The following is a 57,671-nucleotide window of genomic DNA, read 5'->3' on the forward strand; positions in this document are numbered from 1 at the left end:
GAGCTGTTACTACGCCTCGAGTGGTTAATTCATTAACCGATTCATTTGTGCCTTCCACCACAAACGGGCTACTGCTTCCTGTGCCTTGGATCTGAGAAATCGGGGTAATCGAGGCAGCTTCACATAACACATCACTCGCCGTTGACGCTGCTTCATTGACCGTTTTAGCTTGTAACCACATCGGCATGGACAACGTAATCCCTAGCGATACTGCCGATAACATCCTTAATCTCATTGACCACTCCAACTCATTATCTTTCTGCTTTGTAATACAAAATAACTCAATCAACAACTCGGTTGATTTCCTAATCAAAATAGGAGCCGAAGCTCCCATTTTATGTGTCATCCAGTCAAGCTTAAATCGCCGCTTGCGCAACTGAAACATGATTTATTAGTATTTTGCCGCTATATCTGGTTTAGGCATGGTGTTCTCAATAAATTCACGTAAGTCTTGGTTTGACTGTTTTAGATCTTCAGAACGTAAGTACATCATATGACCACTTCGATAACCTTTAAAACTTAAACGGTCTTTCATCTTGCTACTTGGATCAAGTTGCCACATGGTGTATTTGGCATCAAAGTAGTTGGTCGCACCGTCATAGTAACCAGCTTGTACCATGACATTTAAATACGGGTTTTGTGCCATTGCTTGACGTAAGTTTTCACCGGTTTTGTTGTTAGTGCGATCCCACGGATGCACATCACCTAACATGTAATACTTAATATCGGTTTTATAGTTTAACTCTTCACGAATGTACGCATTAATTGCTGGTGTAAAAGAGTGTAACCATGACGTTAACTCAGCATTGTAATCTGGACTATCGCCAATATCTTGCTTATCAATCCCTAAGTAACGAGAATCTAAACGCCCCACAGTTTGACCACGCTCACGTAATAATTCTTTCCAGAAAAAGCGAGTTGAGACATCTAGATTAGACTTCAATACAGCATCGACACTTAAGCCTGAAAAGTAAGCTACTTTCTCAGCAATTTTTTGCTTATGATCAGGCGCAATAAAACCACCCATTGCCAACGCAGGTATGTATTCATTAATGGTAAATGCCTCAACCTCAGGTAAAAACTCGGTTAAATCTGTATTTTGTAAATCGGCAGATAACGCCTTGTGATACCAAGCGGCTGCGGCAAAATAAGGAAGGCGGTTAGCGGCTTTTACAGGGCCTTTGCGTTCAATACCAATATCGGTTGGTGAAACCAGCACGACGCCATTTAAATACATCCATTGACGGTCTTGTAACTCCAATGCCAAACCAGATACACGTGTAGTACCGTAACTTTCACCGATTAAGTATTTAGGTGAACGCCAGCGCTCATTGCGACTCACAAAGGTATTTAGCCATTCTGCTAAATACTTAATATCAGCATTAACCCCAAAAAACATTTCCTGTTGTTCATCTTTTGATGGCATCTCGCCATCTTTATTAGGTAACACCCGTGAATAACCCGTATTAACAGGGTTTACATACACGATATCGGCAACATCTAAAATAGAATATGGGTTGGTTTTAACCCCATAAGGCTGCAAAGGATAGCCTTCGTCATCAACGTTAATGGCACGAGGACCTGTGTAACCTATGTCCATCCACACAGACGCTGAACCTGGACCACCATTAAATGAGATCAATAAAGGACGTTTGGCGTTATTTCTAACGTTATCTCGCTGATAATAGGTATAACTTAAGGTTGCGACCGCATCACCATTTTCGTTCCACACAGGTTGGGTACCAACCGTTGCAGTATAAGAAAAGCTATTACCATTCACTTTCGTTTTATGTTCAGTGACTACCGTTTCATCAATGGCAATTTGACGACTATGCATACTGACATTTGTCTGCTTATGAGCTGACGCTTCATTACTTTGGTCAGCAATAACGTCGCTTACTGTCATCATTGATGCAACGCTGACCATCACAGCCGCGAGGGGAATTAGCTTCATACCTGTTCTCTTTTTGTTATCTATATTAGGATATTGATGTGATCTTATTAAATTACCAAATCATAAGAAGTGCAATCACAGTAATATAACCTCAGCCCGCGACTGCACTCAAATCCAAATAAGCAACTGAATTTAAAGTATAAAAAAGATCAACAATAATCGTAAGCAAACGTACATTCACATTTAAGGTCGCTTAATGACACAGGTAACATCTCAATCTTGGTTACAACCTGATTGGCCCAAGCAAGCACAGCAGTGGGTAAATCGATCATTAGGGGAGCTGGATTACCAAATTATTGGTTCGTTAGCGCTGATAAAAGGCTGGAGTCTCGGGTACGTTTATAAACAAAAGACAAACAAAGGTGATGTATTTTTTAAAGCCACTGCTTCACTACCTTTGTTTTCTAATGAATCGCAGTTATGTGCAACATTGTATGACCTTTTTCCAAATGCTATAGCAACCACGCTGGCTTATGAACCTAGGCAACAATGGTTACTAACCGCTGATTTTGGCACTGCTTTTGTTGATACTGTGCCATTGTCAGATTGGGCGCTCCCCTTTAATGCCTTTGCAAAATTGCAGCAGCGCTCTATCCAGCATCTCGATAAATTAATCGATTCTGGCTGCATACAACGTGATATTCGTAACTTACCCGATCAATTAACAGCCATGTTTGCTGATGACAACATAACCGCTCGCCTACCTAAGGACATGCCACAATCTGCTGCGCAAATCAGCGAGGTCATGACTAAATTGACACAACAGATTAATGCATTGCTGCAACTTGGCCTCCCTAACACCTTAGTGCATAGTGATTTACACATCGAAAATATTGCACCCAATAATGCATTAGCAACTGAACAAGCAAGCGAGCCGTTTATCTATTTTGATTGGAGTGATGCATGTATTAGCCACCCATTTATCGATGGCACCTATGTCTTTCGCATGGAAAAAACACCTGCAAAGCAGCAAATTGTTCAAGCCTATTTATCCCAATGGCAAAGTTATGCTGATATGGAGGCGCTTCATGAAGCTTGGCACTTAGCCGAAGGGATCTGTTATGCCCATCAAGCAGTCTCTTATGGCGCGATGAACCACATTCTCGATCACGATATGGATTTATTACATGCCTTTGAAAATGCCTTTAGGCGTTTCATGGTTAATTTATTGAATAAATAAATGAAAACACATCTTTACTTAGCACTGTTTTAAGGTGTGTATAATCAGACTGCGCCAGCGTTTGTTGAGTCAATGTTCCCTATGTAGCATAACCGATAAAAAAGCGCTTTTTTTGTGAAAAAACCATATCAAATCGACGCCACCTGCTCTAGAATCCAATTAATTTCTTCTATTCAAGTGCTGATTTTATGAAACAAGTTGAATTTCGTAATATTGATAAACTGTTTATCAAAATGTCTATTAACGACAAGTTCTGGGCAATTTTCGGGTTATTCTTAGTAATATTGAGCTTTGTCTCAATTAATACCTACCTAGACCGTATCGATCAGATAGAACAACAATCAATGGCAATGTTAACTGAAAAGGTCAACACCACAGTTAATACGCTTATCGCCACTGATCAAATCGAACAAGCTGCAACCACTGGCTTATCGGTATCGACTTATCATCAGCAAAGCGAACGTAATGGCAACAACATTACCGCAGTAATGCAATCAAATGGACAATACTTCTCGCTTAACCAGTCTGTTTATCAACTAGAGGCAGATGCCAAACAAGCGGCACTTTATAGCTTATTGCTCACGTATTTATGGGTACTGCCTTTTGCATTAGTGATTTATTGGAATGCGACCTTTATTGGCGGCGCACTTTTCGTGCTGTGGGATACCACTAAAAAAATTGGCAATGGTGATTTAACGTCTCGCTTGGGCTTCCACCCAGGTCGTGATGAGTTCGGCACCATAGGTTGCGCATTAGATAAAGCGATGGACACATTAACCGAACTGGTTGTGACGGTTAAGCAAAGTGCAGATACCTTGCACCATACCTCGTCTTCATTTGCCGATGAAACACAGCAAAGCGCCGAGCAAATAGATCAACAATATGTCTCTTTAGACTCTGTTGCGACTGCGATGGAAGAAATGACGGCATCGTCGTTAGAGGTATCAAACATTGCTAAAAACGCCACGCAGCAAGTTGAGCAAGATTCTGAATACACTAAGCAAAGCTACAATCGTGTAAAAAGAGCAATCGAAGAGATTGAGCAATTATCAACATACATTGAAAAAACCTCAGACTCCGTAGGCAGCTTGAAAGAAAACGCGACCAAAATTAATGAAGTGATTACTACCATTAATGCTATTTCAGAACAAACGAACCTATTGGCATTAAATGCCGCTATTGAAGCAGCTCGAGCGGGTGAAATGGGACGAGGCTTTGCCGTCGTTGCAGACGAAGTCCGTACCTTAGCCAGTCGTACACAATCAGCAACGGTTGAAATCCAAAGCATGATTGAGCAATTGCAATCTGAAACCCTTAACATTGATAGCATTACCCAAGATACAGTTAAGCAAGCGCAAAGTAGCAGTGATTTAATTGCCAACATTGGGACAGACGTGAACTCAATTGCCGAGTCTTCTCGTTCGATTATGGACATGAGTTTCCATATTTCAACCTCTTCAGAAGAACAAAGCGCGGTGGCAAACGATATTGCTAAAGAGCTGACGGAAATTCGTGTTAAGTCTAATACCATCAGAGATCTTGCTAATCAGTCATCAAGTGGTGTTGCTGATTTATCTGAAGCATCAGCCAACTTAGGCCGAATTTTAAGTAACTATCAAACAGCCTAAATAGCTTTGATAACGACGCATGCTTTAAAGCTCAAACATCGACAGGCCAAAGCCTCATAACAAAAATGCCGATAGCATCAACTATCGGCATTTTTTATGAAACTGCTTCCATTCGCAGTAATGTTATTGGCACTCTACGAAAGATTACAATTGGTGTAATGTATAGCCAAACTGACTTTGGCTATCTTGGGTAAGTACAAAGCTGTAATTCGTGTCACCATCAAAACTGATTAAATCAGACTGGTATAGCAAGGTCTGTGTGCCGTTATCAGATTCATATACGACATTTATTTCATAATCATCTTGCGGCATAACCAAGCTATCTTGCTCTTCAAAATCGAGGTTTTCAATGGTGTATTGTGCTGACTCAATGGTTTCAGTGCTGCTGACAAAGTACACAATCACATCATCGTAATCTTGAGATAGGTTAGCGACATCAACATTATATTCATAAGCTCTTGGGCGAAGGTCATGCTCTATCACCATGCCTTTGACAGTATCATCTCGATACAACAATAAAGTGCGGATGTCGTCTTGGTTAAACGTCACAAGCACATTGTCTAAAATGACTTCGCTAGTCTCCGCATTGGTTACCGTCACACCATAATCATTAAACCCTGTTTGCGAATACTCACTGGTAGTAAATGGCGTAATGTCTTTCAAATAGTGGGACTCTAACTTACTTACGACATCAATATCTAACGTGGTATCTTCTAAACCATTGAACACTCTAAAGTCGGCCGTTGAATCAATATTGGTGTAAGTCACAGGGGTTGATGTTGAATCAACACTGTCCAAAGTGATTTTTAAATCGCCAGAGCCAAAACTATTTCTTAGAACAAACTTATAAACCGTTTCACTGGTTAAGCTCATGCTATCAGTGGTATAAACCACATTATCTGTGCCCTGCTCTGTCAGGTAAATGATGTACTCATCGGTATTTAGCATCAGCTCTGAGGTATAACCACCGTAGTTGATACTGCCTATCATAGTGGCATCTTGATAACTGTCACTATCAAGCGAGATATAGGCGTCATAAGCGTTATCTTCACTGGTTACATTGGCAACCAATACCTGCATTTTACTGTCGTCACTATCCTCGTCATCATTGATATCATCCATATCACTGCGATCATATTCGATATCTAATAACTCAGGTGAAACATAATCACCGTAAAGCACATATAAGTGATTTGCCTCATTACTCAAACTAATCGTCTGGCTATAAATACTGACAGTATCCTCATATTCATCCAGACCATAGATTTCCATATCAACACTACCCGTATCATATCCGTAACGTGGCATTGCATCACCAAATTCAACGTCGGTGTATTGGTAGTCATCTAAAACTAATGATGTTGCTGTGCTATCCGCTGAGGCATTATAAAATTGTACGTACGCAACAGAATCCGAATCATCATCACTGCTGCCATCAATCGAATCACATGCTGCTAATGAAACACTTCCCAAGCAAACCATCATCAAACTACATACATTTTCGTTAAACATACTCACTCCATTAACTGTTTAATTACATTCTCAGGAGATAGGACAGAGCACGGATGTAATTGACCGTAAAGAAGTGTAAAGAAGATAAAGCCTGCGTAAATGGCTATTTATTCGGGGAACTCAACTATTTTAAAGATATAAAAAAGCACCGCCTAAGCAGTGCTCTAATGGGTTAAGTCAACAATTGGCTTAACTACCAGCGATTTTCATATCACTTAATAAAATACCGCCAGTGCGAATAGAGGAGCGTAAATCTTGATCTTTCGCGACAGCTTGAATTCCCATAAACATATCTTTTAAATTACCTGCAATGGTAATTTCTTCAACAGGGAATTGAATCTCGCCGTTTTCAACATAAAACCCAGCAGCACCACGTGAATAATCACCTGTGACCATATTCACGCCTTGTCCCATCACTTCCGTCACAATTAACCCTATGCCCATTTGCTTAATGAGCTCATCAAAGGTTTGGCCTGTATGACTTAATGTCCAGTTATAAATGCCACCAGCATGACCCGTATTAGTTAGGCCAAGTTTACGTGCAGAATAGCTAGTTAAGAGATACGTTTCTAATTGGCCACGATCAATGATCTGACGCTGTTGTGTCGCCACCCCTTCACTATCATAGTTAGCACTAGCAAGTGCACCAATCAAATGCGGGTTTTCTTCAATACTAAACCATTCAGGGAATAGTTGGGTATGGATTGAGTCTTGTAAAAAGCTTGATTTACGATACAAGCTACTCCCACTAATAGCCCCCACTAAATGCCCTATGAGTCCTGTCGCAATTTCTGGAGAAAACAATACAGGCAAGTTTGCCGTAGGGATCTTACGTGCATTTAAGCGATTTAATGTCTTATTTGCAGCCAATAAACCAACCGACTCAGGTGTCATTAACTCATTATATTTACGGGCAATGGTGTAATCGTAATCACGTTGCATATTGCCATCGGCTTCTTCACCAATAACGACACAACTTAAACTATAGCGAGAGCTACAATAGCCGTTTAAAAAGCCATGACTATTCCCGTAAACCTTTGCTGCAGTATGAGCGTTAGCAGTTGCGCCGTCAGAATGTTTCACTTGTTCATCAACTGACAAACTGGCTTCTTCGGCACGTATAGCAAGCTGTGCTAACTCATCAGGTGAAATGTCTTGCGGATGGTATAAGTCTAAATCACGAATGGTTTCTGCCATAAGCGCTTTATCAGCAAGACCGCTAAATGGATCAGATGAAGTGTACTTTGCGATATCATCAGCGGCCTTAACGGCGACAGCAATCGCTTCAGGACTTAAATCTGACGTGGATGAACTGCCTTTACAGCCATCACGATAAACCGTAATACCTAGTGCGCCATCTTTATTAAATTCAACCGTTTCAACTTCCTTTTCACGGGTTGAAACCGATAAGCCTTGCTGCTTGCTTATCGCCACTTCTGCAGCACTGGTGCCTAATTTTTTAGCATGCTCTAATGCAACAGCAACGGCATCTTTTAGCGCCGCTAATTCAGTATCAATTTTATTGGTAGACACACACTTACTCTTCAGTTTCCATTGTTGGCACTAGCATATCAAATTCAAAACTGTATTGATAACCATCAAAACAAGGATTTAAGCGCACAAATTGCCTTAAATAAACTAACCTTTAGTTATCATGTTGAATTATCACTTAATGAACACAAATAGATTTACGCAAAATTGACGACTTAGCCGTTATTCAGTGGCCGCAATGCCCCTTGAAGTGTTATTATTCACGGATATTTATTAGAGGTTATTTACTATGAAAATTGTTGGCGATTCCGACCACTTCCATCAGCCATATGACAATGACGATGATTACGTCAGCAGAACAGAGTTCAAAAAAGAAAGTGAGGAAGCTCAAGCGCTTGGCATGCGACTTATTGCCCTAAGTAAATCACAGCTAGACAAAGTTGGTTTAGACGAATTTTTATATGATGCTGTACTAAAAACAAAAAGCATCAAACCTAAAACAGAAGCTTACCGTCGTCACCTTCAGTACATCGGCAAACTTATGCGCGGATTCGATCACGAACCGATTATTACAGCGCTTGATAACGTATTGAATAAAAACAACAATGAAACTGCTCAAGTACAAATTATTGAGAAGTTACGTGCTCGTTTACTTGAAAACCCAAATGAGGAAGTAGAAGCATTATTGGCTGACAACCCTGCATTTGAACGTCAAAAGTTACGTCAACTGATTCGCCAAGCAAATAAAGAACTCACTAAGAGTCCTGATGCAGAATCAAAATCTCACAAAGAACTATTCAAATACTTACGCGCTGGTTTAGCAGACTAAATATACTCATTACAGGGATGTTGCTGATGCTACTAAAAAAAATAAAATACGCACTACCTTTATCAATCGCTTCACTTGGTTTTCTCATCGGTTGTAATGGCCCTTCAGATGACAATGGTGATAACGGAGGAGAGGACGGCAGTTATAGCATTAGTGTTAGCTACCAAACGGTAGTAAACGGACAATGTGATGCAGCCACCGACTCACTCACTTTTGATATCAACGAAAGTTTTTGTGCAGTAGCCCATTTAACACTTTCTAATAGTGATGTTAGTGGTGCGATTATCAACTTTTCACCTGACTTTGGTGAAGCAAGTGCAGATAGTAAGCTCACTGACAGCGATGGTTTAGCAAGCGTTTTTATTAGTTCAAGTGGCGATGTCGGTGCTGGCAGCCTTTTAGTCAGCCATACACCAACTGATGCAGATAGCGTTACGGCAACCCGTAATTATCAATTCGAAGACACCAATACTGTCCCGACACCTGACACCATTTCTGTGGTTTCTAGCATTACTCAAGCAGGTCAAACGGTAACCAGTTTCAAAATTGATGATGCTGTTATCTTAACGGCCAATGTGCTCGACGGCACTAACCAACCCATCGTCAATCAGCTAGTAACATTCCAAGCAGGTAATGCGAGTTTATCTCCAAACACAGCACTCACATCAGCCGAAGGTGTGGCGACAATAAGCTATACTGCATCGACTGAAGAGCTAGGTGCCTACACCTTAGTAGCCAGTACTGAATTTAATGGTGAAACTGTATCAGGCACCAGTGCATATGAAGTACTTGCCGGTGATGAAGTGATACCTGATGGTACGCTCAAGTTTGGTTATATTGATGACAGTAATACTTTCCACGAAAATCAGTTAGGCTCAACATTAATTGCAGATACTGACGGCGATTACGTTATTGGTGCGGGCGCAAGCTTTGGCGTGATAGCTGATATTATTGTAGAAGCCGATGACGGCAGCTTTGCTCCTTTACAAACCCCAACCAGCATTTCATTCACCTCTGATTGTGTCGCCAGTACTGATGCCAGTATAGACTCTCCTGTGACCACCTCTGCAGGGCGTGCAAGTTCAACATACCAAGATACAAGCTGCAGCGGCAATAGTGTTCGTAGTGAGCAAATTGTGGCTTCAGCGGTTGTTGGTAGCGAAACTTTTAGTGCAACATTTGATTTTTCCTTAGAACGCCAAACGCTTGGTAGCCTAAGCTTTATATCTGCCGAACCTACACAAATTCGTATTAAAGGGGCAGGCGGAACTGGCTCAACAGAAACGTCATTAGTGACATTTTTAATAAGTAGTGCCAGCGGTCAGCCTGCTGCCCAGCAATCTGTTGACTTCAGCTTAGATACCATTGTGGGTGGGCTAAGCTTTTCAAATGGTGAGATTAGCAGTGAAGCAACCAGCAATAGTGAGGGGTTAGTTACCGTGACTGTTCAATCTGGCACTATCCCTACCCCTGTGCGTGTGCTTGCCTCTGCAACCGACAGCGATACGGGTGATGTCATCACAACGCAGTCTGAGCAACTAACCGTGAATACCGGTTTACCTCAGCAATTAGGCTTTAGCATTTCTCCTTCGTTATTTAACCCAGAGGCGGGAAACAATAACGGTGAAGAAGTCACCATAACAGTATTTGCATCAGACAGCTTTGGTAACCCAGCACCTGATGACACTACGGTCAACTTCACAACTGAAGGTGGCCAAATCCAGCCTTCATGCTCAACGGTTAATGGGACTTGTTCTGTGATATGGACATCAGCCGATCCACGACCAGCTGATCATCGTGTAACAGTGCTCGCTTACGCGTTAGGACATGAAACTTTCTTTGATACTAACGGCAATAACATCTTTGATGATGCTGATGGAACAGCCATAGCTAATGCTTGTTTAGATAGCGCAGGTGCTCTTATCGCTTGTACTGGTAATGGCATGGACAGGGAAACCTATCATCAAAGTGGCTTTAGCGATTTAGGTGATGCCTTTAGAGATGATGATGAAGTCGGTGTTTATGTTTCTGGCAAACCGTTTTTCAATGCTGAAGGCAATACAAGTTACTCTGGCCCAGATGGTAAATTCAATGGACCCCAATGCGAAGGCAGTCTTTGTGGTGAAGGCCAAGCGAACAAAACTTACATTCGTGCAGCCACTGTACTGACCATGTCAGGTTCAGCCGCTAATATTATCGCTACCGACGTGGATAGAAATCCAGTGACTAATTTAGTCTTGGCACCTGAAGCAATGCAGACAGTATTAGTGGAGCTATATGACAGTGCCAGACAGGTCATGCCAGCAGGATCGACATTAACGGTGACAGCCATAAATGGGACGATCAACTTCGAGGGTTATACCGTTCCTAACGCGACGTGTTATAGCTTCGCAGCTAATGATGCAAGCCATGCCTGTGATGAAGTTGCCACTAAGTTTACCTACACAGCTGCTGATGAAGTGGGTCAAGACTCTATTACATTAACAGTGACAACCCCAGGTGGCTTGATTACGAAAACAGACCTGAGTGTCACTGTGCAGTGATATCTGATAATAGGGTAATGATTTAACAGGGCTAATGCCTTGTGCCATAAGCTAGTGTCATCAAGCTTAACCCGTAAATCACCCACTATCTAGAAGCTCGCCTCGGCGAGCTTCTTATTATTGAAATATCATAAAACTAGGATATACTCTTTCGCAATTGGGAAAACAGGGTTCGTTTTCTTACGGTTTAATACTCAAAATTAAATCTAAAAAACCGCTTAAAAGGATATTTAAATGCGTACTACCGCTATTTTAGCCACACTTGCTGGCTGCGCTTTACTCACTGCATGTGCATCAACTCAACCTATCGTTGCTCAAGAGAAAACGGTTGAATTTGAAGGACAAACTTTGGTCTTCTCAGGTATCTATGATACTGAAAAAAATAAACTTGAACTGTCCGTTAATGGCGATCCGCTAATGAAAGGGCGCTTTCCACCATACACACCAACTCAAAACCTAAAGAGTAAGTATCGAGACTTAAAAATCGAAGGTAAATGCTATTTTGGTTCGGTATTAGGCGATCAAGGTGGTGCATTTGGTGCCGTTGCTGGAATCATTCAATCTTCAAAATCAAGCACAGGCGACAAGTGCGAAATGCTTGTAAACAACAAGCCTGTTGAAAACCTGTATTTCTAAAACATCACCATAAGCTGTAATAACGAACCCAATCTTTACAATGCATTGTAGGCTAGTTCAGCTGCACCATACTGGTGCGCTGAACTAGACTTATAAGCCCTTAACACACTGAATAAAGGCAGTTAAAGCACTCAAGCGACTTGGCTTGGCAATTGCTTATTTCTTGCTTTCATTATACGAGTCCATCATGTTACCACTGCATACGTCCCTTAGAGGACTACGTTGTTTTTGTATTGCAGCCGAATGCCTTAGCTTTAAAGAAACGGCAAATCAACTATTCCTCACGCCTTCAGCAGTGAGCCATCAAATCAAGCAATTAGAGCAAAACCTGCAACAACCTCTTTTTATACGCCAAACGCGGGCAATCAAGCTCACTGATGCGGGTAAGCAGTTTTATCAGCAAGTTGCACCTGTCATGGTAAAACTTTCAGAAACCGTAAACCAATTTGCACAAACAAATACTACTTTAGAGGTAAGTATTTCGATGCCAGAGTTTTTTGCCAGTGAGTTATTTGTCCCTCAACTTATCGGCTGGTCTCAAGAATACCCGCAGATAAATTTAAAATTAGATACAGTAAAAACTAGGGCGGCACAAACTGGGCAAACCGACCTATCAATTGTTCTGTCAGGCTCTAAACAACAAGACCAGCATAGCCATGAATTATTTCCGCTAAAGTACATCCCAGCCTGCAACCCTCACCAATTTCAGCAGTTGCATTCTCAAGGACTATCGGTGATATCTAAAGTCCCATTAATTGTTCACCAAGCAAGACCTCATTCATGGGAACAATGGGCAGAATCAGTTAACTTACCGCATTTTTCGCCAAAACAAGTGATTCAACTGGACAGTATGTTTAGCGTTGCTCGCGCAGCAGAGCAAGGTATTGGCATCGCACTTATCCCAATGCCTATCAGTAAAGCCTGGTTTGAAAATGGCAGTTTAGTGGCACTCTTTAATGAAGCCTTAAATAGTCATGATAAATACTACTTACTGCAACACGGGCAAAGTGAAGCAAGAGTGGAGGTTCAGCAATTAATAGATTGGACAGTTGCCCGCTTTGGCCAACAATAATCAGACTCGCGCGGCTAATAAGTGAAAAAATCTCATCTATCACAATGAATTTTCTCGTTTGTCAGCCAAGCAGATATTCCCTAAATTAGCCACGTAGCAACCCGCTACTACCTACAAAGGAATACACGATGAAAACATTACCTACTCTTATCGCAGCAAGCTTATTACTTGCAAGCTCACCCATGGTTATGGCTGATGCCGCTGAAAATAGTCGTTATAAAATGGTGCTTATTGAAGACACACCTGGCGTAGATGCTATTCAATCAGGCGACTTAATTGAAGGCATTGAGTTAACGAAATCAGCAAAGCACTCAGCCATTGATACCTATACTCGTAACCTTAACTTATGCGTGGGATATACTAAGTTATCTCAATTTGATATTGCTGAAAAAGCGTGTAGTGATGCCGTTAGAATGGCAGTCAATGAAGAAACATTACCGTCGATGAGAATGCGCGCATATGCCTTCAATAACCGAGGCGTAATGAAAGTGCTGGCAAATGATAATATTGGTGCATTAGAAGACTTTAGACAAGCCGCAAAAGCGACTAAAGACCCGATTTATAAGCAAAATCTGACTCGTTTAGAAGCTGCACTTAATAGCCTAGAAACGGGGACCTTATAATTTGGAAGATGACCAACAGCGACAGCAAAGCTTACTCTGTCGACAACCAGTGAATGTGGAACCAATAGGCATTAAGTGGACACTTTAATGCCTATTTTTTTACTTAACCATTCTCCGTTTTCAGCCGTTGCTTCACACCAATAAAAGCCAATAACAGAAATAGCACAAACAGGGTCCACATATGTATCCATAAAGGTAATACACTCGTCCAACCTGCGCCCATTTGACTTAACTCTAACATAGCCATAATAGCTGGTACGGCAGGAATCACTTGGGATAATTGCACCAAAAGATCAGGAATTAATGCGATAGGCCACACAAAGCCAGACACAAATAAAATGGGCATCGACACTAACAGCAAGACTTGTGTCGGTAACTCTCGCCTTACAAATAGACTACTTAACGCAATGCCACATGCCGCAGTGGATAAAATAAACGGCACCATCAATAAGGCCACTTCAGTTAAAGTCGCTTGCACACTGACATCGTACCAATAAAAGCAATAACCTAGATAAAAGCTCGCAAACAAAGCATAAATGGCGCTAAAAACAGTCAGACGTGCACCAATTAATGCCATAGGTGAAACGTGATTCCAATAGCCCTTTTTGCGCCATTGTCCTGCCCCTAAAATCCCCGTACCAATCAATAACGTTTGGTGCAAAATTAGTAAAAACAATCCAGGCACCACATACGGGGTGTAACCTAAACTGGGATTAAATGCAGGGACGCTATTAATATTGACTGAATGTAAACTTTGCTCAGCTTGCTGCGGGTTTTCTCCTCGTGCTAACAACCTCACTAACTGAATTTGCCGACCCGCATCCATGCCTGCACTAATTAATCCTTCAGCAACAGCTGAATAAATTAAAAAATAGCTCGCATCGCCACCGTAACTTAAGGTGGCTCCTTTACCGAGTAATAAATTACGCCTAAACCCTTCTGGAATGACTAATAAACCATGGGCTTTCGACTCTGATATCCATTGCTGTGCAATATCAATACTGCCCACCTGAGCAACGATAGTAATTTTGGGAGAAGCATCTGCATGTCTAAGCAACTGGCGACTTAATGAAGAGTTGTCGTGATCAACCACAACCACTTGTTGCTGAGTCGGAACTTGGTTCAGATAAGGGAGAGGATAAAGCACCGAGTAAAACAGCACGCCACCAAACATGGTCACGACTATGGCTTTATCCGCTAAAATGGCTTTTAGCTCTACAAATAGCAGTTGCAACCAGCTCATGACTTGACCCCTACAGCTTCACCTTGTGACCTTGTAGTCAGCGCAATTTGCTTATTCCAAATAACACGATGTAACCCCCAAGCTAACGCTAAAACGATAAGAAAGTAGCCATAAGAAATACTTTGCTGCAATACCTGAAGCGCTCCAGCGCCATAGCTGATAATACTGACATGGGAGTCGATATAATGACTAGAAGGCATAATTAAACGCCACCACTGCGCTAACTCTGGCATATCATTGACAGGAAAAGTGATCCCCATAAATGCAAAAGCTGGGGCGAATAAAGCGGTGCAAAAACTGACGCTTCTCGCTGGTTCACGCATCAATAAAAATACCAAAATAACCAAGGTCCACAATGCTAAAAACATCATTGCTTGCGCTGCTATCAGTAACAATAGATTACCCGCAATCGGTAAACGCAACACGCCGTATAACCACGCTAAGATAAAGCCACCATGCACTAACATTACAGGGGTATAAAACAACACTTTAGCGCCAACATGCCACCAAAACTTTGCTGGTAATAAATACTGTTCGCCTTGACGAATGAGACTATCGTTTAATGAGTTTACAAATACCATCATTGCCAAAAGCTGCAATAAGGCGATTAACACGGGAGGAACCAAAAATCCCACGTAATTGTTGTTACGGTTAAACAAGGCCGTGGTTTGACTGGTGACAGGACTTAAGTTGACCGCAACCGTTGCACGATTAGCACCATTGAGAAGCTGCTTCATACCAGCCACTTCCATGAGCCCAGCGCCTACACTCAGCTGTAACTGACTCGATAATAGTTTCCCGACTAATAAAAACTGACTGTTATAACGAATATCGACGGTGGGACTACTACCCGTTAACAACTTACGCTTAAACTCATGCGGAAACACAACCACAGCGTAAACTTCTGCTTGAGTCATCGCAGCCTTTGCATCAGCAAACTGAGTATAGGTAATAGGCTTAATTACGGCATTAGCGGCTAAATTACGGGTTAAGGTTCGAGTAAGTTGGCTATTATCTTGATCAACTACAGCCACAGGTAGTTGCCGAGGTAACCCAGCACTGAATAACCACCACAAGCACAAAATACTGATTAGCGGAATATATGTCACCAAAGCCAGTTGCCAGGGTGAACACCATAAGCGTTTCAATTCTTGTTTTAGTAAAACCCGCATCTTCGCACCTTAGTCATAAGAAGCACCTTAATCAGTTTGTAACTAATGATGCTAATTGACACTTAACAGCACAGACATGCCGACTCTTAAATCTGCAATCGGGCGATTGGGGCGTAACTCAACTTCAAAGGTACGCATATCAAAGTCATGGCCACTTTCAGTGGAACGCCAAGTCGCAAAACTGCCCATCACGCTAATATGCGCAATGGTAAAGTCCTCAGTAACCTTTAATGCAGGAATGGTTAAGGCAACCGTTTGCCCTTGCTTGAAATCTGCCAATTGGTCTTCACGTATTTGCATGACGGCCCATGCATCAGTGATATCAATTAAACTGACAACAGGAAAACCACTCGGTGCTAGCTCACCAGCCTGTAATAAGACTTCGCTTACTTCGGCATTTTTAGGCGATCGCATTTGACTGTCAGCTAAAATTGCACTGACTTCCTTCACTGCACCTTCTGCCATGCGAGCATTACCAGCGGCAGCGGCTTTGGTTTCTACTCTTGCCCCTTCATCTGCCATCTGATACATGGCTAAAGCTGCTTGTTCGGTATATTGCGCTGCTTTCCACTGAGTAAATGCTTCATCACGCTTTTGTCTGGCAACAACACCTTCATCAAATAGATTTTCAACTCGCTGATAGGTGGTTGCCATTAAATCGGTTGCCGCTTTGGCTTTTAACCATTGCTCTTTCGCCGCTGTCACTTGTTGCTGACGAGCCCCGTTATCCGCTTCTTGTTGCATGGCTTTGGCAGCATCACGCCCCCCTTCAGCTTGCATTAACTTTGCATCTAACTCAGGACTATTAATCGCATACAGTAAATCACCAACTGCAACTTTATCGCCTCGGCGTACCATCACTTGCTCAACTCTACCCGGTACTTTAGATGAGATATTGTATTCACGAGCCTCTATTTGCCCTTGTAACAGGTTTTCTTTTGGCTCAAATGCTAGTTTCAGGCCATAACCCAGTATCCCCAACAGGATAAGAATGGCGATAACAGCAATAATTCGATTAGCCCGCATTTTGATTCTCCTGAAGTTGGGTGCGTCCGATAAATTCATCTAATTGGCCACTAATTGTCATTAGCCTTGCATAAGCTTGCACGAAACGATATTGCGCCCCAAGCTGCTGAGTTTTAACTGCACTTAATTTTAATTCAGCATCCACTCGATCAATGGATGTTGATAGCCCCTGATTAAAGGCCAGTTCACGTAGGCGAAGGTTCTCTGTTGCTAACGCTAATGAGGCATTCAATGCTTTTACTTCTTCATCGGCCTGTTGTAGTTGTCGATAACTTTGATCAAGCAGCAAACTCAGGTCTTGTTGGGTTTGCGCCTTGGTATACTTAGCTTGCAGTAAAGCACTTTGTGCAGCCTCAACTTTGCCACTGCGACCATCACGGCTAAAGATAGGCACGTTTACCCCCACTCCAACCATCCAGTCAGGTTCAATTTGTGAAAACAAGCTATCGTCTTCATATAAGGTGTAATTACCATATAAAAACACTGTTGGATGGTAGCGACCTTTCTCTAGTTGAATGAGACCATTGGCTTGCGCTTCTTTCGCTTCCAGTAATTTGAGCGCAGGGTGCTGCGTTAAGGTCAACTGACTTAACCGAGGTAAAGACGGCGACTGAGGCAAACTGAATAACCCTGAAGTAGGATCAGATTCAGGTAAATGCAGCATTCTTGATAGAGCAATTTGAGCCATTTCATGCTGACGCTTTGCACTGCCAAGGTTTACTTTGGCATTTTCTAGTGCCACTTGTGCATTTAAGCGTTCAACTTTTGCAATTTGTCCTTCACGTTCTAGTTTTTGTGCGTGAGACTCATGTTCCGTTAATGAGTCCACTAATTGCTGATTCGTTGCCACTAAGGTTTCTGTTACCGCCACAGCAAAGTAACGATCAACAAGCTGATTAAACATGTCTCTAGAGGTAAGCGAATATTGATGTTTTTTCTCTTCGACATGAGCAGCATGAATACCTTGAGCCGCAGTAATTTTACCGCCAGTATAGATTGGCCACATAGCTTGTAAGCTAGCACGGAAAATATCCTGCTCAGTAAAAGGAGTCACAAATAAAGAGCCAGGAATAGCCGCTAACGCTTCACCCAGTGCTGGAGGAAGCGCACCAGGGTCAATTGCAGCAATTGGATTCAGATCTCGTAAATCTAATTCAATGGGCTTTTCAAGACGGGTATAGCTACCAGCAAGATTTAATGAAGGCAAATTCATGTCTTCACCGGCTCGCTCTTCAGCTTCAGCACGGCTGACTTCTTGGGATTGGGCTTTTAATTTATCACTGACAGTTAATAACTGTTTCCATGCATTTGCAAACGAAAGCGATTCAGCGCTAACCACATGGGATAATGAAGCAGTGATAACAAATACCCCAATGGGTACTAGTGACAAGACTTGTCTTACTTTGATATTGAAAACAGCTAAATGCCTCATGAACCTCATCCTTTAGTTAGAGCAATAACTCTAAATTGGCGAATTATAACTAGTTTTACGGTTTACTTCTAGCGTAAGAGATTGATTTTAAATATTCTAAATGAGTGTAGTACAAAATAAAAAGGTGCCATTACAGCACCTTTATTTTTCCGTTTATGCCGTTCCGCCAACGGTTAAGCTATCTAATTTCAATGTAGGCTGACCAACACCAACTGGCACACTTTGTCCATCCTTACCGCAAACGCCCACACCTTTATCTAACGAAAGATCATTACCGACCATCGAGATTTGGCTCATGGCTTCAGGTCCATTACCAATTAATGTGGCGCCTTTGATTGCTTCGGTCACTTCACCATTTTCAATCAAATACGCTTCAGAGGCTGAGAATACAAATTTACCCGAGGTAATATCCACTTGGCCGCCACCAAAGTTAGGAGCGTAAATGCCTTTTTTAACCGACTTAATCATCTCTTCTGGCGTCGAAGTACCCGCTTCCATATAGGTGTTTGTCATACGTGGCATAGGTAAATGTGCATAAGACTCACGGCGACCGTTACCCGTCGTAGCTTGTCCCATTAAGCGCGCGTTTAACTTATCTTGCATGTAGCCTTTTAAGATACCGTTTTCAATCAAAGTCGTTTTTTGCGTTGGCACGCCTTCATCATCGATGCTCAATGAACCACGACGGTTTTCAATTGTACCGTCATCCACCACCGTCACTAACTCTGATGCCACTTGCTGACCCACTTTGCCGCTAAATGCACTACTGCCTTTACGATTAAAGTCACCTTCTAAGCCATGCCCTACCGCTTCATGTAACAATACACCAGGCCAGCCATTACCGAGGACAACAGGCATCTCACCTGCTGGAGCATCAATGGCGTTCACATTAACCTGCGCTTGACGTACAGCTTCTCGAGCAAACTCAAAACAAACAGGTAAACCAGCATCATCTGTCGCTAAAAACACACTGTAATCATGACGACCGCCACCACCAGCACTGCCACGCTCACGTTTACCATTATCTTCAAGAATGACGCTACAGTTGAAACGAACTAAAGGTCTAATATCAGCAGCAAGCGTACCGTCACTGGCTGCAACTAAAATTTCTTCATGCACCCCTGATAAACTAACCACGACTTGGATAATACGTGTATCTAGACTGCGAATGTATGCATCGGTTTGTTTAAGCAGGTTGATTTTTGGCGCTTCTTCCATTGCAGCAATGGGGTCGTCACTTTTGTATAGTGCGTGAGTATTGTGACGCTTAAAGGCATGCACCTGATGTTGCTGACCAGCGGTTGCGATACCTCGTGCAGCTTCAGCTGCTGATTGCAGCGCTGCTGGAGTAATTTCATCAGCATAAGCAAAGCCTGTCTTTTCACCCGTTATGGCTCGAACCCCTACGCCACGTTCAATATGAAAACTGCCTTCTTTAATGATGCCATCTTCTAACGCCCAAGTTTCATGGCGGCTACCTTGAAAATATAAATCTGAAAAATCAATATTATGTTGGTGAATAATATTGAGGTAATCCTGTAGCCCATCAAGGGTTAACCCATCATGTAATAAACTTTGTTCAACTTGAGCTAGAAATGGCATTAATTCTCTCTTTAAGCCCTATGGCTTGTAAAAATGTAATTCATCAATCGCAACAGCGATGTCTCATTTATCTTTCTGACTTTAATACTTTGATTAAAGTGCTGTCGTTAGCACGGGTAAATTAAAACGGTTGTGCTCCACGACTGGAATTTGCTGTCTAATATCGTTGAGTTGTTGTCGGTCTATCTGACCTTGCACCCAACCTGTTCCCGTTTTTCGTTCGGCGACAATGTGCCCCCAAGGATCAACAATCATACTCTGCCCCCAAGTTTCTCGGCTGCCTTGATTATGTTTGCCCCATTGATCAGCTGCCAGAATGTAACATTGACTTTCAATCGCTCTAGCTTGCACTAACACTTGCCAATGAGCTTCGCCTGTCACTTTAGTAAACGCTGATGGCAGAGCAATAATATCAGCACCTGCAGCTCGTAAAGCACGGAATAAATCGGCAAATCTTACGTCATAACAAATGGCTAAGCCCACTTTACCAAACGGGGTATCGATAACACTAATACGATCGCCAGGACAAAAAGTATCACTTTCACGATATGAGCGTGTACTGTCGGCAACTTCGACATCGAATAAGTGTAACTTATCATAACTGCCTAAGGTATCACCTGTATCATCAAATAAATAACTTCGGCTATATACCCGTCCATCATTCGCTAAAATAGGAATGGTTCCAGCCACCATATACACTCGATGACGTTTAGCCAATGCAGCTAAAGCCTGTTTCAGCTCACTGGTTTTATCATCTCCAGCGACTGATAACTGTTGCTGTTCATGACCACCAAATAACAAACTACATTCTGGTAATACAACGAGCTGAGGATGATTTTCTTGCCTTGGAAGTTGACTAAGCTGCTCGTCGATAAAAGCTAAGTTGGCTTGAACATCCCTGCTGCTCTGACATTGCAGTAAGTTGACTTGCATTAGCGCCTCCTTGGCTTTGACGTTGCTGGTAATCAACAAATGATATCGGACTGCTACCCTCCCCTTTAGGAGCGTTAACGGAATCAGTCTCGGTTTGAGTATTGCTGTTAATAATGATGTTATCGCTGTTTTTGCTGCTATCCGCCTCGATACTGATTGCAGGTACATTGGAACTGTCTGATACAGTCATCTCAGTTACAGTTTGACTGCCAGAGTCATTGACATCTAATCGCTCGCTCGCCTGTTGCAATTGGTCTTGTTGAGCACCTTGCAGATTACTTTGTGGCTCAGTTTCCACTTTTTCGCGAGGTAAAATTGATTCAGGGATTTCGATTTCTTTACTCTTACGCTCTAACTCTTCTAGCAAAGGATCATTCATTGTACCGCCTAATCTGAAACGAATTTCAGAAATGACTTCAATGACTGGCTCCAATACTTTTGTGAGTGCAAAGGCGCCTAAGCCCAATGTCCAAGCGCTGGTACTTAATAGCACTACAGTTGGAACGCTCGAGGCTAATTGCGGAATAAAGCGAATATCGTAATTCAAACTTTGAGTGGTTAAGTCAGTATAGCCTCGTACTTTCATGTTGCCTGCTATCGCATCCATTTCTGTATCTGTGGTTTTTACGACGCCATTATCAATATCCAATGAGCCACCAAAAGAGTCGAAATATAACCCCTTGCCAAACACATCAGAGAAGTCTAACGAGAGTTTTCTCACTAACGAGTCCAAACTAAACAAGGAGAAAATACGAGCGCCTTTATCGCTCACTTCAGATAAATACCCTTTACCCAAATCAAAGCGTAATTTACCGTTTAAGGTTTCTAATGAGAATTCATACGGCGCACCTTGCCATGAAAACTCTCCCACCATATCCACAGGCGCATCTTTAAGACCAGGACTGATGCCTAACGCTTCAGATAACGCATCAAACTTGCTGGCTTTTACATTGACATCAAACGTGGTCATGCTTTTTCCTGCGGCGAACGTCCAATCTCCAGAGGCTTGCAGGCTGACTATTGGCCTTGTTAAGGTCAACGTTTGGAAGCGGTAGCCATTCTCATACGGTATTCCTTGTAGCACAAGGTGGCCTAAACGCGTTTTATATAAACCAAAATCATCTACATCAACTGCAAGTGGCGGTAAATTATCGAGTAAATTGCCTGGGGTAAATTCGGCATCTTCTGGCGCTTTCACATTAGGTGCTAAATGCAATTTACTGGCAACAATTTTAAGGCCTTGCTCGCGCCAACTTGGATAAAAATCAATATTACCCACCATCTGCTCTGATTCAATATCGAAACGCCATACATGCTGAAGCGGCTTGGCTGTAAACGATAATTGCTCAAAGTTTTGACTTAAAATATTCAATGAACCAATTTGGGCGTCGATTAAGGTTAACGGCGGGAAAAAGCTCACCTTGTCATCAAGGTCAGTGAGGTTAACTACTGGCTCTGATTCAACGTTTACTGAAGAAGATTGATTAGCCAGTTCAGCAATTGTCTCAATGTTTGTTGTTTCAGCAGTATTATCAGGGGCAGTTTGCGCAGTTTCATCATTGACGACTATTGATTCTTTATCTGCGATAACATCGATACTGGATGTCACTTTATCAGTAAATTTACTGATAAGAGGTAGCCATGTGGTCAACTCAGCTTCTGGTAAGTCAATTTGAATGTGACCTTGGTTTTTAACGAGCTTATCACCCAGTTTAAAATGGCGCCCGAGTAACAGATCATAATGTGCGAGGTAGTCGCCACTTTGCTCATTAAACCCGCCCCAAAACTCAGCTTCTTTGCCTAACTTGATCCCTAAGGAAGACTGCTTGTTATCACCAATTAATTCAGCTCGCAGCATTCTAGGTTCGTCGGCTGCTTTAGTAAAAGGAGCTGGTAAGGACAATGTTGTGCCTGTGAGATCTGAATTTAATTGTACTTGTAAACGATAACCAAGCGGATCAAAAATCATCGTTAACCCACCATCCCAATCTAGGCTTCCTGAATAATAATCAGATAATGGATTATCAATGTAATTCGGTAAATTATCTAAATCCCATTGGCCGTTCAGATCGACGCTTAAAGCAAGATCACCGCTATTCGTTTGCTCTGTTGCAAAGCTAAACTGCAATGGTTGCTCAAATAAATCTGCCGCGATTTCTTGACCACTCACTTCAGCATTAATAAATTCGACAGCGCCGCTCACACTGTTTAAATGCAGCCCGGGAGAGGTGATATATACGGCATTATTATCGAAGGTAATCACGCCTTTATTGTTCGCTTTCGCACCATCATAAAGCGGAATGGTTAAATCTAAATCACTCACAATGTCACCAGAGATTTGCACAACATTGAGTGTTGAGCCCACTGAGGTTTTAAGCGGTGAATTATCAATAACGGCTTTTGCAGCATCAACATCAGCGCCAACCTCAGCTTCAATTCTTAAGGTCGTTTCTTTACCCATATAAGGAATATAAACGTGTGCACCGTCGGCATCCACATCCAATAATTTCCCTTTGTTAACAACAATATCCATTGCCGCATTTTCAAATAATGCATAAAGGCTTAACGCTTCAACTGCTGGCCAATCGGGTTGAAACAAAAATGCACCATCATTTAAATTAAAACCTGCTTGAAAGATGCCAGAATGATCTTGATATGGAAACTGATTAAGTTGACCGTGCCAGACAATTTCAGCGTCAGGAATTTGGCCTTTTTTAAGCGATCCATTTAGATAATCTACCAAGTTATCGCTCATCGCATCTAACGGAAAATAACGACCCGCATGTTCAACATTATTGATGGCTAAGTTAGCATTTAAGGCAAGGTGTGCTTGCTCTAATAAATCCAGTTGCATTGATGCAGCGAGATCGATATCGGCATTGCTAAAGTGAACATGAGGTAATATCAGGCGCGACTTATCGACGTTATATTGAACTTGAAATGCATCACCTTTAAGCGCAAGCGGTGCTTCAAACCCATCTTGAAAATCAAGTTGATAATCTTGTGCTGGGAACTCAGCATTGACTAAGCCATTGACCCAAGAAAAGCGTAAATCAATTGGGGCACTACCGGGTATTCCCTCTGTAGCAGACCACTTGAGTTGGTTAATTTCGGTTTTGAGTAAGAATGGTTTCCCTGACTCTTTAAGTAATTGCAGCGGCCCAATAACGCCACTTGGTGACAACTCTTGCCATTGAGCCACGCCCTTTTCTCCCATTTTAGGAAATAAAGGGAGCAATGGCGTGAGCACTTCAGGCGCAATTTCATTCACGCTAACCGATAAGTCACTGTAGTTAGTTTTCAGTGATAAATTAAGCTCAGGCCATGGAACACCATTGGTCGAAAAGTCTAAATCATGGCTTGTAACTTGCCAGCCATTATCATTTGGTTGCCACTTTAACGCACCGCCATTAATCGCAAACTTTTGCAGTTGTTCAGTATTTTGCTGATCAGATGTATTCCACTGCAACCAGCTTGGTTCGAACATCAACAAGCCTGTATTGATAGTTCGATGCTCTATACCTAGCCAAGCTTTAAGATTTACAACACCTTCAAATTCAATACTATCTAATTTTAATAAAGGGTCATGTTGACGTGAAGCCCACTCACCTAGATCTAATGATTCAGCAGAGAGATAAATTTGACCCACTAATTCATCAGGTTTGTAGCCATCGCCAGTAACATCAATTCTGAGAGCCAGTAATTCACTTGCTGACGCTTCTGAATCCAAATGCATAAAGCCTTTCGCTTGGTGAAGGCCTGGTTGGTTATGCCACATCAAATTACTGATAAATATTGGTCTAAAATCATGGCTATGACTTAGCAACTGTAAAGTACCGTCACTGATAGAAAAATATTCAAGCTGCTCAAGTAACAAGGCATATAACCAATCTAAATTGGTACTCGCATCCTCATCACTTTTCGAACTAGAAAGCTCGTCTACATTTAACGCAACATGGATGCCATCAAATTTTACGGTTTCAATTTTAGGGGACAGAGTGAGTAACGTTTGCCAAAAGTCGAGTTTTAAGTGCACTTTGTTGGCAATTAAGGTCACAGGTAGCGATGGCTGCGGAGGAATAACGAGATTATTAACCGTTAATGCAGGTCCAAACGCTTGCCACTCGGCACTGAGTTTACCCACTTGAACTTCAATCTGGTATTGCTCTTTGAGGTAATTCACCACTTCGTATCGCGCTTCAGGAAGCTGAGGTATTAATCCTCGGATGAGACTCACCGCTAGCGCAAATAGTACCAGTACTACGGCTACAAATTGGAACAAAAAACGACACACTTTTACGGTTTTACTTTTGGGCACTACACCATCACCACGTCATACTTATTTTGAGTATATAAAGTCTCGTTTTGCAGGCGGATCTGTTTGCCAATATACACTTCTAATTCTGCTAATAAGTGGCCTTCTTCAGTACTTAAACTTTTGAATACCGCCGGTGAACAGTACAGCAAAAACTCATCTGCTGCGTATGCTCTATTTAATCTAATAATCTCTCTGAATATCTCATATGAAACCGTTTCAACCGTTTTCATTGAGCCTGTACCTTGGCACGCAGGGCACTCACCGCACACCACATGCTCTAAACTTTCACGGGTACGTTTACGGGTCATTTCAACTAAACCTAAGCCTGAAAAACCACTTACACTCGTTTTAACACGATCGGTTGCTAACGCTGCTGTTAAGCTGTCTAACACCCGCTTTTTATGATCATCATTCATCATGTCGATAAAATCGATAATGATGATGCCACCTAAATTTCGCAGTCGTAATTGTCGAGCAATAGCTTGAGTCGCTTCTAGATTGGTATTAAAAATGGTTTCGGCAAGGTTTCTGTGGCCAACAAAAGCACCAGTATTAATATCAACCGTTGTCATGGCCTCTGTTTGATCGATAATCAAATAACCACCCGACTTCAGTTCTACTTTACGACCTAATGCACGCTGAATTTCATTTTCTACATCGTACAGTTCAAAAATAGGAGAAGGGCCAGCGTAATGCTCAATTTTGTCTGCGATTTCTGGCATGAACTCTTGAGCAAACCCTTGAAGTTCTGCAAAAGTACGTCTTGAATCGACTTGAATATGATCAAGCTCCTCACCGACAAAGTCTCGAATAATACGCACTTGAAGCGCTAAATCTTGATACAGGAGAGTGGCACCTTTACGTTTACGGCGTTCGCTCACTTTCGCCCAAACACGACGTAAAAATGCAGCATCTTGGGCTAACTCATCATCACCCACCCCCTCCGCTGCGGTGCGAATAATAAAGCCACCATCTTCATCGACATAGGGTTCGGTAATTTTCTTTAGGCGAGCACGTTCTGTTTCTTCTTCAATACGTTGAGACACACCAACATGACTTGAGCCTGGCATAAAGACGAGATATCGAGAAGGGAGAGTTATATCTGTGGTTAAACGAGCACCTTTGGTGCCAAGGGGATCTTTAACCACTTGAACCATAATGTCTTGGCCTTGGCGCACGAGCTCAGCAATATCACGCACCACGAAATTACCTTTTTCTACATCGGCAACACATTCGGTATGCGGCACAATATCTGATGCGTGTAAAAAGGCTGCTTTTTCGAGTCCGATATCAACGAATGCGGCCTGCATACCAGGTAATACTCGGCTGATTTTACCTTTATAAATATTACCAACTAAGCCACGTTTCATTCGGCGTTCTATATGAACTTCTTGTAAAACGCCATGCTCAACAAGTGCAACTCTGGCTTCTGTTGGCGTAACGTTAATCAGTAATTCAGATCCTTTTTTACGCTGTGCTTTTGTGTGCATAAGCCACCTGTTTAACGCCGCGCTTCAAGGATAATGTATTACCAGCCAAAATGGGTGTGGTAACATTCACATGTTGGCGAACGAAAGATTAAGTTAATTCAATTTGATTCATTTCATGGAGCAGTTCGCGCGTTTCGACTAACGGCAATCCTACGACGGCGGAATAACTCCCCATAATAGATTGTACGAAACAACCACCTAGCCCTTGTATGCCATATGCACCGGCTTTATCCATAGGTTCTTCGGTGTTGATATACGCATCGATAGCCTCTGCTGATATCTCGCAAAATGTCACTCGAGTCTGGCATAAACGAGTCAGCGTTATTACACCGTTGGTCACCGCTACTGCCGTCATAACTTGATGAGTTTGACCCGATAACAAGGTTAACATGCGCTTTGCATCATTAATGTTTTCAGGCTTACCTAAAATTTCCACGCCCATAACGACAATAGTATCTGACCCCAACACTTTCGCAGTTGGCTCATCACTGCATAAAGTCAAACCCACTCTGGCTTTTTCTTTAGCTAAACGAACAACAAACTCGGCAGCAGGTTCATTATCGTGGTGCGACTCATCAATATCTGGTGCCACTTGCCTAAAGGTAAAATCTGACTCTGTAAAAGCAGCTTCAGCAAAAAGCGCTTTTCGTCTTGGCGAAGCCGAAGCGAGAACCCATCCCATATTAACGGACCTTATATCGGCGACGAATATTTCGTAAAACCCAAAATACCCACCACCACATGAAAATACTGGACACTGCAGGTAAAAACATTGACCAATCAAATGCCACGCCGTTCACTACAAACTCAACCCAGTAAATAATAAAATGATACAGGCAAATAAAAATAGCGACCAAAATAGACTGCTGCCAGCGAGTAAAATTACGTAATCGTTGTGATTGCATCACAATCACATAAATCACAATCGAAAAAGCAAGTGAGCGAATACCTAAGGTTGCACCTAGTAGCACATCCAGTAATACTCCTAATACCCAAGCCGTTAAAATACTATAGCGATGTGGCAATGCCATTGCCCAATAGATCATTACCATCAATAACCAATCAGGACGCCACGCCTCGACGATTTTAGGTAACGGCATAATCTGAAACATCATGCCAATAAATATGGTCACTAGCACGACAAAGCGGCCATTGGCGATATGCGCACTCATTGGCTTACCTCATCTTCCGCTGATTCAATATCAAGTTCAGCCTCATTCACCATGGTAGCAGGATCAACTTGCTCTTGTGTGCCATCATCAGGCCATATGAGCAACACATAACGGATCCTATCAAGTGCCGCTAATGGCTGAGCCGAAACAACCGAATAACTTTGCCCAGCATCACGTGAAATTTTCATCACTCGTGCAACAGGATAGCCTTCTGGAAAACGATTCCCAAGTCCTGATGTAACCAGTAAATCGCCAACAACGATATCGGTACTTTTGGCAACATGTCGCAATTCAATTTCGTCAATATCCCCAGTGCCTTGTGCTACGGCGCGAACATCATTACGGGTAATTCGAACAGGGATCCCATGAGTAGGATCAGTTACTAATAACACCCGACTCGTCAGCTCGCTGACTTCAATCACCTGTCCAACAACCCCTTGGGCATCAACGACTGACTGACCGACAAAAACCCCTGTACGTGCACCGTGATTTAACACGACATAATGCCTAAAGGGATCACTTGCCACTTCCATGACTTCTGCAACCACTTTTCGAGCATCCATATGCACTGGAGAGCCGAGTAACGCTCGAAGGCGTTCGTTTTCTTGACGTAAATGTTCAAAGCGCTGTAATCGCTCAGACATCATAAGTTGTTGACGCAATAATTCTTTATTTTGCATCGCCAACATATTTCGCGTAGCGATGGAGTCAGCTGACCAATCCAGCAATAAACCGGGGACATTCGCTAAATATTGTAAGGGACTTAAAACTGAGGAAATGGACTGACGAATGGGATCTAGACGATCATTGGCGATAAGCAACACCACCGACAAAAATATTGCCAGTGTTAATCTAAATTGTTGCGATATACCACGAACAAAAATGGGTTTCATAATATGTAGGCGGTGACACTCTTAACATACTTGTCAGAATAAACACCGCCGTTGTTTCGCTCTTTAGTTCTCTTCAGAGAATAAGTCACCACCGTGCATGTCGATCATCTCAAGGGCTTTTCCGCCACCTCGAGCAACACACGTTAATGGATCATCAGCAACCATGACAGGAATGCCAGTTTCTTGCATTAATAAACGATCTAAATCGCGTAATAATGCACCACCACCTGTCAGCACCATGCCACGCTCTGAAATATCAGAAGCCAGTTCTGGCGGAGACTGCTCTAATGCAACCATAACAGCACTTACAATACCTGATAAAGGCTCTTGCAGTGCCTCTAAAATTTCATTGCTGTTCAAAGTGAAACTTCTTGGAACACCTTCTGCAAGGTTACGACCACGAACTTCAATTTCAAGCACTTCATCACCAGGATAAGCAGTACCGATGGTATGTTTAATACGCTCTGCGGTTGCTTCACCAATCAAGCTGCCGTAATTACGACGAACGTAGTTGATAATGGCGTCATCAAATTTATCACCACCAATACGCACTGATGATGAATACACCACACCGTTGAGCGAGATAATCGCAACTTCAGTTGTACCACCACCGATATCAACGACCATTGAACCAGTCGCTTCTGAAACAGGTAAGCCTGCACCAATCGCCGCAGCCATTGGTTCTTCAATTAGGTAAACTTCACGTGCACCAGCACCCATGGCTGATTCACGGATCGCACGGCGCTCAACTTGGGTTGCACCTACCGGTACACACACAAGCACACGTGGACTTGGGCGGAAAAAGCTATTGTTATGCACTTGCTTGATGAAATGCTGCAGCATTTTCTCTGTCACATAAAAGTCAGCGATAACACCGTCTTTCATTGGACGAATAGCTTGAATATTGCCAGGTGTACGACCTAGCATTTGCTTTGCATCTGTTCCCACAGCAGCTACTGATTTTTGTCCGCTACTGCCACGTTCGCCACGGATGGCTACCACCGATGGTTCGTTTAACACGATACCTTCGTCACGAACGTAAATTAATGTATTTGCCGTACCTAAATCGATCGATAGGTCGTTTGAAAAAACTCCACGCAGCTTTTTGAACATGTATCTAGCCTGTATTCTGTAACATCAGAAAAAAGAAAAATCAGGTAACTTTATCAATGCCACTGGTTTTCCACAAGACCGAACAGGTTAACAATCGCTAATCTAGGTGTTTTTTTTACAATAATGCTAAATTAATCCACCAGCGCAGAAAAACACCAACTATTCGAGCAAAAAAACAGCAGCATGTTTAAGGCAATCTAGTGTCAAAAAAACGCGCTTTCAACATTTTTTGACATAGTGAACGACCTCACGCTCAATACTGACTCATAGTCACTCGGTTTCAACTTGCCCATTAACGTTTTTCACGCCAATAGATAATTCTATCGTGACCACGATAACGGCCAAAATAAGCACTGGCTCTTGGATCATATAATGTCGTCGTTGAAGCATTATCCCAGTTCCAATACCACTGTAACCATTCAGGCACGATAAGTGGTGCTGTGACTTGCCCACGATAGTCAGCAGCAGTTCCAGTAATAACCGCATTCCAAAGCAAGGTAAATTCACCTGCAGCGAACATCGAAGATTGCCCAGTTCTAACAATGGTTTGCCCAGATGTTAAACTAGGCTCGAATTGATAGCCTAATACTGAATCATCGACTTGTGTAACTAAAGCAGGTGTCACCGTGGAGCAGTTATCCAGAATATTCACACTCCAATCAGCGCCGTCCCAATACTCTGCACGAGTGGGCATTTGCAAGGTATCATTTTCTGCACCATAGGTATTATCCATCACCACTCGACCATGTCGAAAACGTTGGGTTGTGATTTGCTTAGCATCGCAATTGCTACCACAGCTACCAACAGTAGCCGCATTCATGTCAGGATCTGCCACAAAGCTATTATCGCCATCGTTATCGACCATAACCACACCGATATCCATGTCTTCAAATGGCCCATCTTTATTAGGGGCAGCCAATCGGGATAAGCTTGCCATGTAACTACTATCAACTGTGGCCACTCCTGCACTCCATGAACTAGCAGATACTGGTAAAGCACTTAAACGATTTCGCTTATCATCACCATCATCACTGTTTTCCCCGACCAATATCGCCGTGGCAAAAGCAAAGTCGCCTTGATAGTTTTCCGTGACATCTGAGCCAATGTTAAATGCAGAAATATTCATCGCCATTGAAAAAGGCTGATCCATATAATTAAATACAGTACACGCCGGTAATACGCTGACACCACTAATCGCAAACCTATCAGGTATAAAGCGGCCTATATTACCTGAGCTCGCCAATGGAATATCATAAAAGCTCGAGCCTAAATAACTTGAATCTGACTTAACGGTAAACTCAAATACACCCACTTCACTGATTGATTGAGTAATCGTGTTGCTGTTATTTGCTGCAGCAAGATGATCATAACTGCTTAAGCCAATATCACCTTCGATACCTGGAGATGGTGCCACAAGGGAACTTGCGAGTGTCATTCCTGCATGAGCATAATTTGGTGTTGCAAGATTATCGCAATAGTCGCTATCTCCATCTGACTCCCACGCCATACCTTGAATCGTTAATTCAAACTCTTCGCCCGCTTTTTTATAAACGGCGCAAGTCTGATTTCCAGCAGGACAACTCGCAGCAGCATCAACTGGGCTAACACATAATCCGACAGGGAAGCTGACAAATGTGTCAGCCCCGACCATAACAAGGCCATCCTCATCACCTGTTCCGTCGTATTGTGCGTTAAGTTGGATAGCGCCCGCATCAGGGTAATTCACGTCAATTTCTGCAACACCATTGCTGTCAAAATCCAAATTAATTGGCGTTCGTGTGCCAACACTTGTACCGATACTCGTTGCAGTACCAGCCCCTGTCACAGAGACATTTTGGCCTGAGATAACGGTACTAGGCTCTATATAATCACTCCAGAATCCCACGCTCTTGGTAACATCGGCAAATTGAGGAACACATTCCAGCGTTTCGCTATCTTTCTCTACTGCGGAGATATTTATCATCCCAGTGGGTTTATTCGCTAATTTATCCGGCACATCAAAAATAAAGCCACTATCTGCAAAATTAAACGTACATTGTGCAGCCGTAGGAGTATTACCTGCGATACTACATAAAGTGGTACTGAATGGTTTGGCTCCAGGGGTTGAACCTGTTACATCCACAGTCACTGAACCTGCGGTATTATTTCTTAACTCTAAATTGGTACTTCCACCACTAAAGCTAACGACGTTACCGCCAATCCAGCCGCCACCAGTAGCTATTGTTGCAGGACTCAATGTTGCAGTAACAAAATCTGGAACTGTTTGAGTACAGTCTGCATTCGCACAAGCTTTTAATGTCATGGGCTCTGCATTACAGGTTAAGGCTGCACCAGTATGAGTAAATTCAAAATGGTCAATGACAACCCCTATTGGGTTGGAATCAAGCGCACAAATTTCAACATTATCAATTTCATGGTTATTAGTTGCCCCGCCAGTAGAACCTGTTAATGAAAGTAAAAAATCAGTAGGGACAGCTGACTGATTAGGTTCTAATGCAGCATCAAAAGGAGAAATGAGCATTTCGTAGCCATTGCCAGTGTCACGCTCAACACTGACCATTGATTGGCCAGCAACCTGAGAATCAACGGTTATACGGTAACGATGATTTGCATTTTCATTATTATCAACCGTAGGCGATAAACAACCTCCACTAGGGTTATCTTGCCCATTATTACAGGTACCACGTAGATAATTGTAACCACTAGTCCCCGAACCTGAGCCACGAACTGCTACAGACTGCTGTCTTCTACCAGGTCCACCAGGGCCTCCTTCGGTAGAAAAGTTACCATACTCATCAATACCAAAACCCAACCAACCTCCCGCAAAACCGTCGACATTCGAACGAGCACCGTAGCCTAATGGACCACCATATGAACCAGGCTGAGGAGTAATTGAAGCATCAGATAACACAAAAGCAATACCATCAGCACCACTACCCCCATAGGCATAATGATCAAACTCAATGGTCACTAAGTTTCCTGCGGCAGGGAAAAGTCGCTGATATGTCGAAGACGTAGCCTGATTTCCAGCAGCTTCGGTTATCCGAAGTCGGTTATTCACAATAGTAGGAATAAACCCACCGCGACTTTCAGAAACGACCCAATCATCACCCACATCACTGCGCTGAAAGTCATCATTAAAACACGTTAACACCTGTTCTTCTTTTTCTAAGGCGATAAAACTATAATTTTCCCATATATGGCGACGGTCTGTATCCCGGTAGGTATCTTCATCAACCACCATACTCACCAGTGAATTTGTCAATTGGCAACGCCTTAACCAACCACCGTCACCACCACGGCGGCTATTTTTTCCTGCGACAAAAATGGGGGGATTAGTAAACCCTTCAAGCGCAGTCGTAAAGCCGCATTGGTAGCTTAGGTCTTGAACACTACCTGCGGTAAAAGTCTGCGCTTGACCGAAATGATAATTGAGGTTTTCACTGTTTAATACAATTGAGCCACTGCCTGATTGCAAGCTCAAATAAGCAACCGTTTCCGCCTGAATCTGATTATTATTTAAATTATCTGGCTGGCATCGACTGTTATTACTCCTGACTTCAGAAGTATCCATCGCTAAACGGATCCCTGTATTGTTAAATTGCGACAAGCTCGTCAACCAACAGTTATTTACCTGAGTTTGCAATTGATTCAGCACAACATTCTGTGTGCTTGGTAACGCCACATTAACGTATTGACTATTGGAGCCAATCAGAGCGGTATCAAGCTCTACTGTTCCTGCGATAAGCTGAGTACCATTGGATAAATCATGGGTTCCCGCATTCACCGCAACCCAGTGAATTTCTGTCATATCTTCAGATTCAACATAACGACTTGCGGGTGACGGAGACTCCTGTTGAGACCAACTAAAACCGGTTGTCGTCGGTGTGCCATCTAAAAATACAGAAGCTGGGCCATCACTATTAGTATTCGATTGCTCGATAGTCGGCATTAAAAAAACAAGAGGCGTAACACCATCAGGAAAAGCCGTATCAAAAGTCACGCTACCAGAGGTAGATTTACCATATTGAATATGGAAAGGAGTAGGTTCAGGAAATCCGTCGTTAATGGTTGTATCATCATTAATCACTAATTTTCTTGAGGTGATACGGCCATTAAAGGTGTTGGTGCGGTTAATGGTAATATTACCGTCACTATATATGTAACCGTTAATCTCAGAATCAGAACTGTTAAAATTAATATTGTTATAGGCAATCAGTGTAAATGTAGAATCAGTACCTTGATTAACGGTCAACGCACCATTAATTGAAGTACTGTTATTAACAAATAATCTGACATTGCCCGTTGTATTTATTACTGGAGTGCCACCATTAATAGTAAATGACTCAACCCAATAGTCACCTTCTGGAAGGTTAATGGTGGTCTTCTTATCCAAGATTAAGCTCTTGATTCGATAGGGTTCACTTGGCGCAGCACCGAATGTTAATTCGCAATTATTTTTATCAATAATCACATTCCCAAATTCGGTTATTCCAGGTCCCAGTAGATCATTGTTAGAACACTGCCCCCATGAGATCCCAGTATTACCTGAGCTAAACAAAAACTCATTTCCAGCAGCATTCAAATCAAGACCATCAATATCAGTACCTGATATTTCGCACTTTTTATACCCCGATGCACCATCATCACAGGTTTGATTTCCAATCTCATTACTTGAATTACTTGTGCAATAATCGAGTGCGACGCCATTTGTTCCATTAATTTGAGCATCGTAAATAACTAACTGCTGATTGATATTTTCACAACTCGCCGCAGTACCATGATGTCCTTGAACGACATTTGGGAAGTAGCGGGCATAATCTATGCTCTCAAAAGCACTTACTTGAAAAGACAGCACTGCAAGCATTACAAATGAATACAACTTCAATCGATTAATTACCACGAGCTTCTACCTCGACCTGTCTATTGACTCTTAAACAATTTGTCGTTGCTGCATTACCAGCGCAATCGCCAGTCTCACATACTGCATTACTGATAATTTGATATTGCGTTACTCCATCAACACTAATAGGTGTGCAAGTTACCGTGACACTGCAACCATGAAATCCCACAGAGTTAGGCGGTGTCCAAGTTGAATTAGCGCTACATACACCAACAGCGCCAGAGAGCGGAAATAACTTTGCTAGCTCTGCATCTGCTGCACTATTGGCACTAAACAAAGCCCTTGCCCCCCAGACTTCAACGTTCACTGATGCGTCTCCATCCTCAAGCATCCGAATCAAGGTACCTGCTAATAAAAACATCACAATAATGACAAAAACAGCAATAACTAATGCACTGCCTTTTTGCTTGCTAGCACCAAGGTTTACATATTGCTGTGGTTTTCGATTAAGTCGATAGTTATGGGACATTGGTCACCTGCACTTGATGCTGATATTTAAATGTTTCCCCATTCACACTAAAGCGTGGTTCAAGGTGGACTATCGCATTCGTCATTAAATTCTGCTCAGTGACTTTAATCGCCGGTTCAACTAACAAATTATTGGTAATATTTTCAGCCATTAATACCCCAGTTCCCATACTTGATGGCACTGGTTGGCTAATGAAATAACCATAATTGGCATAACGATATAGGTTGACAACCGAAGAGTTAATTGCGCTTTCAAAACAATAGCTCACAGGCTCATTAGCAAAATAGATTCGTTTAATAGGCGACTCTTCAGCAAATTGAACCGAACTTGCAAACGTTAGTGTGATTTTGTCTGCTGCAGAACTACTCGATTGCACTTCAAAACGTTTATTTCGGCTCGCTTGATAGATATCGTTAACGCCGCCAATACTTTCATTCGCAAGAGGGTAAACAATCGCAAACACGCCTGACGCGACATTAATATTATTATCAACAATGGTGCCTGTCGTTGATGATGTATCTGGATAAATAGGCAAATCTAAATAGCTACTGCTTGCCTCAATCGGAAGCAATTCAATACACTGAAAAATACCTAAATTGGCCGTCCTAATTCTGACACTGTTGGGAACTGAGTTGCGTATATCCCTCGTCATTCTTTCCATAGCAAATCGGCTTTGTCCCAAGACTTGGTCAATCGAGCTCGACTCAACAAAAATACGTGTTCCGAATATGACGAAACTACTGACCCCAACAACTAAAATCCCCAAAATGATGATAACGGTGACCATTTCAACTAGGGTAAAACCCGCTTGCTTCATCTTCGAATAACGCTTGCCCTTTTGCTTCATTAATAATTACTCCTTACCGCTTGGTAAGTAATAACTTCGCTTGAAGGTGTCGTGACATCAATGGTAATCAGCTTTTGGGCTTGACCATTTATGTATTCCACATTGACTGACATCTGATAGCCAATATAAACATCAGCATAGGTCTGGCTAGAATCAAGCATGGTGCTGTTAATGTTGAGTCCGTGATAATCGTCGACATCATTAAAGTCATTGCGATTTTCGCCATTAGGTCCAAGTGTAGAAGAGCAACTGACACCTAAAGGGGAATTACACGCTGGAATACCGCCATTAGAGTTCGTGTTTTCATCAAAACGTTTACCCCAGATTTCATTCATCACTGAATGAGCAAGTTCAGCAGAGCGAACCCGTGATAATGTATCTACAGCCCGATCAGCTTGCGGCAATAACATCGACGTCAACATCACGATGGCAATACTAAGCACCAGCATGCCAATAACAAGCTCAATTAACGTAAACCCTCTGCCTCGACATTTATAAACCATGAATATATCCCTCGGATTCCATGGCTATAGTGAGGCTTTCATCAGCAACAACGACAAAGCAACTGCCAGTACAAGCCAATGTAGAGCGGCCTAAATTATCGAAGTCCATGCTAAAGTTAGTACTGGAATTACTCGCAAGCTCAATATACGCACCACCATTAAAGGTTTGCTTTAGATCGGTTCGTATCAGCTGGGCTGGGACACACCCCGCGAACGGCGCATTAATGTTATGACTATAGGTTGTTAATTGATAACCGTCTGAATCGACAGTGATGCGATAACAACGATCACTGTTATTAAGCGCTTTAATTTGAACCTGCCTCAGTTCACTTATAAATTCATTTCTCAAAGTGTAGGCACTGTAACTCGATTCAGGTATCAGTTTGGGTATGACGAACACAGCAAGAATCCCTACAATTAAAATCGTAGTGACTAGCTCAATAAGTGAAAAGCCTGAAGCGTATCGTTTACTCTGATTGTGCTGCATCCGAACGGTTAACGCCTTTTATTACATTTTCCTATACACAGTATGGCAAAATATAACATAAACGTCTTGATATCCTTTATTAAAAATACTTTTTAGCAATGATGTTTCAAAGGTAACAACACGACATAGAGGAGAATATTTCAGACAATAAAAAAGGCCTGCATGCAGACCTTTTATTTACAAACGAATGTTAGCAGTCAGACGCTGTAGGCATAGGTAAAAAACCACCATTACCGTCAGAAATACCACTTGAGAAAGTTGGAGTACTTCCTGATGTTTGCGCTTCGGTATATTCAATATAACAATTAGTTGGTGCATCTTTTTGCTGAATTTTCACCGTACCACCTGTTCCTGTAATATCCCAGTCGTCAGTAGACATATCAACCGCTTTAATAAGTTCATCGGCATCACCTTCAGCATAGCCAAAAACTGTCACTAAATTACTGCTTGCGCCAATATCAACAGAGCCAGGATCTTTCTTTTCTTCACCAGCTAAAGCCGCTTTTGAATAAACTAAACTATTAGCACTTTGAATGGCAGCTTTCGCACCTTGCAATGTGGAAACTCGAGCATCACCTTGTAAATTGATAAATTTAGGTGCCGCGGTCACAGCCAAGATCCCTAAAATAATGATCACCACGACTAACTCAATAAGTGTAAAACCTTGTTGCTTTTGCATTTGAAAACCTTCACTAAAAAGTAGAACAACGACAGCTCTTGTTGACACTATAATTAATGTTCATGAGCATATTCTTTTATCAAGGTAATGTTATCATTCCGTTGATTTATAGTGTGTTACCGACAGCACAAAAGTGTTTTAAAACCTGATATTTAGACACAAAAAAGCCCGCAATAATGCGGGCTTAAATTTTATTTACTTATTAACAATCTGAAGCGTCAGGAATTGCTGTATAAGTTGGAACTGCTGTAGCCGAAGCGGCAGCTGTATAAGTAAAGAAACACGTTGTTGGAGCACCCACCTGCCAGAAAGTTGCAGGATTTGTTGTGGTATCAACAATCCAATCAGTAGTTAAACCATCAGCAGTAGGATCATCGCCTTCAGCAATACTTACTTCTAATGCATTTTGAAAGTCAGCTAAAACATCTGCAGTTAAATAACCATAATCAGCTGTGACAGTAATAGGAACGGCAACTGTTCCACCAATCCTTACAGTTTCATCATCTCCTTTTTCTTGACCAGCTAAAGCAGCTTTAGAGTAAATTAACGTATTTGCTCCTTGTAAAGAAGCCTTTAAGCCATTCAACGCAGATACACGAGCATCACCTTGAAGGTTAATAAATTTAGGTGCTGCAGTTACCGCTAAAATACCCAAGATGATGATAACGACAACTAACTCAATTAATGTAAAACCTTGTTGCTTTTGCATAATGTAGACCCTTTATTTAAATCTAATATGTGAATTTTGTACATCTGTTCATTTGTAAAATGCCCACTCAACATTCCATATTTTGTGGTTGTTTTTCGAGCCGCTATATTGCGACTTTAATTGTTACTCTTAGTTTGGCAATGTTGAAAACCTTCATTGACAAACAATTAATAAAATCTAGTCATTGCTGAAACTAAGCACTTGCCCAGTACCAGGGTTATATGTCACCCCCTTCGCACCTGCAGTAGACAAGTCAGGAGCGGGTGAAGGAACACCGGAATTTTGATTTAGTGTTAAAGACGCTACTTGGTGGTAAACACATAGGTCAATTCCAGTGACGGTTGTGCCATCAATAGACGTGGCTGAACCGCCCACCCCATTTTGCACTCTGACCGTGTAGCGTTGCTCACGAGCATCTTCATTGTAAATCACGTTACGAGGCGCACTTTGTAAAACGTTATTAAACACTTCTTGGCACGTAGCATCTGTCATAGCGGTGACATCAGTATTACTTGTTCCTGTAGGGAAACCAAATCGCGTATCTAATGACACCACTGTGCCGTCTAAAATAACGGACGTATTGCGGCGGCCATCAACTTCCCACTGAGCACGTACAAAACCAACTGCAGTTGCGAGTCCACCAGCAACTCCATCAATACTGGCATTTTGCGCATCTTCAGTAACATTTAAAAAACGTGGTATTGCTGTTGCGGCTAATAAACCGAGAATAACAATAACAATAACCAGCTCGATTAATGAAAAGCCTTGCTGTCTTAATTTCATATCTAAAATACCTATTTTACGCCTTACAAATATTGAATAAACATCTCAGCAGTAAGACTATTGTTACCTAGCTAAAGCTTATGTGTAAACAAATTTTAGCATCATTTCTACATTTAAACAGTTGTAATAGTTAAATTTTAATCACTGCCTTCTAAAAAAATCACTCGCCCAGAGCTTGCTTGATAGCTGATGCTGCCACTTTGATCTGTGGTAAAGCGACAAATTTCTGGCTCTTTTTGATAAAAAACATCAGCTTTAATGTCATGCAAATCACTTGCCATTAGCTGTTGCCATAATGCCCTACAACCTGCTTCATCACTCGAGTTTAATAGCGGCCAGCCCTGAGGCGACATCTGAATAATGTTATTTTGAGGCTGAACCTTAACCTCATCAAGCTGTCGATTTGCTGAACCAACACCTGTCTCTTCCCAACTGAGTTTAAGTGCGCTGGGCCTGCCCTGGCTTAGCCATTGGCTTTTCACCATAGCCAACACATATAACAGGCGGCTATGCTCAAGCTGCAGCCCCTTTGTTCCAATACTTTCAACACTCGAAAAGTGCTTACTGGCGATAACGGCCATAATAACCAAGACTAAGGTTAACGTAATAATACGCCCGTAGGTCCTTAGGAGATCGCTTTCTGACTTCTGTTGTTTTTGCATTTTGCAATCAACCCTTAACAACGTTCAGCATATCCCACATAGGTAAGTAAATACCTAGTGCTAGGATCAATACGATACATGCTACAAATCCGATTAAAATCGGTTCTAACTTTGCTGTTAAGTTTTTTAAGTCGTAATCAACTTCCCCTTCGTAAAAATCTGCGGCGTCATTCAACAGCTGATCGATTTGCCCAGTTTCCTCACCTACAGCCACCATTTGCAATACTAACGGAGTAAACAGTCCACTTTGGTTAGATACCCGCAGCATTGATTCACCTGATTCAATACCTCGACGCATTGCCACAATTCGGTCGTGCATATAGCTATTATCAACAGCATCAGCGACCAAGCTTAACGCTTGGGTCATAGGCACACCTGCTCCCAACATCATCGAAAAACTTCGGCAATACCGAGAAAGCGTTGAACGTTCAATAATTGAGCCTACAGCAGGGATATGCAGTTTCCAACGGTCCCATTGTCGCTCCCCTTTTTCTGTATGATGCCAATATCTAATCCCAATAATTGCACCAACCACAGCAACTAACATGACATGCCAATAATTTACGAATACATTTGAAGTGGTGATTAAAATTTTTGTTGCCCAAGGTAAGTCAGCGCCAAACCGTGAAAACATATCAGCAAACTTGGGGATGACCATGATATTGAGGATCACCATGGCGATGGTAATCGCAATTAATACAAAAATAGGATAACGCATTGCCGATTTTATTCGACGTCGAGTCTCTTGTTCACGTTCTATATAGCTAGATAATTGAATAAATGCATCTTCCAGCTTACCGGTATTTTCACCCACATGAACCATCGAGATAAACAATGAATCGAACACATCTTGGTGTTGGTTCATTGCCGCAGAAAGTGGCCTACCAGACGTTAATTGCTCTGAGATATCATTTAAAGCATCTTTCATTCGCTGAGAATGCGTGGTTTCAGCTAACCCCGCTATCGCCCGCAGAATTGGAATTCCAGATCGAGTCAATGAATACATCTGTCTGGTAAAAATTTGCAACTCTTCAAGCGAGACTTTGCTTGCAAAAAGGCTACCCAATTTAAATGGCTGAGATTGTTTAACTTCACGCAGCTCAAGGGGAATGATGCCTCGAGACATCAAAGCATCAGCAGCACTACTTTCATTTGCTGATTCAATAAAGGCTTCTACGGCTGCGCCTTGATTGTTCCGACCTCGATACCGGTAAGTTGGCATACTTAGCTCCCCATACCCATATCTGCAGGCATGGTTTCTGCGCCTGGTATTTCACTGACATCTTCTACCAATTTGGCAACTTCCTCGATGGTTGTCATGCCGTTATAAAGGTACTCAAAGGCCGAGTCAGCTAATGGCACAAAGGTCGGACTTTTTTGCGCAGCACGAGCAAAGTCTTGCGGGTTTCCTGTACGCATGGCATCGACCATATCGTCATCAAGTTCAAGAATTTCAAAAATACCAATACGACCACGATAACCCGAACCGTTACAGCTTTGACAACCTGTCCCTATTTTATAACTCGCAGCACTAAAATCTTTTTTAGCAATCGTGTTTATCCAGGCTAATTCTGAGCTTGTAGGTTGATGCTCCGTCATACAATTTGAACATACACGCCTAACGAGTCGCTGGGCAATAATCACTCTTAATGCACTCGCAACCAAATAGCTTGCCGCCCCCATATCCAGTAAACGTAATGCACTGGTAATCGCATCATTGGTATGCAAGGTTGATAATACAAAGTGACCGGTTAGTGCTCCCCTTAACCCAATTTCTACCGTTTCTTGGTCACGCATCTCACCGACCATGATGATATCGGGATCTTGACGCAGCGTTGTTCTTAATACGTTAGAGAAGTTCAAACCAATTTTATGATTAACTTGTACTTGGTTAATGCGAGGTAACTGATACTCGACCGGATCTTCAACAGTAATAATTTTAGTATCAGGCGTATTTAGCTCACTTAAAATGCCATATAAGGTTGTGGTTTTACCGCTACCTGTTGGCCCTGTTACCAAGAGCATGCCGTGAGGACGTCTAATCTGTTTTCTGATCCGTTGCAAAATATGATCAGGCATACCCGTTTCATTTAACGTCAGTAAGCCGGCTGATTGATCTAGCAAACGCATCACCACAGATTCACCATGATAAATTGGCATGGTAGACATACGGATATCAATCTTATGGCCTTTGATTTCAATATGAAAACGGCCATCTTGTGGCATTCTTTTTTCTGAAATATCCAAACCAGCCATTAACTTCAAACGCAGCACCAGTGCGGAAGCGATATTAACTTCATCTAAGGTATTTTCATGCAGCTGGCCATCAATACGTTGGCGTATCCGTAATACTTTTTCACCTGGCTCAATATGAATATCCGAAGCACGCATTTGTACTGCATCTTCAAAAATTGACTGCAATAACTTAACCACGGTGGTTTCGTTATCGCTATCGCTGTCAGTGATGCTCGCCAAATCAAACATGTCATCAGCGGCATATTCTTCTTCAAGCTCACCTGCAATTTTGGCAATTTCACCTGTACGACGATATAAGTTATCGAAAGCATCCAGTAATTGTTGCTCAGGCGTCACCGCAATAGTAATTTTCTTTGGTGCTACGAACACTTCTAAATTATCGATGGCCTGTAAGTCTGCAGGATCACTCATGGCCAATGTGACCGTATCTTCAGTGGCCTTAACCACAAGCGCACGATAACGTCTAGCCTGCACTTCAGGAATAAGATTGACGACTTCAGAAGGAATCGATAAACGACTTATGTCTAAATACGGCAGGTTTAATTGCTGAGATAAAAACTTGAGCAATTGATCTTCTGTAATACAGTGCAAATCAATTAATGTGCGTCCCAACTTCTTACCTGAGTTTCGTTGCTCAGATAAAGCCTGGGTTAATTGGTCATCAGTAATAATGTGTTCTTGAACGAGAAGATCGCCTAAACGCATTTTTAATTTTGGTTTCATTGGCTACCTTCAAGTTGAATTAATCGTTGTTCTATATACGTCATAGCACCAGTTGATAAGCCTCGATAAGATAACGCTTTACGGTAAGTCTCTGCCGCCTCTTTATATGCTTGTTGTGAATCGAGTGCATATGCTAATCCCATCCACCAACGCGCTTGTGAAGGCTCAAGTCCGACTAATGAGCGATATGCCGACTCTGCCAATTCAAATTGGCCATTTTTCTGGGCAATATCACTTTGTAAAATCCACTTATCCCTTGCCCAGTCGCTGTTATCACTCACTCCTGATAAGGTGATTAATGCCTTATCAGGACTAAATGACGCATTCTCAACTTTGGCTTTTAAAATAGCGAGTTCCACTTCCTCAGGAAATTGAACCACGCCTTGTGCCAAAATCTGCTCAGCTCGCCCCAAATTATTAAGCGCGTAATACAAAGATGCTAACTGCTTTCTTGCTTGATGCATTGATGGCTCTAACATCAATGCTTCGTAATAGTATTTAATGGCTCTATCTACTTTTTGCTGCTGCTCTGCAACCTCTGCAATATCAAATTTCTTTTGTGCAAGCTCTGCATTTGATAACACAACCTCAGTGACAGCCATGCTGCCCTTATTCGCTGTCGCACTAACGCTATTTCTTGCCGTTGTACTCGTTGGCTTTGATTCATTGATTGTAACGACATTATTTGCCGTTTCTTTTTGGTTATCAGCGACAATGGCCGAACTGCGAGTGTTTTGACTAAACCTGACTTGTACTGAACCTGAATCATTGGTTTGAGTTTGCTCAACCTTATTTACTTTTACAGCCCTATCAATATCTTGTTTGCTTTCATTTCTCGCAATTTCCACCGTCGCGATGTCAGTATTTTTTGGTTTTACATCCCTATCGACGACACTTTCCTCTTCGGCAATCTTGTCGTCATCTTGTTTCATGTCATCAGTAGGTTCATTAGATGAAAATGACGCATCCGCTATCGTTGACTGACTCAGCGAGATAGATTCATCACTGCTTTTAACTGCCGTAACCATAGGCTGATCATCACCTAAATTCTCATTAGGGTTTACCACTACTGAAGCATTGTTGTTAGCCCGTTCAGGTGTCAATGGCTGTAATTTTTGCAGCTGCATTCCCTGTCGATACAGCATTATGCCTAACAAAGCTACCGCGACTAACATCAGTACAGACATCAGCAAGCTTTTGTTAGAAGAGCTTGCACTATCAGTAGTCGTCCCTTTTGCCATATTAACTTGACTAGTAAACTGTACTTCAGGTCGCTGAAATCCGTTGGCCTCAGCGCCTTGTGGACTCTCATCAGAATGTTGTTGCTGACGCTTATCCAAATCTTTTAATACTTTATTAATGACGCTCATATTGACTCTCTTAACATCGATACCCAATCAACATCAGCGACATATAGCATCGCCAGTGAAGCGCATAAAAGTAGTAATAAAAAAATCCATCGTTCTTGTTGCTGAGCTGGCGGCAAGGGTTCAGCATCTTCTGTATCCACAATGGCCGCTTTACAATGCTTTGTATGAACTCGAGTTTCACCCTCTGCGAAACAAAGTAACAGCGCTTTATTAGTAATCACATTCACCAAACGAGGAACCCCTCGCGCTGCAGCGGCAATAAGTTTCACATCTTTGTCATTAAACAATGAATGACCTTGATAACCAGCAACGGACAACCTGTAGTCGATATAGGCTTGGATTTCATCCCACGCTAGTGGTCTTAATTTATAACTAAAGGTTATTCTTTGTTTTAGTTGCCTTAGCTTGTTATCTTCAAGTCGTTCATCTAATTCAGGTTGGCCAAACAACACCACTTGAATTAACTTGGTGCTTTCTGTTTCTAGGTTGGTAAATAGCCTTAAAGTTTCCAAACTTTCATTCGGCAAAGCTTGGGCTTCATCCAATACTAAAACGACCTGTAAACCTTGTTGATTAAGCTCAAGTAACCTGCTTTGAATTAAACTCGTTAGCTGTTGCTGGTTTAAGTTCTCATCTAATGAAAGCCCCAACTCTGTCGCTAATGCCCAACGAAGCTCTTCTGGGCTTAAATAAGGGTTTGGCACATATGCGCAATGGTATTGTTCCGGTAAATCATTGAGCAGCTTTCTGCAAATCAATGTTTTACCCGTGCCAACTTCCCCTGTGACTTTAATAAAGCCTTCACCATTCTCAATCGCAGTTTGCAGCACTTGTAATGCTTCAACATGCGGCGTTAACCCAAAAAAGAATTGCGTATTAGGTGTTAACGTAAAAGGTAACTGAGTTAAGCCAAAGTGTTGTTGATACATAGCATTTTCAACGGCATTTAGCCGTTACTCCTGCTCTGGATACCAACGATCAAGTAAATCTTTAGAGCGTTGTAATTCATTACTCCAAGTATCAGCTCCTACTACGGTAGGTTTTAGCATGATAATAAGTTCTGTTTTCTTTGTGGATTTACTGCGATTAGTAAAGGCTTCTCCAATAAATGGAATATCACCTAATAAAGGCACTTTAGACAACGCTTCGATATTCTCACTTTTCATTAAACCACCAATCACAACGACATCCCCTGAAGAGGCTTTAATCACAGTGTCTGACTCACGAATTTCACTTTGAGCCAGTGGCAACTCTAAACTTGAACCGCTAACTTTAATTTCTTTAACTTGCTCTGAAACATCAATAACGGATGGATGAACATGTAATAACACATTACCGTCTGCATCGATTTGTGGTGTCACATCTAACGCGATACCTGAAAAGAAAGGAGTGAGTTCAACTTGAGGAGTCGTTACAGGTGTTGTACCTGCCACTGTCGTTGACGAGACATCAGTAACGAAGTATTCATCATTACCAACCTTAATTACGGCTTTTTGGTTGTTTGATGCGGTGACTCTAGGACTTGACAGCACATCTACATCGCCTTGGGTATCAAGTAAGCTGATCATGGTGCTAAAATCTGTTCCTGTAAGGCTAATTGACGTAACACCACCAATGACATTAGTGATTTGGTCGCTTAAGCCACTACCTGGTGAAGTCCCAAAGTTAATATCAGTACTACCTGCGTGTCCTAATACGTTATCCCACTGAATACCCTGTTGGTAGCCATCCGATAATGTTACTTCTAATATCTTAGCTTCTAGGATCACTTGGCGTTGTAAGTGCGTTTCCGCTTTTTTCAGGAATGTACTGACTTGACGTAATTCATCAGGATACGCTCTTACAGTCACTAAGCCTGCTTGTGGCGTTATCACAACTTGGCGCCCGCCACCTGTATTACCGATAATTGATACTAAGGTTTTCTCTAATTCACCCCAGAAATTAGATTTCGTTTTCGAGCGAATAAAGGTGCCGTTAGTGTTGTCGTTACTATCGTTATTATTGTTGGAGTTGTTATTATTACTCGAGTTGCTACTTGATGAGCTACTGTTGGAGTTCGAATTCGAGTTGGAGTTTGAATTGTCATTATTATCTGAAATACGGCCAGAACTCACCGAGGTTAAGGATAGCCCTTCTCGTTCCATATAAAGATAATTTAGCGGATAAGTTTCTGTGCGCATTCCAGCAGGGAAAATACGCAAAATACGACCTTCACGGCTCACTTCGTATCCGTAAATATCTTCAACAACTTTAATCACTTCCGACAAGGTTACGCCGTTTAATGAAATGGATATAGTCCCGCTAACTTCAGGGTGAACAGCAACACTTAGTGGCGTTCCTTGAACAAGGCTTGGGAAAAATACTTTTGCATCAACATCATTAGCAGACACATCAAATCGACGCTCTTTAGGTAAAGATGTCGCCCCACCAAGTAAACTGGAACCATTGAGTTCACGTTGAATTTCCTCAGGCATTTGCGCAGGAGGCGGTACAATATTTTGCGCCGTTTGCGCTTCGGCGAGTGACTGACTCAACTCCGTTTTAGACGTCGTTGGATCAGGTCTGTCTGTTGTTTGACAACCTAGCAAACAAAGAGATAGCAGAGGGGTTGCGTATTTAATAAATTTCATTGTTATTCTTGTCCTATCGCTCTGTTATCGACTGAAATAGCTTAAGTTTTCGTCCGTCAGACAAATTAACGTAACTCTTGCCGATATATTCAATTCTGGCGCCATCAACACGCTCACCAACAGAAAAAATTTGATTATTGATTACAGCGTGAGGGCTAGCACTTTTTACAATGCTATTGAGTACCAATGATTCAACTCGCTCCCCACCACTTGAGGCCGTCACATAACCTTGTCCTGGTAATGTCGGATCTCTTAATGACTTGGCTGAAGCTAACCCGCTAAAAACACACAAGCTCAGCACTAATAAAATTAATTTATTCTGCGACACTGATAAACTCCTTATTAATACTCAAGGTATATAGCTCGAGTTCGACAGTGGCATTGGGGTGTGTATCAACATGGTAATTGAGACGCTTCCAATACAATTTATCTGGCATGGATTCTATTGACTCAATAAATGCCAAAATGGAAAAGAAGCTCCCTTCCAACGTCAAATGAATGCCATGACTGTATAAGTTCATTTTGTCTTCTTCGCCCACTTGCAATAACGGTGTTGGCGCTATCGATCCAAAAGATAACAACTTCACCCCTTGAACATTGGCAAGCAGGTTAGTGAGCACGGTTGGCATATAGCTAGCAGGCACCATAGATACCATTTGTTTATCAAGCTCTGCATCAGCAACGGCCGTTTGCTCTTCAATCAAGGTTAATCGGTTGCGATAATCTGTGTTGGGATCCATTGCTAATCGTTGCTGATACAAAGCGATTTGCTGCTCAGTAACGGATATATCGGTATTTAATTGGCTTAACTGTCGATTAAGCTTTTGTCTTTCTTTAAAGATACTTTCAACAGGAAGGTAAACGACCATCGCGATAACAACTAAAGTTGCAATGCAAATTAAGACCCGCTCACGCTGACTAAGCTCATTAAATTTAGTGTCTAATTGCTGCCATAATTGCTTCATTTTTTTACCTCCACGTCTGGCGTGCTAGATAACTTGAAAGCAATAGGTTTTGACTCGCCTCTATCCATCGTCATGGTTGAAAATGCATACCCTTTCAATGTTTCGGTGTGCTTTAACTTCTCGACCCATAACGGAATGCTTTGTGGCTGTGCCCCATATCCTTCGAACTCAAAGTGTTGTTGGTTAATGTTAATTTGGCTGAGCCACACCGAACCATCTGATACGCTAGCAAGCTCGGTCAGTAAATTTGAATAGCCTTGACTGATTAAATTCTCACGTTGCTTGAGCTCACCCGATAATAAACGTTTTAAATCTAAACGCTGTTGAGCCAATTCAACACTCGCAACAAGTTCAGGATCTGGTGCACGAGTTGATATCTCAAGTTCAAGTGCATTTTTTTGAGTATCAAGTGAAGATTTAGCAGCAGAAACGCTCGACACTTCTGCATTCAGACCTGTAACAGACCAATAGCCAATTGCCCAAATCAACATACTAAATACGATAAGCCCGCCAACTGCCATCATCATGCGCTGGAAAGACAATCTTAATTTAGCAGGCAATAAATCCGCACTGTAAAGATTAACCGTGGTTTTTATCATGCATCACCTCCGGTTAATTCCACCGCGGCCAAATAAGCCATTTGACTTGCCACAGAGGTATTTTCAATCGCGCTGACTGGTTGATTAAAGTTCTGCGATACCAATGGCACTAACGCTTGGCATTCGCCATCAATCAATAAATCAATTGAAGCAACCGGTGCTTGACGCAGCTGACTTTCAAAATAATCCATTGAACGCTGAATTTCTAAGCTCAGATTATCAGCGAGTCCATACTGCAAATCGGCGGCACTGGCTTTATCTATTTGGGTAAATCCACGCACTCGACGCTGCATCAACAGCTCACCTTGTTTGACGACCGTTAATAACAGTTCTTGCTCTGGTACATGACTCACCACCATGTGCGGCGCTTGATCGTCAAATAAACGCGGCATAACTAATTCTTCAATGGTGATATCCTCAATTACAAAGCCATGCTGCTCACAGGATTGTGCCAAGGTAGAAAGTTGCACTTTATTGGCGACCACAACGTTTATTTTTCCTGTTGTCGTGAGCGATGATTCAAAATAATCTAATTGAATGTTCGTCACCTGTTCGGTCACTAAATCTTTTACCGCCCATAATAATGCTTGGTTTAATTCATTCGCCTCTACATTGGGTTTATCAGCCACAATCAATTGATAAAATGATTCAGCCAATACAATGTGTAATTTCGCAGCACCAAAGCTCGCTTTAATCTCAGCCAGCACCTCTGCCCAATTCTCACCACTAAAGGCAAATTGCTGTATGTTGTCAGATAAACTGAAGTTAGCGTTTTTTTGATTTGTAGAATCAAGTTCTTGCTGTTGAGTACCTGATAAATCGGCCTGGAAAACACTAATGTGAGTTGCACTGATATACACCCCAAGTTTTGCAGAAACTTGAGTTTGGCGCCAAAAGGTCAATTTACTTAAAAAACCATTATTCATTCAAAACCCTGTGCCCAGATAATCAGGAAAATAACACATAGCGGCAAACACCATGCAACTTCACAGCAACGATTCACTTCACTCAAAAATACCAGCTCAAAACCAACAACTATGTAACATAAAGAACGTTCTGAGCAGGAAAATAAGTCAAAAAAATACCGTACGACATTTTAACTGCTAATCACTTAATTTTATAGAAAAATAATCTTAAAAATATTGTATATATTTAAGATAGATTGTTATGCCTTGATACTCAAGTTTCACAATCTCATCACGATCAAGATGTAACGCAATTGTTAATGACGAATGAGATATTAAGTTGGCGAAATATAAAGCAATACAAGTTACATACCACTTTGGATTGGAAGGTATCAATGTGCGACACAGGGTTGTGGTCGCTGTTAATTAAAAAAATCCCCTTGAGCGGCACTCACACCTAAAATTTTCAATGTTTGCCATTCTTCAAATTGAGTCACACCTTCAGCAAATACCTGCACTTCAGCACGATATAAGCCGCCAATTAGGCTACGAATAAATAACTGGTTTTCGGGTTTTAGGTGGATTTGGTGAATAATCGAACGGTGCAGTTTTACTAAGTCAAAGTGACACTCTTGAATATAGTGAGTACCCACAACTTGCAATCCGACATGGTCAACACACAGCTTAGCTCCTATTTTGCGAAGCATATTCAAATTCTCGACCAATTTATGCTGATGTTTCACCACAATATCTTCTGACACCTCAAAAGTAAGACGGGAGGCTAAATGACGATGTTCCATCAAGGTGATTTTTAACCAACGGCTAAATGCACGACTCGTTAACGAGTCGAGGCTTAAGTTAATACTATAGTGATCTTGATTATTCACCATCAAATCAAACATGACTGTTTCTATTAATTGCCTTTCAACTTGAGGCATCAAGCCACACTTGTTCGCCATTGGAATAAATAAGGTCGCCCTAACTTCATTACCCTGATTATCAATTGCACGGCTAAAGGCCTCTTGATGACAAGTATGCCCATCACTATCAATGACCTTTTCCGTAATCGCAACAAAGCGCTTATTCACTAATGTGTTTTCTAAAAAGCTTCTCCATCGCACAGAGCCTTTTGCTATTTCCTTATCTACAGCGCCTTTGTCATACATAAACCAGTTATTACTACGTTGAAGCTGCGCGGCTTTAAGTGCCATTTCAACTTCTTCTAGTACTTGTTCTTGCATGTCTCCTGCACTATAAAAAGCAGCGCCTAAATGCACATAGTTATCTTGAGTGTCTGACTGATTTTGAAGTTGCCTAACAGCCAGTTTTAGCAGTTTGTTTGCCAAACTATCTGCTTCATCTAAAGAAAGCTGAGGGGCGACAATCACAAACTGATTAAAATCATACCGTGCAAAAGTGACATCTTCATAGGGGTGTAAAACTTGTGTAATCGCTTGTACAAAGTCGTTAAGTTGCTCATTAACAATGTCATCGCCTTCTTGTTGAAGCAGTAAATCCAAATCGTCAAAGTTAATGAGCAAGATCACACCGTGGGCAATCATACTGCTTTGATGCGTCAGTGCTTCGAGTCTATTTTCAAAGAAAATTCGGTTACCAATACGAGTAGCAGGATCGAGGAAGGTTTTAGAGCGAATAAATTGGTCAAAGCGGCCACGCTCTTTTTGCGCATCTTGCAGTTGTTCAAGCAACTTAGTCATTGCCCTATTGACTAAGCGAGGGCGGCCTTTGCCTGAAAATTGCAGTGCTTTTTCATGCTCCCCCTCAATTACAAGCATACTGCGCTCGGCAATTTGCTCAATACCATCAAGCTCATGGTTAAACCAGCGAAGACCATAACGGACAAATAAAGCAATCGCGATAAATGAAATCAATAAGCTTAAATACTCGTACCAGCCTAATTGATGTAATAAAAACGGCTGAGGCAGCTTAAGCTCCATCGATAACGACTTATCTGCGTCAATAACGTGTTTATATAAGGTTGGATTAGGCTCAGGTGTGGGCGAGTAATACTCAAATAAAATGGTATCGCCCTGAGTTAATTTAAATGAAGTGGTATTGTAGGCGATTAAAATCGGCGGTAGCCAAGCATGTAGCTCCCAATGACTGTCAGCCTGATAATGCTCCACGAGCATTGATTCTAATTGAGTGACTTTTTGTTGCTGAAATTTGTAGGTGAGCTGGATAAAGCTGATTAATGCACCAATAAAAAAAATCGCTCCGACAGCAGTTAATGACAATAGCCAAAAACTGGTCAATTTTTTCGTTAAAATTTTGGTTAATTTCATTTATCAGCGTCCTGCTAAAGCGCAATACTGTGAGATTTTATTATTATCAGCATTTGGCCTAATCATGCCAAATACTCACCACTCAACTGTAGATGATTATTCAGTAGCTTATAGTAAAAGGCAAACCTAATCTTTATCGAGTTCTGTAGACACAAAAAAGGGGCTTTCGCCCCTTTTGTATTTCACCTATCCAATCACTTACAGTGAGTAATCAGTAGGTACTTTATCTAATACTGCCACACCTGAATCAATAGCCGCTTGTGACACCGCACTCGCAATATTTCTTAGTAAGCGTGGATCCATTGGTTTAGGCAACACGTACTCTGGACCGAAGGTCATTGAATCAACGTCTGGATAAGCAGCAAGGACTTCAGCAGGAACCGGTTCTTTAGCAATAGCAGCAAGGGCTTTAACTGCCGCAATCTTCATTTCATCATTAATTTGTGACGCTCTCACATCTAATGCACCTCTGAAGATGAACGGGAAACAAAGTACGTTATTAACCTGATTCGGGTAATCACTGCGGCCTGTTCCCATAATCAAGTCTTTACGGATACTATGTGCAATCTCAGGCTTAATTTCAGGGTCGGGGTTTGAACAGGCAAAGATAACTGGATTTGGCGCCATTAACGCAATATCGTCAGCCGTTAATAAATCTGCACCTGATAGGCCTAAAAACACGTCAGCATCTTTAATCACATCTTGAAGTGTACGCTTGTCAGTATTGTTAGCGAACAATGCTTTGTACTCATTGATGTCTTCACGGCGAGTATGAATAACGCCTTGTCTGTCCAGCATGTAAACATTTTCACGTTGTGCACCACACTTAACAATCATTGTCATACACGCAATGGCAGCAGCACCCGCACCTAGGCACACAAAGATGGCATCTTCGATTTTTTTACCTTGAATCTCTAACGCATTCAACATTCCTGCTGCGGTAACAATGGCAGTACCATGCTGATCATCATGAAACACAGGGACATTACAGCGAGCGATCAACTCACGCTCAATTTCAAAACACTCAGGAGCTTTAATATCTTCAAGGTTGATACCGCCAAATGTATCTGCAATCGATTCAACCGTATTGATGAAATCTGCAGTGGTGCGGTGTTTCACCTCAATGTCTGTAGAGTCGATATTCGCAAAACGCTTAAACAGTAAGGCCTTGCCTTCCATAACTGGCTTAGATGCTAATGGGCCTAAATTACCTAAACCTAAAATAGCGGTACCATTTGAAATAACAGCAACAGTGTTCCCTTTATTGGTATAGCGATATGCATCGTCAGGATTTGCGGCAATTTCACGAACAGGCTCGGCGACACCAGGACTGTATGCCAGAGATAAATCATGGCTCGTTTGAGCAGGTTTAGTAAGACTAACAGCAGTTTTACCTGCTACTGGAAATTCATGATAATCGAGAGCTTGCTGGCGGAAATCTGACATTTTTTATTCCTGAATGAGGCAATTTATACGGCGAAAGTAAGATTAATTCAGTCGCAACGCATTAAAACTAACTTTACTGAATGTCAGTAAAATGAGCTGTAGCGTGCTTTGGAAAGGGAGTATAAATGAAAAATTAACAAAAGTTATCTTTAATCGGCAGAATTTGATCAACTTACAATTTATCGATATTAAATAAATCATCACAATAAGAATCAAAGACTTAAAACTGTAGAAAAATAACAAGATTTGACATAAAAAAGCAGAATTAGCATGATAAAGTTACAAATAGTTTGCCTAAATAACAATATTATCAACCTAACTGGCAACACATAATTTATAACTAAAAATTTTAATTTTTTTTAAAAATTTAATCCAAAAACAAAAAAAGACGCCGAAGGCGTCTTTTTCTTAAAATAATTGCAGTCGCAATTACTTTTTACCAAGTGCACCAAAGCGCTTGTTGAATTTGTCGATACGACCACCAGTGTCAACAACTTTCTGTGTACCAGTGTAGAATGGGTGACATGCACCACATACGTCTAAGTGTAAGTTTTTACCTACAGTAGAGTTAACTTTAATTACGTTACCACAAGTACAAGTTGCAGTTACTTCAGCGTAGTCTGGGTGGATACCTGGTTTCATTTGGATTACCTTAATAGCAGGCCATGTCGCTCTCCCAACCCGAAGTTGAGCACCACATGCGTTAATAACAATAGTGTTAAGGCGCGCAATAGTACAGTATCTGTTCAGTCCAGACAAGTAAAAATTATCACTGTCGATGTTGTTGCTGTAACGCCTCAAATCTCAGCTTATCTTGTGCTTTATTACCATACTGATTTAGCTGCTCTTGTGAAGGACATGCCAGTGTTACATCTTGTCTGATTAAATGGATTTTCTGTTTAGAAAAGCCTTGAGGGTTAGCATCAAAAATTGCCATCATCACTCCATAGACGTTTAAATCCCACTCACTTTGATAGCGAGTAGCAATGCGCCATAAAGTATCTGATGCCTGCCTTTCAATATAACAATGACCCATTGTAGACGTCGGCTTATTATTGAGAACTTTTGCTGTCGTTGAAGGTCGACTAGTTGAAGGTTTTTCCGCAACTGATTGACTTGATGATGCCAATTTAGGCTTAGCCTGAGTGACCACTTTTGGCAGTTGTTTTTGCTTATCTATTTTTATTTGAGTTTTAGCTGTTTCTTTAATAAATGGAGAATCAAAAACCGGTAATACAGCAAATTGACGCCAGCTGTTGCCTTTATATTCGCTGACGATCAGCTTTGCTTTCGGATCGCTCACATCTTCAACACCAATAGCAAATAACATAAAGCTACTGATAGGCTGTACCATCAACTCTTCCATGCTTTCTTTATCATCATTAGTTTGTCGCAAATGAATACTAAGTCGAGACAAGTCTTTGCTAGAGGCAACAATGTTAAGTTTGATTTTTGGGTGTTGACCCAACTCAAACTGCCTACTGTTTATGCTGATATGCGTCAGGGCAGCCTGAGCAATAAATGAAAATAAAAAAAGGGAGAGAGCTAAGCTGGCCTTACTGAATATTCCTTTTAACATCAATTTTCTCTTATTCTATTTCTTTATGTTCTGGCTCTAGTAAACTAGACCCTCTCAATTCTTAATGATGATAACTTATGCCCGTGTTTGTTGAGGTTGCTTTGCCGGTTCCTATGCGGCAAACCTTTAGTTACCAAGTCCCCGAAGCCAACGTATCGCAAATACAACTTGGGCTAAGGGTTAAAGTCCCTTTTGGTAGACAGCAACTTGTCGGCTTAATTACCGCTATCAATAATGAATGCGACGTCCCTGCGAATAAAATAAAACCATTTACCGCACTATTAGACGACAAACCTTTATTACCTACCTCACTGTATAAGCTCACTTTATGGGCGGCAAGGTATTACTTTGCAAGCCAAGGCCAAATGTTAAGTCAAGCCTTGCCTGTCGCTCTGCGAAAAGGCTTAAGTGCACAACCGCAAACCGTCACCTTTTATTGCCTCAACGAGGCAGGAAAACAGGTCGATGTCAGTGTACTTAAACGTGCTCCAGCACAAAAAAAACTCTTCGAACTTTTACAAACATCAGCCATTAGCCAAGAAGAATTTACCACCCAAGAACTTAGCAAAGTTGCCCTCAAAGCATTAGAGGATAAAGGCTGGGTAGCGCGTAAATATGTCACCAGTGAAACCGACTTAAGTTGGCGCCAACAACTTAATATGACTGAAACACCGTTAAAGCTCAATAAGCAACAGGCAGTTGCCGTTTCAGTTTTAAATCAACAACAAGGCTTTCATTGCAGTTTACTTGAAGGTATCACCGGTTCAGGTAAAACAGAAGTCTACTTATCGATTTTAGAAACCATCTTAAAACAGGGTAAACAAGCACTCATCTTAGTGCCTGAAATCGGGTTAACACCACAAACCATTAATCGCTTCAAACGTCGATTTGATGTGAATATTGCCGTTATTCATTCTGCATTAACAGATAATCAACGTCTTGAGGCGTGGCGCCAAGCTCGTTGTGGTGAAGCCGCCATTATCATCGGTACTCGCTCCGCTTTATTTACCCCAATGGCCTTTCCTGGGCTGATAATTTTAGATGAAGAGCACGATAGTAGCTTTAAGCAACAAGAAGGTGTGCGTTATCACGCCCGCGACTTAGCTGTCATGCGGGGGCATTTAGAAGATGTCCAAGTCATTTTAGGCTCAGCAACCCCATCACTAGAGACGCTGCAAAATGCGATTTGTGGCCGCTATACGCATTTAACCTTGGCAGAGCGCGCAGGTGCTGCACAAAAAGTTAAGCAAGGTATTATCGATATACGCTCACAACCTTTAAAGTCAGGGATGTCTGCTTCGCTAATTAATGAAATGCGCATGCATCTTGATGCGGGCAATCAGGTCCTTTTATTTCTCAATCGTCGCGGGTTCTCACCTGCATTATTGTGTCATGAGTGCGGTCATTTGCATGAATGCGATCGCTGCGATGCCTTTTTTACCGTACATCAAGGGCTGAACGAAATTTGTTGCCACCATTGTGGCAATCAATACGCTATTCCACATCAATGCCATGAATGTGGTAGCACCATGCTAATGGGCCATGGCACGGGAACAGAGCAGCTTGCTCAAGCATTAGAGCAAGAATTCCCTCAGTATCCCGTGGTACGTATCGATCGTGATACCACACGCAAAAAAGGCTCATTAGAAAAACAACTCACCAGTATTTTAAAGGGTGAGTACAAAATTTTGGTGGGCACTCAAATGCTAGCCAAAGGGCATCATTTCCCCGATGTCACACTTGTGGGGTTAATGGATGTTGATGGCGCACTCTTTAGTGCTGACTTTAGAGCACCTGAGCGCTTTGCTCAGCTTTACACCCAAGTCTCTGGGCGAGCAGGACGCGCCGACAAACCCGGTAAAGTATTACTGCAAACCCATCAAAGCGAAAATCCAATACTGCATGATTTATTAAAAAATGGTTACGGTAAATTTGCGCGAGCTCAGTTAGAAGAGCGCCAACAAGCACTACTTCCTCCCGCTTGGCACATGGTACTGTTGCGAGCCGATGCTCATTTAGCACAAGATGCTGATAATTTTCTACAACAAGTCGCGAACCTGTTGCCTCAAGATAGAGATTTTGAAGTCATTGGCCCCATGCCTGCGCCCCTGGATAGAAAAGCCGGAAAATATCGCAGACAACTGTTATTTCAAGCTAAAAATCGACAGCGTTTACAACAAGAATTTGAATCTGTTCTTCCCCAAATCGAAGCGTTGACAGAGAGTAAACGTTGTCGCTGGAGTATCGATCGCGATCCGCAAGATTTAATGTAATCAAATTGCAGCACAATGGGTTTAGCTTGATAGCAAAGAAAATCAAAAAAAACTCGATTAATTACCCCGCTGAGATAGCATTTACATAGCATTAGCGGGTAAAATACAAGGTTACTCCACTCATCCACTTTAAGTTAGTGCTAATAAACGCCCATGAAATCACATATTGCATCTTTACTAGAACAAACCATCGACTCTTTTAAGCAACAAGGCATTATCCCAGCTGATTTTCAGGCACGCATTCAAGTGGAGCGAACCAAAGATAAAAGTCACGGTGATCTCGCCACTAACTTGGCCATGATGCTAACCAAAGTCGCTAAGAAAAATCCTCGTGAAATTGCTCAGTTGATTATTGATAATCTTCCAGCGTCTAGCCATGTGGCTAAGGTCGATATTGCAGGCCCAGGATTCATTAACTTTTTTCTCGATGAAAATGCCTTAGCAAACCAACTACAACATGCCCTAACAGATGAACACTTAGGCGTTTCGTTACCAGAAAAACAAAGAGTCGTCGTGGACTATTCATCGCCTAACCTTGCTAAAGAAATGCATGTAGGTCACCTTCGTTCAACGATTATTGGCGACAGTGTCGTTCGTGCACTTGAGTTTTTAGGCCATGATGTTATCCGTCAAAACCATGTGGGTGACTGGGGCACACAATTTGGCATGCTACTAGCCTACATGGAAGAGTTACGAGCAGCGAATGGCGAGCAAG

47 protein-coding genes (2 of these 47 running past the window's edge) are annotated in these 57,671 nt (G+C 41.9%); 9 read left to right on the plus strand and 38 right to left on the minus strand.

Going from position 1 to position 57,671, the window contains the following annotated elements; translation table 11 throughout:
• Nucleotides 1-235: the 5' portion of an ExeM/NucH family extracellular endonuclease gene (locus AB4128_RS01785; protein ID WP_372036539.1), read on the minus strand. It extends 1,946 nt beyond the left edge of the window; the window shows 235 of its 2,181 coding nt (coding positions 1-235); it begins with the start codon at nucleotides 233-235; its stop codon lies beyond the left edge, outside the window.
• 156 nt (nucleotides 236-391) lie between these two features.
• Nucleotides 392-1,954: a S10 family peptidase gene (locus AB4128_RS01790; protein ID WP_372036541.1), complete on the minus strand. Its 1,563-nt coding sequence runs from the start codon at nucleotides 1,952-1,954 to the stop codon at nucleotides 392-394.
• 196 nt (nucleotides 1,955-2,150) lie between these two features.
• Here AB4128_RS01790 and AB4128_RS01795 point away from each other — a divergent pair, with 196 nt between their 5' ends.
• Together AB4128_RS01795 and AB4128_RS01800 are read left to right on the plus strand one after the other, a co-directional pair.
• Nucleotides 2,151-3,134 carry a hypothetical protein gene (locus tag AB4128_RS01795; protein ID WP_372036543.1) on the plus strand — a complete coding sequence of 328 codons (984 nt, stop codon included), beginning with the start codon at nucleotides 2,151-2,153 and terminating at the stop codon, nucleotides 3,132-3,134.
• A 188-nt stretch (nucleotides 3,135-3,322) separates the two neighbouring features.
• Entirely contained in the window at nucleotides 3,323-4,762 is a 1,440-nt protein-coding gene (locus AB4128_RS01800) for a methyl-accepting chemotaxis protein (RefSeq protein WP_055022890.1), read from the plus strand.
• Nucleotides 4,763-4,906: 144 nt separating this feature from the next.
• Here the strand turns inward: AB4128_RS01800 and AB4128_RS01805 are convergent, their stop codons facing one another.
• Entirely contained in the window at nucleotides 4,907-6,274 is a 1,368-nt protein-coding gene (locus AB4128_RS01805; RefSeq protein WP_372036545.1) for a hypothetical protein, read from the minus strand.
• 189 nt (nucleotides 6,275-6,463) lie between these two features.
• The gene (gene pmbA, locus AB4128_RS01810; RefSeq protein ID WP_372036548.1) at nucleotides 6,464-7,807 is read right to left on the minus strand and encodes a metalloprotease PmbA; all 1,344 of its coding nucleotides are present in this window, start codon (nucleotides 7,805-7,807) and stop codon (nucleotides 6,464-6,466) included.
• Nucleotides 7,808-8,054: 247 nt separating this feature from the next.
• Here pmbA and yjgA point away from each other — a divergent pair, with 247 nt between their 5' ends.
• The 5 genes from yjgA (at nucleotide 8,055) to AB4128_RS01835 (ending at nucleotide 13,468) form a co-directional block, all read left to right on the plus strand.
• Nucleotides 8,055-8,594: a ribosome biogenesis factor YjgA gene (yjgA, locus tag AB4128_RS01815; RefSeq protein WP_055022893.1), complete on the plus strand. Its 540-nt coding sequence runs from the start codon at nucleotides 8,055-8,057 to the stop codon at nucleotides 8,592-8,594.
• A gap of 26 nt (nucleotides 8,595-8,620) precedes the next feature.
• Nucleotides 8,621-11,137, plus strand: coding sequence for an Ig-like domain-containing protein (locus tag AB4128_RS01820; protein WP_372036550.1), 2,517 nt, complete (start codon nucleotides 8,621-8,623; stop codon nucleotides 11,135-11,137).
• Nucleotides 11,138-11,371: 234 nt separating this feature from the next.
• On the plus strand, nucleotides 11,372-11,773 hold the full coding sequence (locus AB4128_RS01825) for a hypothetical protein (protein ID WP_055022895.1): 402 nt from the start codon (nucleotides 11,372-11,374) through the stop codon (nucleotides 11,771-11,773).
• Between the two features lie 196 nt (nucleotides 11,774-11,969).
• Nucleotides 11,970-12,845 carry a LysR substrate-binding domain-containing protein gene (locus AB4128_RS01830; RefSeq protein ID WP_372036612.1) on the plus strand — a complete coding sequence of 292 codons (876 nt, stop codon included), beginning with the start codon at nucleotides 11,970-11,972 and terminating at the stop codon, nucleotides 12,843-12,845.
• Between the two features lie 128 nt (nucleotides 12,846-12,973).
• A complete protein-coding gene (locus tag AB4128_RS01835; protein WP_080914748.1) occupies nucleotides 12,974-13,468 on the plus strand; it encodes a hypothetical protein in 495 nt (164 codons plus the stop codon).
• A 103-nt stretch (nucleotides 13,469-13,571) separates the two neighbouring features.
• On the opposite strand, the gene AB4128_RS01840 is transcribed toward AB4128_RS01835, so the two are convergent.
• The 34 genes from AB4128_RS01840 to AB4128_RS02005 all read right to left on the minus strand — a co-directional run bounded on the left by AB4128_RS01840 (nucleotide 13,572) and on the right by AB4128_RS02005 (nucleotide 54,572).
• Entirely contained in the window at nucleotides 13,572-14,711 is a 1,140-nt protein-coding gene (locus AB4128_RS01840) for an ABC transporter permease (RefSeq protein WP_372036553.1), read from the minus strand.
• Nucleotides 14,708-15,883: an ABC transporter permease gene (locus tag AB4128_RS01845; protein WP_372036555.1), complete on the minus strand. Its 1,176-nt coding sequence runs from the start codon at nucleotides 15,881-15,883 to the stop codon at nucleotides 14,708-14,710. The genes AB4128_RS01840 and AB4128_RS01845 overlap by 4 nt, the downstream gene beginning before the upstream one ends.
• A 51-nt stretch (nucleotides 15,884-15,934) precedes the next feature.
• Nucleotides 15,935-16,909, minus strand: coding sequence for an HlyD family secretion protein (locus tag AB4128_RS01850; RefSeq protein ID WP_055022900.1), 975 nt, complete (start codon nucleotides 16,907-16,909; stop codon nucleotides 15,935-15,937).
• A complete protein-coding gene (locus tag AB4128_RS01855) occupies nucleotides 16,899-18,341 on the minus strand; it encodes a TolC family protein (protein WP_144430117.1) in 1,443 nt (480 codons plus the stop codon). The genes AB4128_RS01850 and AB4128_RS01855 overlap by 11 nt, the downstream gene beginning before the upstream one ends.
• A gap of 153 nt (nucleotides 18,342-18,494) precedes the next feature.
• A complete protein-coding gene (gene tldD, locus AB4128_RS01860) occupies nucleotides 18,495-19,943 on the minus strand; it encodes a metalloprotease TldD (protein WP_055022901.1) in 1,449 nt (482 codons plus the stop codon).
• A 93-nt stretch (nucleotides 19,944-20,036) separates the two neighbouring features.
• The gene (locus AB4128_RS01865; RefSeq protein WP_372036558.1) at nucleotides 20,037-20,876 is read right to left on the minus strand and encodes a carbon-nitrogen hydrolase family protein; all 840 of its coding nucleotides are present in this window, start codon (nucleotides 20,874-20,876) and stop codon (nucleotides 20,037-20,039) included.
• Complete coding sequence (locus AB4128_RS01870; RefSeq protein WP_372036560.1) at nucleotides 20,800-25,194, minus strand: YhdP family protein; 4,395 nt, start codon at nucleotides 25,192-25,194, stop codon at nucleotides 20,800-20,802. The genes AB4128_RS01865 and AB4128_RS01870 overlap by 77 nt, the downstream gene beginning before the upstream one ends.
• Nucleotides 25,194-26,684: a ribonuclease G gene (gene rng / locus AB4128_RS01875; RefSeq protein WP_055022904.1), complete on the minus strand. Its 1,491-nt coding sequence runs from the start codon at nucleotides 26,682-26,684 to the stop codon at nucleotides 25,194-25,196. The genes AB4128_RS01870 and rng overlap by 1 nt, the downstream gene beginning before the upstream one ends.
• A gap of 88 nt (nucleotides 26,685-26,772) precedes the next feature.
• Nucleotides 26,773-27,366: a nucleoside triphosphate pyrophosphatase gene (locus tag AB4128_RS01880; protein ID WP_372036562.1), complete on the minus strand. Its 594-nt coding sequence runs from the start codon at nucleotides 27,364-27,366 to the stop codon at nucleotides 26,773-26,775.
• A 1-nt stretch (nucleotide 27,367) separates the two neighbouring features.
• A complete protein-coding gene (gene mreD / locus AB4128_RS01885; RefSeq protein WP_055022906.1) occupies nucleotides 27,368-27,856 on the minus strand; it encodes a rod shape-determining protein MreD in 489 nt (162 codons plus the stop codon).
• Nucleotides 27,853-28,749, minus strand: coding sequence for a rod shape-determining protein MreC (gene mreC / locus AB4128_RS01890; RefSeq protein WP_055022907.1), 897 nt, complete (start codon nucleotides 28,747-28,749; stop codon nucleotides 27,853-27,855). Before mreC ends, mreD begins: the two co-directional genes overlap by 4 nt.
• A 63-nt stretch (nucleotides 28,750-28,812) precedes the next feature.
• Nucleotides 28,813-29,862 carry a rod shape-determining protein gene (locus AB4128_RS01895; protein ID WP_055022908.1) on the minus strand — a complete coding sequence of 350 codons (1,050 nt, stop codon included), beginning with the start codon at nucleotides 29,860-29,862 and terminating at the stop codon, nucleotides 28,813-28,815.
• Nucleotides 29,863-30,154: 292 nt separating this feature from the next.
• The gene (locus AB4128_RS01900; protein ID WP_372036614.1) at nucleotides 30,155-34,729 is read right to left on the minus strand and encodes a DUF6701 domain-containing protein; all 4,575 of its coding nucleotides are present in this window, start codon (nucleotides 34,727-34,729) and stop codon (nucleotides 30,155-30,157) included.
• 25 nt (nucleotides 34,730-34,754) lie between these two features.
• Nucleotides 34,755-35,234: a hypothetical protein gene (locus tag AB4128_RS01905; RefSeq protein ID WP_055022909.1), complete on the minus strand. Its 480-nt coding sequence runs from the start codon at nucleotides 35,232-35,234 to the stop codon at nucleotides 34,755-34,757.
• Nucleotides 35,224-36,081 carry a PilW family protein gene (locus tag AB4128_RS01910; RefSeq protein WP_372036564.1) on the minus strand — a complete coding sequence of 286 codons (858 nt, stop codon included), beginning with the start codon at nucleotides 36,079-36,081 and terminating at the stop codon, nucleotides 35,224-35,226. Before AB4128_RS01910 ends, AB4128_RS01905 begins: the two co-directional genes overlap by 11 nt.
• Nucleotides 36,081-36,584, minus strand: coding sequence for a prepilin-type N-terminal cleavage/methylation domain-containing protein (locus tag AB4128_RS01915; RefSeq protein ID WP_372036566.1), 504 nt, complete (start codon nucleotides 36,582-36,584; stop codon nucleotides 36,081-36,083). The genes AB4128_RS01910 and AB4128_RS01915 overlap by 1 nt, the downstream gene beginning before the upstream one ends.
• Nucleotides 36,574-37,071, minus strand: coding sequence for a type II secretion system protein (locus AB4128_RS01920; RefSeq protein ID WP_192021977.1), 498 nt, complete (start codon nucleotides 37,069-37,071; stop codon nucleotides 36,574-36,576). The genes AB4128_RS01915 and AB4128_RS01920 overlap by 11 nt, the downstream gene beginning before the upstream one ends.
• Nucleotides 37,072-37,261: 190 nt before the next feature.
• Nucleotides 37,262-37,750 carry a type II secretion system protein gene (locus AB4128_RS01925; protein WP_055022913.1) on the minus strand — a complete coding sequence of 163 codons (489 nt, stop codon included), beginning with the start codon at nucleotides 37,748-37,750 and terminating at the stop codon, nucleotides 37,262-37,264.
• Nucleotides 37,751-37,952: 202 nt separating this feature from the next.
• Nucleotides 37,953-38,459: a Tfp pilus assembly protein FimT/FimU gene (locus AB4128_RS01930; RefSeq protein ID WP_372036567.1), complete on the minus strand. Its 507-nt coding sequence runs from the start codon at nucleotides 38,457-38,459 to the stop codon at nucleotides 37,953-37,955.
• Between the two features lie 177 nt (nucleotides 38,460-38,636).
• Nucleotides 38,637-39,242 (minus strand): prepilin-type N-terminal cleavage/methylation domain-containing protein, encoded by a 606-nt coding sequence (locus AB4128_RS01935; protein WP_055022915.1) that lies wholly within the window; start codon nucleotides 39,240-39,242, stop codon nucleotides 38,637-38,639.
• Between the two features lie 137 nt (nucleotides 39,243-39,379).
• Nucleotides 39,380-39,904: a hypothetical protein gene (locus AB4128_RS01940; protein WP_055022916.1), complete on the minus strand. Its 525-nt coding sequence runs from the start codon at nucleotides 39,902-39,904 to the stop codon at nucleotides 39,380-39,382.
• A gap of 7 nt (nucleotides 39,905-39,911) precedes the next feature.
• A complete protein-coding gene (locus tag AB4128_RS01945) occupies nucleotides 39,912-41,126 on the minus strand; it encodes a type II secretion system F family protein (protein WP_055022917.1) in 1,215 nt (404 codons plus the stop codon).
• A gap of 2 nt (nucleotides 41,127-41,128) precedes the next feature.
• Nucleotides 41,129-42,883 (minus strand): GspE/PulE family protein, encoded by a 1,755-nt coding sequence (locus AB4128_RS01950; RefSeq protein WP_372036570.1) that lies wholly within the window; start codon nucleotides 42,881-42,883, stop codon nucleotides 41,129-41,131.
• The gene (locus AB4128_RS01955) at nucleotides 42,880-44,253 is read right to left on the minus strand and encodes a lipopolysaccharide assembly protein LapB (RefSeq protein ID WP_055022919.1); all 1,374 of its coding nucleotides are present in this window, start codon (nucleotides 44,251-44,253) and stop codon (nucleotides 42,880-42,882) included. Before AB4128_RS01955 ends, AB4128_RS01950 begins: the two co-directional genes overlap by 4 nt.
• Complete coding sequence (locus AB4128_RS01960) at nucleotides 44,250-45,182, minus strand: ExeA family protein (protein ID WP_055022920.1); 933 nt, start codon at nucleotides 45,180-45,182, stop codon at nucleotides 44,250-44,252. Before AB4128_RS01960 ends, AB4128_RS01955 begins: the two co-directional genes overlap by 4 nt.
• Before the next feature lie 24 nt (nucleotides 45,183-45,206).
• Nucleotides 45,207-46,883 (minus strand): pilus (MSHA type) biogenesis protein MshL, encoded by a 1,677-nt coding sequence (gene mshL / locus AB4128_RS01965; RefSeq protein WP_055022921.1) that lies wholly within the window; start codon nucleotides 46,881-46,883, stop codon nucleotides 45,207-45,209.
• 13 nt (nucleotides 46,884-46,896) lie between these two features.
• On the minus strand, nucleotides 46,897-47,211 hold the full coding sequence (locus tag AB4128_RS01970; protein WP_055022922.1) for a hypothetical protein: 315 nt from the start codon (nucleotides 47,209-47,211) through the stop codon (nucleotides 46,897-46,899).
• Nucleotides 47,198-47,848 carry a hypothetical protein gene (locus tag AB4128_RS01975; RefSeq protein WP_055022923.1) on the minus strand — a complete coding sequence of 217 codons (651 nt, stop codon included), beginning with the start codon at nucleotides 47,846-47,848 and terminating at the stop codon, nucleotides 47,198-47,200. The genes AB4128_RS01970 and AB4128_RS01975 overlap by 14 nt, the downstream gene beginning before the upstream one ends.
• Nucleotides 47,845-48,447 carry a PilN domain-containing protein gene (locus tag AB4128_RS01980; protein ID WP_055022924.1) on the minus strand — a complete coding sequence of 201 codons (603 nt, stop codon included), beginning with the start codon at nucleotides 48,445-48,447 and terminating at the stop codon, nucleotides 47,845-47,847. Before AB4128_RS01980 ends, AB4128_RS01975 begins: the two co-directional genes overlap by 4 nt.
• A complete protein-coding gene (locus AB4128_RS01985; protein ID WP_372036573.1) occupies nucleotides 48,444-49,373 on the minus strand; it encodes an MSHA biogenesis protein MshI in 930 nt (309 codons plus the stop codon). Before AB4128_RS01985 ends, AB4128_RS01980 begins: the two co-directional genes overlap by 4 nt.
• A gap of 401 nt (nucleotides 49,374-49,774) precedes the next feature.
• The gene (csrD, locus tag AB4128_RS01990; RefSeq protein ID WP_055022926.1) at nucleotides 49,775-51,658 is read right to left on the minus strand and encodes an RNase E specificity factor CsrD; all 1,884 of its coding nucleotides are present in this window, start codon (nucleotides 51,656-51,658) and stop codon (nucleotides 49,775-49,777) included.
• Between the two features lie 198 nt (nucleotides 51,659-51,856).
• On the minus strand, nucleotides 51,857-53,104 hold the full coding sequence (locus AB4128_RS01995) for a malic enzyme-like NAD(P)-binding protein (protein ID WP_055022927.1): 1,248 nt from the start codon (nucleotides 53,102-53,104) through the stop codon (nucleotides 51,857-51,859).
• Between the two features lie 429 nt (nucleotides 53,105-53,533).
• Nucleotides 53,534-53,746, minus strand: a complete 213-nt coding sequence (gene rpmE, locus AB4128_RS02000; protein ID WP_055022928.1) for a 50S ribosomal protein L31 — start codon at nucleotides 53,744-53,746, stop codon at nucleotides 53,534-53,536.
• A gap of 127 nt (nucleotides 53,747-53,873) precedes the next feature.
• Entirely contained in the window at nucleotides 53,874-54,572 is a 699-nt protein-coding gene (locus AB4128_RS02005; protein ID WP_160319069.1) for a FimV/HubP family polar landmark protein, read from the minus strand.
• 188 nt (nucleotides 54,573-54,760) lie between these two features.
• On the opposite strand from AB4128_RS02005, the gene priA reads away from it, so the two are divergent.
• Nucleotides 54,761-56,956 (plus strand): primosomal protein N', encoded by a 2,196-nt coding sequence (gene priA, locus AB4128_RS02010; RefSeq protein WP_055022930.1) that lies wholly within the window; start codon nucleotides 54,761-54,763, stop codon nucleotides 56,954-56,956.
• Between the two features lie 153 nt (nucleotides 56,957-57,109).
• Nucleotides 57,110-57,671 carry the beginning of an arginine--tRNA ligase gene (gene argS / locus AB4128_RS02015; RefSeq protein ID WP_055022931.1) on the plus strand. Its footprint extends 1,184 nt past the window's final position, so the window shows 562 of its 1,746 coding nt (coding positions 1-562); its start codon is at nucleotides 57,110-57,112; the stop codon falls past the right edge of the window.

Source organism: Shewanella sp. 10N.286.52.A9, assembly GCF_041468985.1.
GTDB classification, from domain to species: Bacteria; Pseudomonadota; Gammaproteobacteria; order Enterobacterales; family Shewanellaceae; genus Shewanella; species Shewanella japonica.

Bases quoted from the DNA above. Each gene is read 5' to 3' on its own strand.
- AB4128_RS01790 (WP_372036541.1), bottom strand. From the start codon at position 1,954: ATGAAGCTAATTCCCCTCGCGGCTGTGATGGTCAGCGTTGCATCAATG.
- AB4128_RS01795 (WP_372036543.1), top strand. From the start codon at position 2,151: ATGACACAGGTAACATCTCAATCTTGGTTACAACCTGATTGGCCCAAG.
- AB4128_RS01800 (WP_055022890.1), top strand. From the start codon at position 3,323: ATGAAACAAGTTGAATTTCGTAATATTGATAAACTGTTTATCAAAATG.
- AB4128_RS01805 (WP_372036545.1), bottom strand. From the start codon at position 6,274: ATGTTTAACGAAAATGTATGTAGTTTGATGATGGTTTGCTTGGGAAGT.
- yjgA (WP_055022893.1), top strand. From the start codon at position 8,055: ATGAAAATTGTTGGCGATTCCGACCACTTCCATCAGCCATATGACAAT.
- AB4128_RS01820 (WP_372036550.1), top strand. From the start codon at position 8,621: ATGCTACTAAAAAAAATAAAATACGCACTACCTTTATCAATCGCTTCA.
- AB4128_RS01825 (WP_055022895.1), top strand. From the start codon at position 11,372: ATGCGTACTACCGCTATTTTAGCCACACTTGCTGGCTGCGCTTTACTC.
- AB4128_RS01835 (WP_080914748.1), top strand. From the start codon at position 12,974: ATGAAAACATTACCTACTCTTATCGCAGCAAGCTTATTACTTGCAAGC.
- AB4128_RS01840 (WP_372036553.1), bottom strand. From the start codon at position 14,711: ATGAGCTGGTTGCAACTGCTATTTGTAGAGCTAAAAGCCATTTTAGCG.
- AB4128_RS01845 (WP_372036555.1), bottom strand. From the start codon at position 15,883: ATGCGGGTTTTACTAAAACAAGAATTGAAACGCTTATGGTGTTCACCC.
- AB4128_RS01850 (WP_055022900.1), bottom strand. From the start codon at position 16,909: ATGCGGGCTAATCGAATTATTGCTGTTATCGCCATTCTTATCCTGTTG.
- AB4128_RS01855 (WP_144430117.1), bottom strand. From the start codon at position 18,341: ATGAGGCATTTAGCTGTTTTCAATATCAAAGTAAGACAAGTCTTGTCA.
- tldD (WP_055022901.1), bottom strand. From the start codon at position 19,943: ATGCCATTTCTAGCTCAAGTTGAACAAAGTTTATTACATGATGGGTTA.
- AB4128_RS01865 (WP_372036558.1), bottom strand. From the start codon at position 20,876: ATGCAAGTCAACTTACTGCAATGTCAGAGCAGCAGGGATGTTCAAGCC.
- rng (WP_055022904.1), bottom strand. From the start codon at position 26,684: ATGCACACAAAAGCACAGCGTAAAAAAGGATCTGAATTACTGATTAAC.
- AB4128_RS01880 (WP_372036562.1), bottom strand. From the start codon at position 27,366: ATGGGATGGGTTCTCGCTTCGGCTTCGCCAAGACGAAAAGCGCTTTTT.
- mreD (WP_055022906.1), bottom strand. From the start codon at position 27,856: ATGAGTGCGCATATCGCCAATGGCCGCTTTGTCGTGCTAGTGACCATA.
- mreC (WP_055022907.1), bottom strand. From the start codon at position 28,749: ATGAAACCCATTTTTGTTCGTGGTATATCGCAACAATTTAGATTAACA.
- AB4128_RS01895 (WP_055022908.1), bottom strand. From the start codon at position 29,862: ATGTTCAAAAAGCTGCGTGGAGTTTTTTCAAACGACCTATCGATCGAT.
- AB4128_RS01900 (WP_372036614.1), bottom strand. From the start codon at position 34,729: ATGCTTGCAGTGCTGTCTTTTCAAGTAAGTGCTTTTGAGAGCATAGAT.
- AB4128_RS01905 (WP_055022909.1), bottom strand. From the start codon at position 35,234: ATGTCCCATAACTATCGACTTAATCGAAAACCACAGCAATATGTAAAC.
- AB4128_RS01910 (WP_372036564.1), bottom strand. From the start codon at position 36,081: ATGAAGCAAAAGGGCAAGCGTTATTCGAAGATGAAGCAAGCGGGTTTT.
- AB4128_RS01915 (WP_372036566.1), bottom strand. From the start codon at position 36,584: ATGGTTTATAAATGTCGAGGCAGAGGGTTTACGTTAATTGAGCTTGTT.
- AB4128_RS01920 (WP_192021977.1), bottom strand. From the start codon at position 37,071: ATGCAGCACAATCAGAGTAAACGATACGCTTCAGGCTTTTCACTTATT.
- AB4128_RS01925 (WP_055022913.1), bottom strand. From the start codon at position 37,750: ATGCAAAAGCAACAAGGTTTTACACTTATTGAGTTAGTCGTGGTGATC.
- AB4128_RS01930 (WP_372036567.1), bottom strand. From the start codon at position 38,459: ATGCAAAAGCAACAAGGTTTTACATTAATTGAGTTAGTTGTCGTTATC.
- AB4128_RS01935 (WP_055022915.1), bottom strand. From the start codon at position 39,242: ATGAAATTAAGACAGCAAGGCTTTTCATTAATCGAGCTGGTTATTGTT.
- AB4128_RS01940 (WP_055022916.1), bottom strand. From the start codon at position 39,904: ATGCAAAAACAACAGAAGTCAGAAAGCGATCTCCTAAGGACCTACGGG.
- AB4128_RS01945 (WP_055022917.1), bottom strand. From the start codon at position 41,126: ATGCCAACTTACCGGTATCGAGGTCGGAACAATCAAGGCGCAGCCGTA.
- AB4128_RS01950 (WP_372036570.1), bottom strand. From the start codon at position 42,883: ATGAAACCAAAATTAAAAATGCGTTTAGGCGATCTTCTCGTTCAAGAA.
- AB4128_RS01955 (WP_055022919.1), bottom strand. From the start codon at position 44,253: ATGAGCGTCATTAATAAAGTATTAAAAGATTTGGATAAGCGTCAGCAA.
- AB4128_RS01960 (WP_055022920.1), bottom strand. From the start codon at position 45,182: ATGTATCAACAACACTTTGGCTTAACTCAGTTACCTTTTACGTTAACA.
- mshL (WP_055022921.1), bottom strand. From the start codon at position 46,883: ATGAAATTTATTAAATACGCAACCCCTCTGCTATCTCTTTGTTTGCTA.
- AB4128_RS01975 (WP_055022923.1), bottom strand. From the start codon at position 47,848: ATGAAGCAATTATGGCAGCAATTAGACACTAAATTTAATGAGCTTAGT.
- AB4128_RS01980 (WP_055022924.1), bottom strand. From the start codon at position 48,447: ATGATAAAAACCACGGTTAATCTTTACAGTGCGGATTTATTGCCTGCT.
- AB4128_RS01985 (WP_372036573.1), bottom strand. From the start codon at position 49,373: ATGAATAATGGTTTTTTAAGTAAATTGACCTTTTGGCGCCAAACTCAA.
- csrD (WP_055022926.1), bottom strand. From the start codon at position 51,658: ATGAAATTAACCAAAATTTTAACGAAAAAATTGACCAGTTTTTGGCTA.
- AB4128_RS01995 (WP_055022927.1), bottom strand. From the start codon at position 53,104: ATGTCAGATTTCCGCCAGCAAGCTCTCGATTATCATGAATTTCCAGTA.
- rpmE (WP_055022928.1), bottom strand. From the start codon at position 53,746: ATGAAACCAGGTATCCACCCAGACTACGCTGAAGTAACTGCAACTTGT.
- priA (WP_055022930.1), top strand. From the start codon at position 54,761: ATGCCCGTGTTTGTTGAGGTTGCTTTGCCGGTTCCTATGCGGCAAACC.